General features: G+C 72.1%; 44 protein-coding genes. 24 read left to right on the top strand and 20 right to left on the bottom strand.

The window, feature by feature from the left end; genetic code table 11:
- The first annotated feature begins 300 nt into the window (after positions 1-300).
- Complete coding sequence (gene lexA / locus ACFOWE_RS22620) at positions 301-1011, top strand: transcriptional repressor LexA (RefSeq protein ID WP_377290982.1); 711 nt, start codon at positions 301-303, stop codon at positions 1009-1011.
- A gap of 234 nt (positions 1012-1245) precedes the next feature.
- Complete coding sequence (locus ACFOWE_RS22615; RefSeq protein WP_377290980.1) at positions 1246-2412, top strand: MalY/PatB family protein; 1167 nt, start codon at positions 1246-1248, stop codon at positions 2410-2412.
- A gap of 125 nt (positions 2413-2537) precedes the next feature.
- Here ACFOWE_RS22615 and ACFOWE_RS22610 read toward each other — a convergent pair whose 3' ends face one another.
- Both ACFOWE_RS22610 and leuS read right to left on the bottom strand, forming a co-directional pair.
- Positions 2538-3701 (bottom strand): hypothetical protein, encoded by a 1164-nt coding sequence (locus tag ACFOWE_RS22610; RefSeq protein WP_377290978.1) that lies wholly within the window; start codon positions 3699-3701, stop codon positions 2538-2540.
- 56 nt (positions 3702-3757) lie between these two features.
- Complete coding sequence (gene leuS / locus ACFOWE_RS22605; RefSeq protein WP_377290976.1) at positions 3758-6244, bottom strand: leucine--tRNA ligase; 2487 nt, start codon at positions 6242-6244, stop codon at positions 3758-3760.
- 782 nt (positions 6245-7026) lie between these two features.
- Here leuS and ACFOWE_RS22600 point away from each other — a divergent pair.
- Entirely contained in the window at positions 7027-8505 is a 1479-nt protein-coding gene (locus tag ACFOWE_RS22600; protein ID WP_377290974.1) for a hypothetical protein, read from the top strand.
- 19 nt (positions 8506-8524) lie between these two features.
- Here the strand turns inward: ACFOWE_RS22600 and ACFOWE_RS22595 are convergent, their stop codons facing one another.
- From ACFOWE_RS22595 to ACFOWE_RS22585, 3 genes are all read right to left on the bottom strand, one after another.
- Positions 8525-9799, bottom strand: a complete 1275-nt coding sequence (locus ACFOWE_RS22595) for a cytochrome P450 (protein WP_377290972.1) — start codon at positions 9797-9799, stop codon at positions 8525-8527.
- Positions 9800-9910: 111 nt separating this feature from the next.
- Positions 9911-11188, bottom strand: coding sequence for a cytochrome P450 (locus tag ACFOWE_RS22590; protein WP_377290970.1), 1278 nt, complete (start codon positions 11186-11188; stop codon positions 9911-9913).
- A 174-nt stretch (positions 11189-11362) separates the two neighbouring features.
- Positions 11363-12619: a cytochrome P450 gene (locus tag ACFOWE_RS22585; RefSeq protein ID WP_377290968.1), complete on the bottom strand. Its 1257-nt coding sequence runs from the start codon at positions 12617-12619 to the stop codon at positions 11363-11365.
- Between the two features lie 222 nt (positions 12620-12841).
- On the opposite strand from ACFOWE_RS22585, the gene ACFOWE_RS22580 reads away from it, so the two are divergent.
- Both ACFOWE_RS22580 and ACFOWE_RS22575 read left to right on the top strand, forming a co-directional pair.
- Complete coding sequence (locus ACFOWE_RS22580; RefSeq protein WP_377290966.1) at positions 12842-14377, top strand: long-chain-fatty-acid--CoA ligase; 1536 nt, start codon at positions 12842-12844, stop codon at positions 14375-14377.
- A 51-nt stretch (positions 14378-14428) separates the two neighbouring features.
- Positions 14429-15892, top strand: coding sequence for a diguanylate cyclase domain-containing protein (locus tag ACFOWE_RS22575; RefSeq protein WP_377290964.1), 1464 nt, complete (start codon positions 14429-14431; stop codon positions 15890-15892).
- A 94-nt stretch (positions 15893-15986) separates the two neighbouring features.
- Here ACFOWE_RS22575 and ACFOWE_RS22570 read toward each other — a convergent pair whose 3' ends face one another.
- The 3 genes from ACFOWE_RS22570 to ACFOWE_RS22560 form a co-directional block, all read right to left on the bottom strand.
- Entirely contained in the window at positions 15987-17246 is a 1260-nt protein-coding gene (locus ACFOWE_RS22570; protein WP_377290962.1) for a class I SAM-dependent methyltransferase, read from the bottom strand.
- A gap of 13 nt (positions 17247-17259) precedes the next feature.
- A complete protein-coding gene (locus ACFOWE_RS22565; RefSeq protein WP_377291339.1) occupies positions 17260-18609 on the bottom strand; it encodes an FAD-binding protein in 1350 nt (449 codons plus the stop codon).
- A 158-nt stretch (positions 18610-18767) separates the two neighbouring features.
- Positions 18768-20531 carry a serine/threonine-protein kinase gene (locus ACFOWE_RS22560; protein WP_377290960.1) on the bottom strand — a complete coding sequence of 588 codons (1764 nt, stop codon included), beginning with the start codon at positions 20529-20531 and terminating at the stop codon, positions 18768-18770.
- Between the two features lie 189 nt (positions 20532-20720).
- On the opposite strand from ACFOWE_RS22560, the gene ACFOWE_RS22555 reads away from it, so the two are divergent.
- The 5 genes from ACFOWE_RS22555 (at position 20721) to ACFOWE_RS22535 (ending at position 24549) form a co-directional block, all read left to right on the top strand.
- On the top strand, positions 20721-21854 hold the full coding sequence (locus tag ACFOWE_RS22555) for a CaiB/BaiF CoA transferase family protein (protein ID WP_377290958.1): 1134 nt from the start codon (positions 20721-20723) through the stop codon (positions 21852-21854).
- Between the two features lie 171 nt (positions 21855-22025).
- Positions 22026-22871 carry an ABC transporter ATP-binding protein gene (locus ACFOWE_RS22550; RefSeq protein WP_377290956.1) on the top strand — a complete coding sequence of 282 codons (846 nt, stop codon included), beginning with the start codon at positions 22026-22028 and terminating at the stop codon, positions 22869-22871.
- On the top strand, positions 22868-23701 hold the full coding sequence (locus ACFOWE_RS22545; RefSeq protein WP_377290954.1) for an ABC transporter permease: 834 nt from the start codon (positions 22868-22870) through the stop codon (positions 23699-23701). Before ACFOWE_RS22550 ends, ACFOWE_RS22545 begins: the two co-directional genes overlap by 4 nt.
- Before the next feature lie 15 nt (positions 23702-23716).
- Complete coding sequence (locus ACFOWE_RS22540; protein WP_377290952.1) at positions 23717-23953, top strand: helix-turn-helix transcriptional regulator; 237 nt, start codon at positions 23717-23719, stop codon at positions 23951-23953.
- Positions 23950-24549 (top strand): hypothetical protein, encoded by a 600-nt coding sequence (locus ACFOWE_RS22535; protein WP_377290950.1) that lies wholly within the window; start codon positions 23950-23952, stop codon positions 24547-24549. The genes ACFOWE_RS22540 and ACFOWE_RS22535 overlap by 4 nt, the downstream gene beginning before the upstream one ends.
- Here ACFOWE_RS22535 and ACFOWE_RS22530 read toward each other — a convergent pair.
- A complete protein-coding gene (locus ACFOWE_RS22530; protein WP_377290948.1) occupies positions 24519-24986 on the bottom strand; it encodes a GyrI-like domain-containing protein in 468 nt (155 codons plus the stop codon). The two genes, ACFOWE_RS22535 and ACFOWE_RS22530, sit on opposite strands and share 31 nt — an antisense overlap.
- Positions 24987-25117: 131 nt before the next feature.
- Here ACFOWE_RS22530 and ACFOWE_RS22525 point away from each other — a divergent pair, with 131 nt between their 5' ends.
- From ACFOWE_RS22525 to ACFOWE_RS22515, 3 genes are all read left to right on the top strand, one after another.
- Positions 25118-26557 carry a GuaB1 family IMP dehydrogenase-related protein gene (locus ACFOWE_RS22525; RefSeq protein ID WP_377290946.1) on the top strand — a complete coding sequence of 480 codons (1440 nt, stop codon included), beginning with the start codon at positions 25118-25120 and terminating at the stop codon, positions 26555-26557.
- A 202-nt stretch (positions 26558-26759) separates the two neighbouring features.
- A complete protein-coding gene (locus ACFOWE_RS22520; RefSeq protein ID WP_377290944.1) occupies positions 26760-27338 on the top strand; it encodes a general stress protein in 579 nt (192 codons plus the stop codon).
- Between the two features lie 297 nt (positions 27339-27635).
- Complete coding sequence (locus ACFOWE_RS22515) at positions 27636-28151, top strand: hypothetical protein (protein WP_377290942.1); 516 nt, start codon at positions 27636-27638, stop codon at positions 28149-28151.
- Between the two features lie 202 nt (positions 28152-28353).
- On the opposite strand, the gene ACFOWE_RS22510 is transcribed toward ACFOWE_RS22515, so the two are convergent.
- The 5 genes from ACFOWE_RS22510 to ACFOWE_RS22490 all read right to left on the bottom strand — a co-directional run bounded on the left by ACFOWE_RS22510 (position 28354) and on the right by ACFOWE_RS22490 (position 36125).
- The gene (locus tag ACFOWE_RS22510) at positions 28354-29352 is read right to left on the bottom strand and encodes a LacI family DNA-binding transcriptional regulator (RefSeq protein ID WP_377290940.1); all 999 of its coding nucleotides are present in this window, start codon (positions 29350-29352) and stop codon (positions 28354-28356) included.
- 197 nt (positions 29353-29549) lie between these two features.
- Complete coding sequence (locus ACFOWE_RS22505; protein ID WP_377290938.1) at positions 29550-30506, bottom strand: carbohydrate ABC transporter permease; 957 nt, start codon at positions 30504-30506, stop codon at positions 29550-29552.
- A complete protein-coding gene (locus ACFOWE_RS22500) occupies positions 30503-31477 on the bottom strand; it encodes a carbohydrate ABC transporter permease (protein WP_377291337.1) in 975 nt (324 codons plus the stop codon). The genes ACFOWE_RS22505 and ACFOWE_RS22500 overlap by 4 nt, the downstream gene beginning before the upstream one ends.
- A 106-nt stretch (positions 31478-31583) precedes the next feature.
- Positions 31584-32936 carry an ABC transporter substrate-binding protein gene (locus ACFOWE_RS22495; RefSeq protein WP_377290936.1) on the bottom strand — a complete coding sequence of 451 codons (1353 nt, stop codon included), beginning with the start codon at positions 32934-32936 and terminating at the stop codon, positions 31584-31586.
- 375 nt (positions 32937-33311) lie between these two features.
- On the bottom strand, positions 33312-36125 hold the full coding sequence (locus ACFOWE_RS22490; RefSeq protein ID WP_377290934.1) for a glycosyl hydrolase: 2814 nt from the start codon (positions 36123-36125) through the stop codon (positions 33312-33314).
- A gap of 253 nt (positions 36126-36378) precedes the next feature.
- Here ACFOWE_RS22490 and ACFOWE_RS22485 point away from each other — a divergent pair, with 253 nt between their 5' ends.
- The 4 genes from ACFOWE_RS22485 to ACFOWE_RS22470 all read left to right on the top strand — a co-directional run bounded on the left by ACFOWE_RS22485 (position 36379) and on the right by ACFOWE_RS22470 (position 41158).
- Positions 36379-37776, top strand: a complete 1398-nt coding sequence (locus tag ACFOWE_RS22485; protein ID WP_377290932.1) for a GH1 family beta-glucosidase — start codon at positions 36379-36381, stop codon at positions 37774-37776.
- Between the two features lie 4 nt (positions 37777-37780).
- Positions 37781-38785: a LacI family DNA-binding transcriptional regulator gene (locus ACFOWE_RS22480; RefSeq protein WP_377290930.1), complete on the top strand. Its 1005-nt coding sequence runs from the start codon at positions 37781-37783 to the stop codon at positions 38783-38785.
- 172 nt (positions 38786-38957) lie between these two features.
- Entirely contained in the window at positions 38958-39335 is a 378-nt protein-coding gene (locus ACFOWE_RS22475) for an FKBP-type peptidyl-prolyl cis-trans isomerase (RefSeq protein WP_377290928.1), read from the top strand.
- Positions 39336-39631: 296 nt separating this feature from the next.
- Complete coding sequence (locus tag ACFOWE_RS22470) at positions 39632-41158, top strand: ATP-dependent DNA ligase (protein WP_377290927.1); 1527 nt, start codon at positions 39632-39634, stop codon at positions 41156-41158.
- 46 nt (positions 41159-41204) lie between these two features.
- Here the strand turns inward: ACFOWE_RS22470 and ACFOWE_RS22465 are convergent, their stop codons facing one another.
- Positions 41205-41849 carry a DUF1707 and DUF4870 domain-containing protein gene (locus ACFOWE_RS22465; protein WP_377290925.1) on the bottom strand — a complete coding sequence of 215 codons (645 nt, stop codon included), beginning with the start codon at positions 41847-41849 and terminating at the stop codon, positions 41205-41207.
- Between the two features lie 145 nt (positions 41850-41994).
- Here ACFOWE_RS22465 and ACFOWE_RS22460 point away from each other — a divergent pair, with 145 nt between their 5' ends.
- Positions 41995-42333 (top strand): hypothetical protein, encoded by a 339-nt coding sequence (locus ACFOWE_RS22460; protein ID WP_377290923.1) that lies wholly within the window; start codon positions 41995-41997, stop codon positions 42331-42333.
- Between the two features lie 22 nt (positions 42334-42355).
- On the opposite strand, the gene ACFOWE_RS22455 is transcribed toward ACFOWE_RS22460, so the two are convergent.
- The 5 genes from ACFOWE_RS22455 to ACFOWE_RS22435 form a co-directional block, all read right to left on the bottom strand.
- Positions 42356-43486 carry a DUF4192 domain-containing protein gene (locus ACFOWE_RS22455; protein WP_377290921.1) on the bottom strand — a complete coding sequence of 377 codons (1131 nt, stop codon included), beginning with the start codon at positions 43484-43486 and terminating at the stop codon, positions 42356-42358.
- 75 nt (positions 43487-43561) lie between these two features.
- Positions 43562-44386 (bottom strand): EI24 domain-containing protein, encoded by an 825-nt coding sequence (locus tag ACFOWE_RS22450; RefSeq protein WP_377290919.1) that lies wholly within the window; start codon positions 44384-44386, stop codon positions 43562-43564.
- A gap of 126 nt (positions 44387-44512) precedes the next feature.
- A complete protein-coding gene (locus tag ACFOWE_RS22445) occupies positions 44513-45103 on the bottom strand; it encodes a Maf family protein (protein WP_377290917.1) in 591 nt (196 codons plus the stop codon).
- A gap of 174 nt (positions 45104-45277) precedes the next feature.
- Positions 45278-46186 carry a hypothetical protein gene (locus tag ACFOWE_RS22440; protein WP_377290916.1) on the bottom strand — a complete coding sequence of 303 codons (909 nt, stop codon included), beginning with the start codon at positions 46184-46186 and terminating at the stop codon, positions 45278-45280.
- 147 nt (positions 46187-46333) lie between these two features.
- Entirely contained in the window at positions 46334-47035 is a 702-nt protein-coding gene (locus tag ACFOWE_RS22435; RefSeq protein ID WP_377290914.1) for an aminoacyl-tRNA hydrolase, read from the bottom strand.
- A 678-nt stretch (positions 47036-47713) separates the two neighbouring features.
- On the opposite strand from ACFOWE_RS22435, the gene ACFOWE_RS22430 reads away from it, so the two are divergent.
- The 6 genes from ACFOWE_RS22430 to ACFOWE_RS22405 form a co-directional block, all read left to right on the top strand.
- Entirely contained in the window at positions 47714-49420 is a 1707-nt protein-coding gene (locus tag ACFOWE_RS22430) for an ABC transporter family substrate-binding protein (protein WP_377290912.1), read from the top strand.
- Between the two features lie 139 nt (positions 49421-49559).
- Positions 49560-51068, top strand: coding sequence for an ABC transporter permease (locus tag ACFOWE_RS22425; RefSeq protein ID WP_377290910.1), 1509 nt, complete (start codon positions 49560-49562; stop codon positions 51066-51068).
- Between the two features lie 15 nt (positions 51069-51083).
- Entirely contained in the window at positions 51084-52070 is a 987-nt protein-coding gene (locus ACFOWE_RS22420) for an ABC transporter permease (RefSeq protein WP_377290908.1), read from the top strand.
- On the top strand, positions 52070-53230 hold the full coding sequence (locus ACFOWE_RS22415; protein WP_377290906.1) for an ABC transporter ATP-binding protein: 1161 nt from the start codon (positions 52070-52072) through the stop codon (positions 53228-53230). The genes ACFOWE_RS22420 and ACFOWE_RS22415 overlap by 1 nt, the downstream gene beginning before the upstream one ends.
- Positions 53227-54261: an ABC transporter ATP-binding protein gene (locus ACFOWE_RS22410; RefSeq protein WP_377290904.1), complete on the top strand. Its 1035-nt coding sequence runs from the start codon at positions 53227-53229 to the stop codon at positions 54259-54261. The genes ACFOWE_RS22415 and ACFOWE_RS22410 overlap by 4 nt, the downstream gene beginning before the upstream one ends.
- Before the next feature lie 155 nt (positions 54262-54416).
- Positions 54417-57671, top strand: a 3255-nt coding sequence (locus ACFOWE_RS22405) for a BTAD domain-containing putative transcriptional regulator (RefSeq protein WP_377290903.1), incomplete at its 3' end; no start/stop codon positions are given.

Below are 57671 nucleotides of genomic sequence, written 5' to 3'. Positions count from 1 at the left end.
CTCGGGAACCCAGGCCCGCCCGACCCCCTGCTCCGATGCCCGTGCCCGCCCGGCCGCCCGCCGGGATCGCCGCTCCTGCCCGGTCGTCCTCACACGCTCCCCCCTCCCCGCGCCCGGACCCGGGCAGCGGAAAGATCGGCGAATCGAACACGATGTCGATCGAACTCCCGTACGATGTTGTACACCACGCCGTCGAGGATTTCGAGGAAGACTCGAACAATTGTTTGAAGATGATCTTCGACAGGAGTACGGTCGCTGTGTGCGACACGAGGAATACGGAACGGGAGGCGAGGAGATCGCATGAGCGAGCGCAATGAGAACGGCGCGGCCCCCAGTGACCTGGCGGTGCGCAGGCGTGACTCCCTCGGCCTCACCCCCAGGCAGCGCAAGATCCTTGAGGTGATCCGCGACTCCGTGCAGCAGCGCGGCTATCCGCCCTCGATGCGTGAGATCGGCGAGGCGGTGCAGCTCACCAGCACCTCCAGCGTGTCCCACCAGTTGACGGCGTTGCAGCGCAAGGGCTACCTGAGGCGTGACCCGCACCGGCCCCGCGCGCTGGAGGTCCGCCTGCCCGGTGAGCCCGTGCTGTGGGTGGACCCCGACGCGGGGAGCGACGAGACGCCGGTCAGCCGTCCCACCGCCTCCTACGTCCCCCTCGTGGGCCGGATCGCCGCCGGTGGCCCCATCCTCGCCGAGGAGAGCATCGAGGACGTCTTCGCCCTGCCCAAGCAGCTGGTCGGCGAGGGCACGCTCTTCCTGCTCCAGGTGACCGGTGACTCGATGATCGAGGCCGCCATCGCCGACGGCGACTGGGTGGTCGTCCGCCAGCAGCCGGTCGCGGAGAGCGGCGACATCGTGGCGGCGATGATCGACGGCGAGGCCACCGTCAAGACCTTCAAGCGCCGGGACGGCCACGTCTGGCTGGTCCCGCACAACCCGAACTACGACCCGATCCCGGGCGACGAGGCCACCGTCCTCGGCAAGGTCGTGGCGGTCCTCCGCAAGCTCTGAGCCGGCGCGCTCCGGCAGGAGGCGCCGGGGCGGGCGCCGCGTCCCGCCCCGGCGCCGGGCCGGCCATGAGCCGGTCACGAACCGGCGCTTTCGAACCGGCACCGCCGAACTGCCGAACCGATCCCGCGCCATCGGCCCGCCCGGCATCCGCACGGGCCGATGGCCCCACCTCCACCGGCCGCCCGCGGACATCGGCCAGAGCATCGGGCCGCCCACCCCTACTAAGCTGAGGCGGTGAGCGATCTGCCCGATATGAACGATCTGACCCTGGAAGACCTGACCACTCGGGACGGAGCGAAGTGGTCCCTGGCGGGACCCGGGGTGATTCCGGCGTGGGTCGCGGACATGGACTTCCCGGTTGCTCCCGCCGTGCGGGAGGCCCTGCTCCGCCGGGCCAACGGTGACCTCGGCTATCCCGCCTGGCTCGACCAGCTCGGTGACGGTCCCCTCGCCGGAGCCTTCGCCGAGCGCATGGAGCGGCGGTACGGCTGGCAGGCCGACCCCGGCCACGTGCGCTCCTTCACCGACATCAACCAGGCCCTCCAGGTCGTCCTGCACCTGACCACCCGGCCCGGGGACATGGTCGCCCTGCACGTCCCGGCCTATCCTCCCTTCCTGCAGACACTGGCCGACATGGACCGGCCGCCTCTGCCCGTCCCGATGGAGCCCTCCGGCGACTCCTGGGGCTTCGACCTCGACGCCCTGGCCGCCCGGCTCGCCGAGGGGCGCTGCCGGGTGCTGCTCCTGGTCAACCCGCAGAACCCGACCGGACGCTCGTTCACCCGCGCCGAGCTCACCGGCCTCGCCGAGCTGGCCGAGCGCCACGACCTGCTGGTCGTCTCCGACGAGATCCACGCCGACCTCACCCACGGTCCGGCCGGGCACGTCCCCTTCGCCACGCTGCTGCCCGAGCGGACCGTCACCCTCACCTCCGCCACCAAGGCCTTCAACCTGGGCGGCATCCGCTGCTCGGTGGCGCACCTCGGACCGTCCGCGGTACGCGCGGCCCTGACCGCCCAGCCCCGCCACCTGTACGGCGCGGCCCACGTGTTCGGGGTCGACGCGACCGTCGCGGCCTGGCGGGACGGCGACGGCTGGCTGGAGCGGGCGCGGGCGGTGCTCGATCGCAACCGGCGCCTGGTCGCCGAGCGGCTCCCCGAGGGCGTCGGCTACCGGGTACCCGACGCCACCTATCTGGCCTGGCTGGACTTCAGGACGCTGGGGCTGGGCGAGGACCCGGCCGAGTTCCTGAATCGCGAGGCCCGGGTGATGCTCAGCGCGGGCCCGTCGTTCGGCCCCGGCGGAGAGGGGTTCGCCCGGCTGAACTTCGCCACTTCCGAGCCCGTCCTCTCCGAGATCCTGGACCGCGTCGCCCGGGCGGTGAAGGCCTTCTCGCCGTGACCTCCCCGCCCCGGGCGGGGGTCTCCTCGCTCTGACCTCCCCGGCCGCCGGGCGAGGTCAGAGCGGGGACCTCCTCCGGGCCCTGCCCCGCGACCGCGTCGGCCGGCCGTACGTCCCCGTGGAGGTCAGGGGGTCGATTCGAAGGAGCCGCCGATGTCCGGCAGGGGCGAGGCGGGGTCGGCCGCCGCCTCCAGGTTCCCGTCGGCCAGCATGCGGTGCGCGAGATCCGCCCTGCCTCCCGGGGCGATCCTGAGCGTGGCGCGCAGGGCCGTGAACCCGCCGCTCGCCACCTCGTCGTGCTCGATCGCGTAGGCGTACTTCCCGTACGACTCGCCCTGCAGGGTCTTGGCGGTCGTGGTGAGCCTGCCGGTGAAGGTCTTCTTCACCTCGGCGGCGAAACCGTCCCTCGGCAGCACGCAGACCACGTTGACCGGGGTGTCCTCCGGGAACACCGGACGGCGCAGCCCGACCGCGTAGAGGGCCACCGCCGCGGACTCCTTCTCCCGCAGGATGACCGCGTTGACGAGGTTGCCGCCGAGACAGTCGGCGACGGCGGCGTGCGAGGGGCTGCCGGCCAGGGAGTCCGGCCCGCCGAAGGCCGCGGTGAGCGGGCCCGAGGCCGTTCCCATGGCGATCGTGGAGCCGGTGACGACGACCTTGTTGAGCAGGTTCAGCACCCCGATGTCGCGCAGCCGGTCCACGGATCCGGCCGCGCGGTCCCTGGCGAGCACGAGACCGTCGCGGCCGCCGATCTTCGCGCGTTCGGCGCCCCGCTCGGTCAGTCTCCTCCTGACGGTCCCGGCGTCGACGCCGCCGTCGAGGCGGACGCTCCTGTCCGGCTGGTGGCCGATCGTGATGGCGCGGTCCGCGGCGAAGGGGTCGATGCCCGTCCTCTCCGCCAGCAGGGGCGCGGTGCTCAGATCGCTCATCCCGTAGAGGACGGAGGACGCCCAGGGACCTTCCTCCGCTCCCCGCGCGGTCAGCACACCGAGCTCGCGCCAGTGGCCCGGAGCGCCGTACTCGAAGTACAGGTCGGCGGGTCCGCTGCCGGAGACCGCGGCCATCGCCTCGCGGAGACCCTCGTCCCTGCCGGACGAGGAGCTCCCCGTGCTCTCCTGCCCGTCTCCGGAGGGGGAGGCGGCGGGAGACGGGGCGGTGGAGGGAACGGTGGAGGGAAGACCCGAGGGAGGAGCCGGGGCGGCGGACGGACGGCCCGGAACGGCCTCCCCGCCCGAGCAGCCCGACAGGACCAGCCCTGCCGCCGCGAGGGAGACCGCGATACGTCGCATGCGGGAACTATAGTAGAGGGCGCGCCCAATGGGTGGTTTTGGACGCGCCCCATCCGCTACGGCACGATGTTGACCAGCTTCGGCGCGCGGACGATGACCTTGCGCGGCGCGCCGGTCAGGAAGCCCTGGATCTTCTCCGAGGCCAGCGCCAGCGCCTTCAGGTCGTCCTCGGAGATCTCCGGGGAGACCTCCAGCCGGTCGCGGACCTTGCCGGCGACCTGCACGACGCAGGTGACGGACTCCTCGACCAGCAGGGCCTCCTCGGCCACCGGCCAGCCCGCCCTCACGACCGAGGCCGGGTGCCCCAGACGCTCCCAGCCCTCCTCCGCGACGTACGGCGCGACCAGCGAGAGCATGACCGCCAGGGTCTCGGCGGCCTCCCGGACGGCCGGGTCGGCGGCGCCGGGCCCGGAGTCGATGGCCTTGCGGGCCGCACTCGTCAGCTCCATGATGCGGGCCACCGCCACGTTGAAGCGGTGCGACTCGACCAGCCCGGTGACCTCATGAATGATCTTGTGGACGGTCCTGCGCAGCTCCAGGTTCCCGGTGGAGAGGTCCACGCCGGGGGCGGAGGCCGCGCCCGCCTCCGCCATGACCCGGAAGGCCCGGGCCAGGAACTTCTGGGAGGCGGCGGGCGAGACGTCGGCCCAGTCGATGTCGTCCTCGGGCGGACCGGCGAAGATCATGGTCAGCCGGACGGCGTCCACGCCGAAGGCGTCGATCTGCTGGCCCAGGTCCACACCGTTGCCCAGCGACTTGGACATCGCCTTGCCCTGGTTGATCACCTGGCCCTGGTTGAGCAGGCGGGTGAAGGGCTCGGTGAAGTCGACCATGCCCATGTCGTGCAGGACCTTGGTGAAGAACCGGGAGTACAGCAGGTGCAGGATCGCGTGCTCCACCCCGCCGACGTACTGGTCGATCGGGCCCCACTGGCGGACCTTCTCCACGTCGAACGGGCCGCCCTCGTAGTCCGGGTCCACGTAGCGCAGGTAGTACCACGAGGAGTCGACGAAGGTGTCCATCGTGTCGGTGTCCCGCCGGGCGGGGCCACCGCACTTGGGGCAGGACACCTCGACCCAGTCGGCGGCCGAGGCCAGCGGGGAGATCCCCTTGGGCGCCAGCGCCTCGCCGCGCAGGTCGGGCAGGGTGACCGGGAGCTGCTCGTCCGGGACGGGGACCTCACCACAGTCGACGCAGTGGATGATCGGGATCGGGCAGCCCCAGAAGCGCTGGCGGGACAGCAGCCAGTCGCGCAGCCGGAAGTTGACCGTGGCCTTGCCCGTGCCCCGCTCGCTCAGGATCTCGATGATCCTGCGGATCGCGGAGGTCTTGTCCAGGCCGTCCAAGGGGCCGGAGTTGACCATCACACCGTCGCCGGAGGTCGCCACCCCCGTCTCCCCCGGGTCGGCCATGCCCGTGTGGACCACGACCCGGACCGGCAGGTCGAAGGTGCGGGCGAAGTCCAGGTCGCGCTGGTCGTGCGCGGGCACGGCCATGATGGCGCCGTGGCCGTAGTCGGACAGCACGTAGTCGGCCGCCCAGACCGGCATGCGCTCGCCGTTGACCGGGTTGATCGCGTAGCGGCCCAGGAAGACGCCGGTCTTCTCCTTGTCGGTGGAGAGCCGGTCGATGTCGCTCAGCTTGGCCACCTCGGCCCGATATGCCTCGAAGGCCGCCCGCTGCCCGTCGGAGACGATCTCCTCGGCCAGCGGGGCGTCCGGGGCGACCACGAAGAAGGTCGCGCCGTACAGGGTGTCGGGGCGGGTGGTGTAGACCGTGACCGGCTCGTCGCGGCCCTCGATCACGAAGTCGACGTCGGCGCCCTCGGAGCGGCCGATCCAGTTGCGCTGCATGCTCAGCACGCGCTCGGGCCAGCCGCCCTCCAGCTGCTCCATGTCCTCCAGCAGCCGGTCGGCGTACTCAGTGATCTTGAAGTACCACTGGGTCAGCTCGCGGCGGACCACCTCGGCGCCGCAGCGCTCGCACCTGCCGCCGACGACCTGCTCGTTGGCCAGCACCGTCTGGTCGTTCGGACACCAGTTGACCAGACCGCCCTTGCGGTAGGCCAGCCCGCGCTCGAAGAAGCGCAGGAACAGCCACTGGGTCCACCGGTAGTAGGAGGCGTCGCTGGTGTGCAGCCGGGTCGACCAGTCGAAGGAGACCCCATAGCGCTTGAACGAGGCGGCCTGGGTTTCGATGTTGGCGTAGGTCCACTCGGCGGGGTGGGCGTTGCGCTTGATCGCGGCGTTCTCCGCGGGCAGGCCGAAGGAGTCCCAGCCGACGGGATGCAGGACGTTGTAGCCCTTCTGGACCCAGTAGCGCGCGACGACGTCGCCGATGCCGAACGCCTCGGCGTGCCCCATGTGCAGGTCACCGGAGGGGTAGGAGAACATGTCGAGCATGTAGCGCTTCTCGCGGGTGTCGGCGGGGTCGCCCGAGGCCCGGAACGGGTCCAGCTCCTCCCATCGCCGCTGCCACTTCGCCTGCAGTGCCTGGGGGTCGTAGTGCTGCTCGTCGCGTTGTGTGTCGGCTCGCTCGCTCACGTCTCTTCCCTCGGTGTACGTCTGCGCAGATGACCTGGACCATCCGGCCCCAATAGAAAAACCCTCCGCTCACGCGAAGGGCAGCCGCATCGGCGGGCGCCTGGAACGCGCCCTCGCTCCCGTGTCCGGCGCGGCAGGCCGGACCGCGGAATCTCGCGGGGCGCCCCCTAAGGCAGGGAGAGCCGATGCGGCCCGGTAAGCAGCAGGGCCGCGGCACGCATAGTCCAAGACTATCGCAGTCCGCAAGCGGGGGTCATGGCCGGAAGACGGCACCCGATCATGGTGGAACCGGGACACCGGAGCCGCCCGGGCGGCACAATGGGGGGCGCCCGTCCATCCGGGGCAACCGAGACGCGATGGCGACGGATCTGTTGTGACCTCGTCTGTCCCGGCAGTTTACCCTTTTCACCGTGGCACACTCAGCAGAGCCGGGGCAGGGCCCGGATCCCACGGAGGCGGGTCTGCCTCTGCAGGACCCTCCGACCGATCCCACCGGCCTCCAGTTCAGGGAAGCGTTGTCCCGTTTTCCTGCGAACCCCCCCGCCTCGCGTGAGAACATGCCCAACACACATAATTCGGGCACCCGTGCGGGAGGTAAGGAAGCCATGGCCTCGGATCATTCCAGCCGACCCCCCGTACCCCCGTCATGGGGCCAGACGCCCGAGCCCTCATCCGCCGGCGCGCACGACTCCTCCGGCCCCCGCCTCCCCCGTCCGCAGACCGGCCCGTCCGAGGCCCCGTCCCGTACGGCCTCGATCCCGGGGAACCGCTCGTGGCAGCAGATGTTCGGCACGGACGCCTCCGGTCCGCAGGGAAACGGCGGGCCCCGGCAGGACTCCCCCGCGCGGCCCTCCGCCCCGGCCTCCGGCGGCGGGCGGGACTCGTCCTCCGGCGACGGCGGGCGGGGCCCGTCCTCCGGCGAGGCGGCGCCCTCCTCGTTCTTCACTCCCGCCTGGTCCGACTCGCGGCCGAACTGGACGGCACCCTCCGAGGGTGCCTCCGAGGGTGCCTCCGAGGGTGCGGAGTCCCGGCCGAACTGGGCCGCTCCCGGCCCGGACTCCCGGCCCGGCTGGACCCCGCCGGTCGCGGACGCCGGCCCCGGCGCCCCTTCCGGCCCCGGGGCCGTTCCGGCCGCCGGGCACGACCCGTTCGCGCGGCAGGACCCCTTCACGTCCGGTGACCCCTTCGCCCGGACGGCGACCTTCGGAGCCCCGGCCTCCTTCCCCACCGCCCCCGGCCATGACGCCGGACCCGGACGTGACGCCGCCGGGCCCGGACGCCCGGTGCCCGGGGGACGGCGGCCCGGCCCGCAGCCGGAGCCGTCCGGGCAGGCCGGCGCCGGACAGGGCGGACAGCCCGGGCAGAGCCGGGCGGGCGGCCACCTGAGCCGGGACCCCTCCGACCCCAACCGGCCGTTCGTCACGGCGGGTCAGATCAGCGGGCCGAAGACCCCTCCTCCGGAGCGCCAGCAGGAGCTGTGGAACACCGTCTTCGGTGACAACTACCAGGCGATCGGGGAGGAGGACGAGCTCGCCGGGTCCGGCAGGCCCGTGTGGGTCTTCGCGCTCGCCGGTTCGGCGGTGATCGCGCTCGTCGGCGCGGTGCTGTGGGCGTTCATCGGCGGCCCGCTGGCCTCCAGCGAGGAGGATCCCGCGGCCGCCGCGACCAAGCCCTCGCAGACGGCCAAGCCGAGCCCCACCGCGAAGAAGATCGGCCGCCTGCCGAAGTTCCCCGGTGACGCCTCGCCGGTGGCCGGCGCCCTCACCGACGCCAGGGCCGGGCTCACCCTGCCGCAGCTGGGCGCGCCGTGGCGGCTGGACACCCGCCCGAGCGTGGCCACCACGTACGGCTTCAGCACCCGGCAGTACGTCCTGGCCGGACAGGACCCGGCGGGCAAGCCCGTGGCCGCGCAGCTGATGTCGGGACCGCTCTCGCCCCGGATGCGGAAGTACTACACCTCACCGGAGAACCTCTCCCCGGTGATCAACGCGGTCACGCTCGTGGCGCGTAAGAAGTTCTTCCCCGAGGGCAACACCGCGCGCAAGACGGCCCAGCAGACCCTGTCCGTCGGCGGCCTGCCGGCGCAGCTCGCCGCCTACGAGGTCACCGCGGACCAGCAGAGGACCACCGTGGTCGTGGCGGCCGTGAGCACCGGGGCCGATCTGCCGTCGATCGTCTACATGTCGGTGCCGGACAGCAAGAAGGAGCTGCTGCCGGACATCAACGCCGTCTTCAAGGCGATCCGGACGACGGCGGGCTAGGGACGGACGGCCGGGCGGGCTAGAAGACGCACGGCATGTGCTTGATGCCGTTGATGAAGCTGGAGTAGAGCCGCTGGGGCTCGCCGCCCTCGATGTGCGGGACCCGGCGGAACAGCTCGCGGAACATCACGGTGATCTCCCGGCGGGCCAGGTGGGCGCCCAGGCAGAAGTGCGGCCCCGGCCCGCCGAAGCCCACGTGCGGCCCTTCGGTCCGCAGGACGTCGAACCGGAGCGGGTCGGTGAAGACCGACTCGTCCCGGTTGGCGGACCAGTAGAAGAGGACGACCTTCTCCCCTTTCCGGTAGAGGTTGCCGTTCATCTCGTGGTCGCGGGTCACCTTGCGGCGCATGAAGTTCACCGGCGAGGCCAGCCGGACGATCTCCTCGACCGCCCCGGCGACGCGCCCCTCGAAGTCCTCCATGAGCAGCGCGCGCTGGCCGGGGTTCTCGGTGAACAGGTGCAGACCGTGCGAGATGGCGTTGCGCGTGGTCTCGTTGCCCGCCACGACCAGCAGGATGAAGAACGATCCCAGCTCCTGCCCGGTGAGCCGCTCCCCGTCGATGTTCGCGCACGCCAGGGCCGAGATGAGGTCGTCGGCGGGGTGCCCGGCCCGGTGCGCGGCGAGGTCCTGGACGAGCTGGTTCAGCTCCATGCCCGCCGTCAGCAGGTGCTCCCCGATCGCGGCCGGGTCGCCACCGCCGTACTCGGGGTCGAAGCCGCCGAGGATGCGGTTGGAGCGCTCGAAGACGAAGCCGTAGTCCTTCTCCGGGATGCCCATCATGTCGCAGATGATCTTCAAGGGGAGGCGGGCGGCCACTTCGGTGACGAAGTCGCACCCCGGCCCCTTGACCAGCAGGTCGTCGACGATCCGGGCGGCCGCCGCCTCGACGCCGGCCTCGAAGCGGTTGATCATCTTCGGGGTGAAGGCCCGGGAGACGATCCGCCGCAGCCGCGCGTGCCGGGGATCGTCCATGTTGATCATCGAGCCGAAGTACTCGGCGAACTGCGGCGGCATGTCCGGGATGTTGGTGGCGCCGCCGTCCCCCGAGCAGAAGATCTCGGGTGCGCGGCTCGCCTCCAGGATGTCGGCGTGCCGTACCAGGGCGTGGTAGCCGGGCCCCCTGGGCGCGAAGAAGACCTCCGGCTCGGCGTAGAAGACCGGCCGGTCCAGGCTCCGCAGGAGCGCGAAGGCGTGCTCCCGCTCCCGCATGGGCCTGGCCCAGAAGGTGTGGTCGGACAGGTCTACGTCGGCGACCGAGGTGATCGGCCCGTGCTCGCCCGGCATCACGCTCATACCGCCATCATTGGCGGGCGCGCCCGCTCAGGTCAACGCGCCGTCCGCTCGGGCCGGCGCGCCGTCCGCTCGGGCCGGCGCGTTGCCCGCTCGGGCCGGCGCGTTACCCGCTCAGAAGTCGCAGGTGAGGTGCTTGATGCCGTTGATGAAGCTGGAGCGGAGCCGGTCGGGCTCACCGGCCGCGCGGATCTGCGGGATCCGGGTGAACAGCTCGCGGAACATCACGGTGATCTCCCGGCGGGCCAGGTGGGCGCCCAGGCAGAAGTGCGGCCCCGGCCCCCCGAAGCCCACGTGCGGCCCGTCGGCCCGCAGGACGTCGAACCGGTGGGGGTCGGTGAAGACCGACTCGTCCCGGTTGGCGGACCAATAGAAGAGCAGGACCTTGTCGCCCTCGCGGTAGAGGTGTCCGTTCATCTCGTGGTCGCGGGTGACCGTGCGGCGCATCCAGGTGACCGGCGAGGCCACCCGGACGATCTCCTCGACCGCGCCGCCGACGCGCCCCTCGAAGTCCTCCATGAGCAGCGCGCGCTGGCCGGGGTTCTCGGTGAACAGGTGCAGGCCGTGCGAGATGGCGTTGCGCGTGGTCTCGTTGCCCGCCACGACCAGCAGGATGAAGAACGATCCCAGCTCCTGCATCGTCAGCTTCTCGCCGTCGATGTTGGCGCTGGTCAGCGAGGTGATGAGGTTGTCGCCGCCGGCGTCGGCGAGGGAGACGACCAGGTCCTGCAGGCGCTGTCCCGCGCCGAGGAGCAGCTCGGCCGCGCGGCCGGGGTCCTCCATGAACTCCGGGTCGCCGCCGGACAGGATGATGTTCGATGCCTCGAAGACCGTCTGGTGGTGCTCCTCCGGTATGCCCATCATGTCGCAGATGATCTTCAAGGGGAGGCGGGCGGCCACCTCGGTGACGAAGTCGCACCCCGGCCCCTTGACCAGCAGGTCGTCGACGATCCGGGTGGCCTCGGCCTGGACGTCGGCCTCGAACTGGTTGATCATCTTCGGGGTGAAGGCCCGGGAGACGATCCGCCGCAGCCGCGCGTGCCGGGGATCGTCCATATTGATCATCGAGCCGAAGTACTCGTTGAACTCCACGGGCAGGTCCTGGACGTTCACCGCGCCCCTGCCCGAGCAGAAGACCTCCGCGTTGCGGCTGGCGTCCACGACGTCGGCGTGCCGCACCAGGGCGTGGTAGCCGCGGCCGGGCGGGGCGAAGCTGATCTCCGGCTCCGGGAAGAGGACCGGGCCCGGCTGGGCGCGGAGCAGGGCGAAGGCCGCCTCCCGCTCGGCCATGGGCCGCTCCCAGAACGCCAGGTCGGAAAGGTCGATCTCCGCCAGCGAAACCGTCACGCCAACCTCCACTAGAACCGCGTTCGGTTTCACCGATCCTGCCATATGATCTACGCCCTGACCACCCCGGAGAGCCGTGCGGACCGGCGGATCCGCCCCGCTGGGAGGACGGCGGGGCCGCCGGGCGCCTCCGCGACCCCGGGACCCGTCCGGCCCAGGGCCGCACCCCCGGCCGGGCGGGTCCCCGCGGGCCCCGCAGGGGGGACGCCGCGTGGAGACTCAGACCGTGTACCGCATGTGCTTGATGCCGTTGATGAAGTTGGAGAGCAGATAGGAGGGTTCGCCGGCCGAGCGGATCGCCGGCAGCCGGGTGAACAGCTCCCGGAACATCACGGTGATCTCCCGGCGGGCCAGGTGGGCGCCCAGGCAGTAGTGGGGGCCCGGCCCGCCGAACCCGACGTGCGGGTTGGGATGGCGGGTGATGTCGAAGACGTCGGGATCGGTGAAGACGGACTCGTCCCGGTTGGCGGAGTTGTAGAAGAGCAGGACCTTGTCGCCCCTGCGGTAGTCCGTGCCGTTCATCGAGTGGTCGCGGGTGAGCGTGCGGCGGAACTGGATCACCGGCGTGGAGTAGCGGACGATCTCCTCGACCGCGCCGCCGATGCGCCCCTCGAAGTCCTCCATGAGCAGCGCGCGCTGCTCCGGATGGTCGGTGAGCAGTTTCAGCCCGTGGCTGATGGCGTTGCGGGTGGTCTCGCTCCCGGCGACCACCAGCAGGATGAAGAACGAGCCGAGCTCCTGGGGGGTGAGGGACTCCTCGCCGTTCACCAGCAGGCTGGTCAGGTCGCCGGTGGAGCGGCCCCGGCGCGCCCGGCCGAGCCTGGCGGCCAGGTGGTTGAGCTCCCGGCCGGCGCTCATCAGCTTGACCAGCCCGCGCGCCACGTTCCAGCGCCTGAGCTCGGGCTGGATGCCGGTGTACTCCGGATCGGTGTTGCCGAGGATGATGTTGGTGGCGCGGAGCACCCGGTCGTGGTGCTCCGGCGGGATGCCCATCATGTCGCAGATGACCTGGACCGGCAGCCGGGCGGCGATCCGGGTGACGAAGTCCCCGGGCCCTGCGGCGACCGCCTCGTCCACGATCCGCGTGGCCGCGCGCTGGAGGTCCTCCTCCATCTTGGCCAGGATGCGGGGGGTGAACGCCCGTGACACGATCCGCCGCAGCCGCGCGTGCCGGGGGTCGTCCATGTTGATCATCGAGCCGAAGTAGACGGCCATCCACCTGGGCATGTCGACGATGCTGTTGGCCGTCGGCTCGCTGCTGAAGACACCGGCGTTCCGGCTGGCCTCGGAGACGTCGGCATGCCGCACCAGGGCGTGGTAGCCGGGGCCGCCCCCGATGAAGGGGATCTTGTTCTCCTTGACGAACACGGGCCGGTCCAGCTCGCGGAGCCGCCGGAAGGCGTCCATGCGCTCGGCCTGCGGAAGCGCCCAGAAGGGGATCTCTGAGAGGTCGATATCCGCCACACTCACGGTCATCCATCCAGATTTGTGCAAGTAAGCACTTACGTCAAGGCCGCACCCCTCCCTCACGCGCCGCGGAGACACCGCCCCAGCAAGATCGCCACTTCGTAAGCAGGCTCTTACCTGGGCGTTCTCCCGAGATGCCCACTGTTTTGTGACCTGCCATACCTACCGGTAGGTATGGTCCTCCTGACAGGATGAACAGGTCAGAGCTTGTCCGGACGGAGGATCCAACTCATGCTCAACCTGTCGATCGTGCTGGAGGACAGCGCCCGGGAGTGCCCCGACCGCACCGCCGTGGTCTACGGAGACCTGCGGATTCCGTACTCCCTGCTCAACACCGTCGCGAACCAGGTTGCCAACCTGCTCGTCTCCCGCGGGATCGGCAAGGGCGACAAGGTGGCCCTCGCCTGCCCCAACCTGCCCTACTTCCCCTTCGTGTACTTCGGGATCCTCAAGGCCGGGGCGACCGTGGTGCCGCTCAACATCCTCCTCCAGGGATCGGAGATCGCCTACCACCTCGAGGACTCCGAGGCCAAGGCGCTCTTCTGCTTCGAGGGGCTGCCGGACCTGCCGCTGGGCCGGCGGGGCCGGGAGGGCTTCGAGGCGGCGGCGGGCACCGAGCACTTCTTCGTCCTGCCGGCCACGCCGTTCGCCACCGAGTCGGAGTACGGCGAGACCTTCTGGGCGGCGCTGGACGGCGTCTCCGGCGAGTTCGAGACCGCGCAGACCGCGCCGGACGACACCGCCGTCATCCTCTACACCAGCGGCACCACCGGCCGGCCCAAGGGCGCCGAGCTCACCCACATGAACATGCTGGTGAACGCCATCGTCTCGGACGAGATGTTCCCGCGTTCCGAGGAGGGCGACGCCTACCTGGCGGTGCTCCCGCTCTTCCACTCCTTCGGCCAGACCGTCGTCATGAACGCCGGTCTCCGCCGCCGCGCCACCATCGTGCTGCTGCCGCGCTTCGAGCCGGGCCCCGCGCTGGAGCTGATGCGCAAGGAGGACATCACGCTGTTCGCCGGCGTGCCGACCATGTTCTGGGGCATGCTGACGAAGATCCACGCCGACGGCGACGAGGTGCCCACCTCGCTGAAGGCGGCCGTGTCGGGCGGCGCCGCCGCCCCCGTCGAGGTGCTCAAGGACTTCGAGGCGACCTTCGGCTTCGGCATCCTGGAGGGCTACGGCCTGTCGGAGACCTCCCCGGTGGCCAGCTTCAACCAGCTCGGCAAGCCCACCAAGCCCGGCACCATCGGCACGCCGGTCTGGGGCGTGGAGATGAAGCTCGTCGACAGCGAGTGGAACGCGGTCGAGGGCGAGGGCCCGGGTGAGATCGCGATCCGCGGCCACAACATCATGAAGGGCTACTACAACCGGCCCGAGGCCACGGCCGAGGTCATGAAGGACGGCTGGTTCCGCACCGGCGACATCGCCACCCGGGACGCCGACGGCTACTACACGATCGTCGACCGGGCCAAGGACATGATCATCCGGGGCGGCTTCAACGTCTACCCGCGCGAGCTCGAGGAGGTCCTGATGACCCACCCCGAGGTCTCGCTCGCCGCGGTGGTCGGCGTGCCCCACGACTCGCACGGCGAGGAGATCAAGGCCTACATCATCCGCACCCCCGGGGCCGCCCTCACCGAGGAGCAGCTGATCTCCTGGTCCAAGGAGAACATGGCCTCCTACAAGTACCCGCGCCTCGTGGAGTTCCGCGAGACCCTGCCGATGACCGCCACCGGCAAGATCCTCAAGCGCGAGCTCCGGTAACGGTTCCCGCGGCTTCCTCAGCCCGGCGGCCGTCCTGCCGATGAGTCAGGCATGACGGCCGCCAGATCATGGAGTTTCCTCGTCGCGGCGGTCACGGTAGCGGCCGTGACCGCCGCGACGTACGACCAGACCACAGGGCAGATCCTCTACTTCGCCCTGTACGGAACGACCTGCGCCCTCACCTGGTGGGCGGCGCTGCGACTGGCGGAAGGGCCCGGCCGGCGGCCGTGGCTGCTGATCGCCCTCGCCCAGACGCTCTGGCTCACCGGCGACGTGATCGAGATGGCGTACTTCCTGTTCACCCCGGAGGTGCCCTCGGTCGGGATCAGCGACGCCTTCTGGCTCGGAGGCTATCCCCTGGTCGCCGTGGCCCTGATCCTGATGGCCCGCCGCCGGGCGCCCGGCCGCCTGCGCGGCGCCGTCCTCGACGCGCTGACCCTGTCCACGGTGGCCGTGCTGGCCGCCTGGCAGTTCCTGATCGAGCCGTCCCTCAAGTACGGCCTGGGCGACGCGATCATTCCAGCGCTCTACCCCGTCTGCGACATCGTGGTGCTCGCGGCCGCGCTCTTCCTCGCCCTGTCGCCGGGCGAGCGCGGCGCCCCGACCCGGCTGCTGCTCGCCGCCGTCGGCGCCTACCTCACCGTGGACCTGGGCTACAACGTGCTGCCGCACGTGTTCGAGCGCTGGAGCCTCGACCTGTGGTACGTCCTGGAGCGGCTCGGCGTCGGCCTGCTGGCCGGCCACGCCCTGCTCGTCACGGCCGTGCTGCACCCCGGCCGTGACGAGCTGACCCGTCCCGGCACGGACGTGCGGACACTGCACCCGGCGCGGGTCGTCTTCCTGGGCCTGGCGCTGCTCGGCACGCCGACCCTGGCCCTGCGGTACGCCGGCTTCAGCGGCGAGGAGATCGTGACCATCATCGCCAGCGCGGCCGCCGCGGCGTTCGTGCTGACCCGGTTCACCACCGCGGTCCGCGAGCAGGAGCGCATGCAGGCCCAGCTTGCCTACCAGGCCCGCCACGACCCGCTGACCGGTCTGGCCAACCGCACCGTCCTGCACGACACCCTGGAGTGCGTCCTGCGGGACGGCGGGGCGGGCACCGCGGTCCTCTATCTCGACCTCGACGGTTTCAAGCAGGTCAACGACACCTACGGCCACGAGGCCGGCGACGCCGTCCTGCGCACGGTCGGCGAGCGCCTCACCGCCGCGATCCGGGGCACCGATCTGGCGGCCCGCCTCGGCGGCGACGAGTTCGTCCTGCTGTGCCGGGAGACGACGCACCAGGACGCGGCCCGCCTGGCCGAGCGGGTCCTCGAGGAGGTCTCCGCGCCGGTGCCGTTCGGCGCCCACCGGCTCCACGTCGGCGTCAGCATCGGCGTCGCCGTGCATGAAGGCGACACCGGGGTCTCGGCCACGGGACTCCTGCGCGCGGCCGACGCCGCGATGTACTCGGCCAAGCAGCGGGGCAAGGGCCGCTGGGCCGAGGCCGGCGCCGCCGGGCCGCTGGCCGCCTGACGGCCGGCCCTCGCCCGCAGACGGGCCGCGCCCGCGGGCACCCGCCGTGACGAGCGGGTCCCCGCGGGCGCGGCGTGCCCGGGAGCCTTACGGATCAGGGCCAGTCGCGGGAGGGCCGCAGCGGCATCCCGGAGCGGGCCTCCGCGTCCAGCCTGGTGGCCAGCACCTGGTGGAGCTGGACCTTGTTGCGCTCGAAGCCGACCGCGCAGCCGGCCATGTAGAGCCGCCAGACCCGCGCCGTGCCGCGGCCCACCTCCCGGACGGCCTTCTCCCAGTGCTCGTCGAGGTTGGCGGACCAGTGTTTGAGGGTCAGGGCGTAGTGCTCGCGGAGGTTCTCCTCATGGTGGATCTCGAAGCCGACGTCCTCCATCTCGCGGACCAGGGTGCCCACGGACTCGAGCTCCCCGTCGGGGAAGACGTAGCGGTTGATGAACCCGCCGGCGTTGAAGGTCTTCTCCCTGCCCGTCGGCCGGGTGATGCAGTGGTTGAGCAGGCGCCCGCCGGGGACGAGCTTGCCGTACAGGAAGCGGAAGTAGAACGGGAGACGGTCCCTGCCGATGTGCTCGGTCAGGCCGATCGAGCTGACCGCGTCGAAGCCGCTCTCCGTGACGTCGCGGTAGTCGCTGTGCCGGATCTCCACCAGGTCGCCGAGACCCGCCTCGGCGACGGCCTTCTGCCCCCACTCTGCCTGCTGGCGCGAGAGGGTGACGGCGAGCACCTTGACGCCGTACTCGCGGGCGGCGTGGATCGCCATGCCGCCCCAGCCGCAGCCGACGTCCAGCAGGCGCATGCCCGGCCTCAGGCCCAGCTTCCTGGCCACCAGGTCGAACTTGGCGAACTGCGCCTCCTCCAGAGACGACTCCGCGGTGGGGAAGACCGCGCAGGTGTACGCCATGGAGGGGCCCAGCACCCACTCGTAGAAGGTGTTGGAGACGTCGTAGTGGTGCTGGATCACCTGGGCGTCCCGCTCCTTGGCGTGCCGGCTGCCCAGCCGGGCCAGCACGCTGCGCCGCACCTCCTGGGGAGGAGGCGGGACGATCATCGTCAGCGGCCTGAGCCCGAGGGCCCGCGCCGTGTCGATCTTCTCTCGCAGTGAGATGTCGCCGATGGTCAGGGACCACATCCGTGACAGCAGGGTGTAGATGTCGCCGTGGACGTCGAGGTGGCCTGAGACGTAGGCCCGGGCGAGCCCGAGCTCGCCGGGGGCCTGCGCGAGGTAGGCCACCGCGATGGGGGTCTTGACCTCGATGGTGATGTCGGCGCTTGCGGGGCCGGCCTTGCTGCCGTCGTAGGCGGTGAACCCGATTCCCGCCTCCGGGCCGACGACCCTCTCGAAGATCTCCGCGAGCTTCACAGAAGAAACCTCCCTATCGCCCCCGCACACACTTGTCGTAGAGATCGAGCAGCCGGCCCGACGGGTCGTAGGCCCGTTTGACCGGCCAGTAGGCGTCCCCGTTGTAGAGGCGCCAGAATTCGTCCCGGGGGTAGAACGACGTCGAGTACAGCGACTTGTGCCCCTCCAGCCGATGCACCTCGTGCTCGATCAGCCGGTTGTGGTAACCGTCGAACTGCCCCCGGGGCAGCGGGACGGTCCCCCAGAAGCCGAAGTTCACGTACAGGCGGCCGGGCTCCAGCGGGTAGAGCGGCCACTCGCTCGAGGACCTCAGCGGGCACATCCAGACCGGCGTCATGCCGACCTTCTCGTGGAAGAACTCCAGGAAGTCCGCGCCGCGCTCGACCGGCACCTCGATGTCCTGGATGACCGACTCCTGCACGGGCCGGTCCCGCCACCGGTCGATCCGGGCGGTCACGCCGTACCTGCGGTCCAGGCCGACGAGGCGGCGGTAGACGTCGGAGCGCATCCACCGGCGCGGCATCACCGAGCGCACCAGCGGGTCCTGCACCCCGAAGGCGCGCGAGCACCAGAACCAGTCGGTGTCCCAGCGCCACAGGTAGTCGCGGACGGTCAGCCAGTCGCGGCTCCGCGTCCTGATCGACTGGTAGTAGATCCGCATGCCGGTGTAGTCCGACACGTACGGCGCGCGCTCGGCGAAGCGGCCGAGGGTGATGTAGAGCTCGTCGGGCGCGAAGAAGGTGCCGTCCACGAAGTCGACCGGCTCGCCGTCGTGCTCACCCCGCTCGCAGATCTCGTTCATCGCGAGCATGCACTTGTGGGCGTCGGTGAACTCCAGGTGCGTCAGCCGGACGTACGGCTGGACGGGCTTGAGCCTGATCCGGAGCCGGAGCGCGTAGCCGAGGGTGCCGTAGGAGTTGGGAAAGGCCCGGAACAGGTCGCGGTGCTCGCCCTCGTCCCGGGCGACGACGACGCGGCCGTCGCCGGTGAGGATCTCCATCTCCTCCACCGACTCGTGCGGCAGCCCGTCGCGGAAGCTGGTGGACTCGATGCCGAGCCCGGTCACCGCGCCGCCGAGCGTGATGGTCTTGAGCTGCGGCACGACGTACGGCATGAGCCCGTGCGGGAGCGTGGCGTCGACGAGGCGCTCGTAGGTCGTCATCCCCTGGACCTCGGCGGTCCTGGTGACGGGGTCGACCTCGATGACCTGGTCCAGGTCCCGGGCGGAGAGCCCGGCCGCGCGGGCGCCCTCCCGGAAGCGGAAGAGGTTCGTGGTGCTCTTGGCCAGCCTGGGCGCGGCCCCCGTGGGGATGGCCGCGTAGGACTCCCTGATCTGCTCGACCGCCCGCCGGTGCGCCGACATCGGTGTCGTGGGCGTCACGGGACATCACCCCCAGGCTCTCGACAGGAAAGATCGCCTCTAGCACGTTATCTCTCCGATGTGCACGCGGCCAGGAGGGGTGCGTTAAACGCGCGAAAACTCTTCGGGGAACGGGCAGACCGAAAACCGCCCGGCCGCCGTCACCCCGCGCGGTCCAGCCGGAAGCTGCCGAGCACCCGGCGCATCAGGGCCTGGTGCCTGCTCCACTGGGAGTCCGCGGTGGTCCAGGTGAGCATGACGGCGCTGTCGCCGAGCCCGATGAGGCGCCGCACCTCGTGGTAGCCCGTCCCGGGCGAGGCCCACTCCGCCCCTCCGGCCTCCCTCGCCGTCCAGCCGAACTCCCAGTCCAGCGCCTCGCCGTAGGGGGTGGCGACCTGCCTGGTGCTCTCGCCGGCGATCTCGCTCCACCGTCCGACCTCCGCCTTCAGGTGCTCCTTGACGTCCTCCAGGCCGGTCACCGGGCGCAGCACCTCCACCGACATGTGGGCGTCGCCGGCGGGGCTGAGCCACTGGGTGTACCCGGTCTCGGCGATGTGGTCCGTCTTCCAGCCGGACGGGTACTGGATCGACCACTTCTCCGGGTCGGTTCCGGTCCACTGCCGCGTCTCGGCCCCCGCCGCGGCGGGTCGCGGGCTCCGGGTCGGTGCGGGGGCGGGGGTCGGCGTGGGCGTGGGGGTGGCGGTCCGGGGCCTCTCCCCCGGTCCGGCGGCGGGCGGCACCGGGTCCGGGACGGGCGGCGCGGCGGCGGACCGGTCCGCCTCGGAGATGACCCAGCCGGCCGTGCCCGCGCCGGTCACGAGCACCGCCAGGGTCATGGCCAGCACGATCGGGACGCGTCTGCCGTGCCGCCGCGCGGGCGGGGCCTGTCCGGGGGGCGGCTCGGAAACCGTCCGGTCCGCCCTGTTCCCCGCGCCGTGCCGCCCCGCGCCCTGCGCCGCCGTGCGGTCCGGCGCCGCGTGGTGGTGCGCCGCCGTACGGCCCGGCGCCCCTGCCCGTCCCGGGTGGGCGGCCTGTCCCGCCCGGTGCCCGCCGCCGGAAGGGCCGGCGTGTCCTGCGGGACGGCCGGCCGAGGTGCGGCGCGGCCCGGGCGCCTCGCCGGTCGCCTCCGCCAGCAGCGCGTCCGCCTGCTCGGCGGTGAGCCGGTGCGCGGGCTCGCGGCGGAGCAGCCCGGCCAGCACCTCGCGCATCGCGGGGTGCACCCGGCCGAGGTCGACCTCCTCCGACAGGAGCGCCCCCAGCGTGGCCATCGCGTCACGGCGCTCGAACGGCCCCCGCCCGTCCGTCAGCATCGCGTACAGCGTGGCGCCGAGCGACCACAGGTCCGACCAGGGGCCGGCCTCACCGCCCACGGCCCGCTCCGGCGGGAGGAAGCTCGGCGAGCCGGTGACCATGCCCGTCTGGGTGAGGGAGGCGTCGCCCTCCACGGTGGCGATGCCGAAGTCGGTGAGCACGGCCCGGCCGTCCGGGGTGAGGAGGATGTTGCTCGGCTTGACGTCGCGGTGCATGATCCCCGCCTGGTGGGCGGCCCGCAGCGCCGCCAGCACCTGGCGTCCGATCGACGCGACCTGGCGCACCGGGAGCACGCCGGCCTCGTCCAGGCCCCGGGCCCGCACCAGCTCCATGATGATCCACGGGCGGCCGTCCTCCTCGGCCACGTCGTAGACCGCCACGATGCCGTGGTGGTTGAGCCGGGCCGCCGTCCTGGCCTCACGCGAGGTGCGGGCCAGCTGGCGCTCCTGCTCCGCCGGCGGCAGATGCGGCGGGAGCAGCACCTCCTTGACGGCGACCGGGCGGGCGAGGACCGTGTCGTGCCCCTCCCACACCACGCCCATGCCGCCCCGGCCCAGCTCGCGCACCAGCCGGTAACGCCCCGCGATCATCCGTTCCCCGTGCGGATATGCCATTACGAAGTCTCCCCGTTACCGAACCGACGGCCGCAAGTTTCCCACAGGTGCCGGTCACCGGGTGGGGCGTCTTGCCACGAGGATCCGAATGTTGTTCTACTTGCCCGGGAGAGCACCGCACACGGTCAAGCAATCGCTTGGCAACGCCGCGCCCGGCCGTGGCCGGGGCGCGCACCCGAGGAGTCGCCGATGGAGCAGATGAGCAGGAAAGGGCCGCTGGCCGGAGTCCGCGTACTGGAACTGGCCGGCCTGGCCCCCGGTCCGTTCGCCGGGATGATGCTGGCCGACCACGGCGCCGAGGTGCTGCGGGTCGAGCGGGTCTCCACGGTGGCCGCCGCCGGGGAGGCGCCCCGCCGCGACGTGATGGACCGGGGCAAGCGCACGATCGGCCTGGATCTGAAGTCCCCCGACGGGGTCGCCGCCTTCAAGGAGCTCGCCGCGCACGCGGACGTCGTCATCGAGGTCTTCCGTCCGGGGGTCGCCGAGCGCCTGGGCATCGGCCCGGACGACCTGCACGCCGTCAACCCCCGCCTGGTCTACGGGCGGATGACCGGCTGGGGCCAGGACGGCCCGCTGGCGCCGACCGCCGGGCACGACATCGACTACATCGCGGTCTCCGGCGTCCTGTCGATGCTCGGCCGTGCCGGCGAGAAGCCCACGCCGCCGATCAACATCCTCGGCGACTTCGCCGGCGGCGGGCTGATGCTGGCCTACGGCGTGCTGCTCGCCCTGATCGAGCGGGAGCGGACCGGGCGGGGCCGGGTGATCGACGCCGCCATGGTCGACGGGGCCGCGACACTGTTCGCGATGTTCTACCACGGCGTGCAGTCCGGCTTCTGGGGTCCGCGCGGCACCAACCTGCTCGACACCGGCTCGCCCGTCTACGACACCTACGAGACGGCCGACGGAAAGTATCTGGCGGTCGGCGCGCTGGAGCCGCAGTTCTGGGCGCAGCTGGTCTCGCTCATGGGCCTGACCGACCTGCCCGACCGCGAGGACCGGGCCAACTGGCCCGCCCTGCGCGAGCGGCTGGCCGAGGCGTTCCGGTCGCGGACGCGGGCCGAGTGGGAGGCGGTCTTCGACGGCACGGACGCGTGCGTCTCCCCCGTGCTGGAGATGTCCGAGGCCCCCGGGCACCCGCACAACCGGGCGCGCGGCACGTTCGTCGAGGTCGGGGGGGTGCGGCAGCCCGCCCCGGCGCCCCGGCTGCTGGGCGTGCCCGAGCAGGACCTGTCCCCCGCCACCCGGCTGGCCGACCTGTCGGCCTGGGGCCTGCCGGACGAGACCGCCGCGAAGCTGCGCGAGGCGGGGGTGCTGGCCTAGCCGCACGACGAGCACTCCGGCACCGCCGCGCCCGGGCAAGCCCCACCGGACCGGAGGGCCCGGCGGAGGGCGGTACACCTGCGTCTCAGGTGTACCGCCCTCCGTCGTAGATCTCAGTACATGAGAAGCAGGACTTCACTCATATGTAGTAGTTGTACTACATTCGACGGCATGAGTACTGCGGTGAGTGTGCGCGGGCTGCGGATGAAGTACGGCGCAGCCGAGGTGCTGCGCGGGGTCGACCTGGAGATCCGGCGCGGAGAGATCTTCACCCTGCTCGGGCCCAACGGGGCGGGCAAGACCACCACGATCGAGATCCTGGAGGGCTTCCGCAGGCGGTCGGCCGGCGAGGTCGGCGTGCTCGGCACGGACCCGGAGAAGGGCTCCGACGCCTGGCGGGCCAAGCTCGGGATCGTGCTGCAGAACTGGCGCGACCACGGCCGGTGGGGCGTGCGGGAGCTCATCGGCCACGTGAGCGAGTTCTACGACGATCCGCACGACCCGGACGGGCTGCTGGCCGCGGTCGGGCTGACCGGGCAGGCCGGTCAGCGGATCGCCCTCCTGTCCGGCGGGCAGCGCCGCCGCCTGGACGTCGCCCTCGGCATCGTGGGCCGCCCCGAGCTGCTCTTCCTGGACGAGCCGACGACCGGCTTCGACCCGGAGGCCCGGCACGAGTTCCACCAGCTGCTCGCCCGGCTCGCCGCGGAGGACGGCATGACGGTGCTGCTCACCACGCACGACCTGGTCGAGGCGGAGAAGCTCGCGCACCGGACCGCGATCCTGGTCGGCGGGCGGATCGCCGTCTGCGGCACCCCGGCCGAGCTGGCGCGGACCGTGCAGGCGCCGTCCCAGGTGCGCTGGGTGGAGGACGGCCGCGAGCACGTCCAGGCCACCGACGACCCGTCGCAGCTGGCGTGGGAGCTGCACAGGAGATTCGACGGACCGGTGCCCGGACTGGAGATCCGGCGGCCGTCGCTGGAGGAGAGCTACCTCGGACTGATCGGGAGGGCCGCGTGAACGGCAGGACACTGCGCATCGGGATCAGGCGGGGCTGGACGGAGCACATGCACCTGCTCCGCACCCGCAAGGAGCTGGTCGGCAACCTGATCGGAACGGTGGGGCTCTTCGCCGTGCTGAGCCTGTGGCTGAAGGACTCCCCCATCGAGGGCACGGGGGTCTCCCAGCTCACGTTCCTGATGGTCGGCTTCATCGCCTACACCGTCTTCGGCACCGCGCTGGTGACGCTCCCCATGGCGCTGGTGACCGACCGGGAGGAGGGCACGCTGCTGCGGCTGCGCACCATCCCCGGCGGCATCCCCGCCTACCTGGTGGGCCGGGCGGTCACCCTCCTGTGCCAGATCACCGTGCAGGTGGTGCTGATCGTGGCCACCGGCGTCGTCCTGGGCGGCGCGCCGCTCCCGGACGACTGGCCGACGCTGCTGTGGGTCCTGGTCCTGGGCACCGTCGCCGCGGTCCCGCTGGGAGCGGCCATCGGCTCCGTGCTGCCCAGCAGGAACGCGGTCGGCCTCGCCTCCCTGCCCATGCTGGCCCTGATGTTCACCTCCGGGATCCTCTTCCCCGTGACGTTCATGCCCGAGACCCTCCAGTGGATCGCCCAGGCGTTCCCGCCCTACTGGCAGGGGCTCGGCCTGCGCGCGGCCTTCCTGCCCGACACGATGCTCACCGCGGAGATCGGCGGGAGCTGGCGCCTGCCGTACGTGGCGGCGGCGCTGGCGGCCTGGGCGGTGGCCGGCATGCTGCTCGCCCCGGTGCTGATCCGCCGGACGACCCGGCGGGAGTCCGGCTCGCGGCTCGCCGAACGGCAGTTCGCCGCCCAGAACTCGTGATCCGGGGAGGGCGCGATGAGCACGGAAGAGGTCTACAACCGCATCCCGATGCTGCGGGCCGAGCGCGGCGTCTCGCGCAAGGAGCTCGCGGCCGCGCTCGGGGTGCACTACCAGACGGTCGGCTACCTGGAGCGGGGCGAGTACAGCCCGAGCCTGCACCTCGCCCTGCGCATCGCCGAGTACTTCGAGGTCCCGATGGAAGTGGTGTTCTCGTTGAGGCCGTTCCCGCGGCTGGGAAGTGAGACGAAGTGACGGACGACAGCAGGCCCTCCTGGCGGATCAGTCAGGCCGAGGCCGTGCAGATGGACATCCTGCCGGGCTGGTACGCCACGCGGGCCCGGCGCCGCAGGCTCGCCGTGATCGGCGCCGTCTCCGTGGCGCTCCTGTGGGTGAACGTGGTCCCCGCCTGGACCGCGGAGCGGGGCGACACGCCGTGGCCGTTCTTCGCCCTGCTCGGGTTCTCGACGGTGCTGGCCCTGCCGGTCATCTCGCTGCTCAACGTCGCCACCCGGGGCGTCACCGCGCTGGCCGAGAAGCAGCTGGACGAACGGCAGGTGGCCGAGCGGCTCCGCGCCACCGCCCTGGCCCACCGCATGGTGCACGGCGTGCTGGCCTCGCTCGCCGCCGCGCTGCTCACCGCCGGTGTTCTCGTCCCAGACGAGATCGACGTGCCGGCCTCCGCCGCCCTCATGGCGCTGATCGCGCTCTTCATGACGAACATGATGGCGCCGCTGCTCATCTCGGCCTGGCGGCTGCCCGACCCGCCACCGGACGACGAGGACGAGGACGAGGACTCCCGGGCGACGCCCGGTGCGGCTCAGCGCATCGGCGGGAAGACCGCCACGTAGAGGTCCACGCCCTCGCGGTGGTGGACCTCCAGGTCGGTGCTGAAGGCCCGGGGCGGGGTGCCGCCGGACTCGGTGTGCTTCCACATCCGCTGCCAGCACTCCACCAGTGCGCCCGGCATGGCCCCCCGCGCCTCCAGCCTCAGCGCCGGCACGGCGGGCACCCGGACCGCGACCATGCCCTCGGGCAGGGCGGCGGCGGTGCGCACGGCCACCCCGACGACCTGGGTGTAGAAGCCGTGGTGGTCGCTCTCGTAGTCGGTCAGGACCGCGTACAGGTTCTCGTCGACCCGCCCCGGCACGTGCGCGAAGGCCCCCGGCACGCCCGCCCGCTGCCACAGCGCCGGCAGTTTCGCCCGCGCCGGATCCATCTCGTCGGCGTTGCACGTCCGCACGGCGTGGCCGACGACCAGAACCTCCGGCCGGTCAACGATGTTCACAGATCCTCCTCATGGCCACCCCGACAAACACGCAAACCGGATCTTAATCTCCATCACGACCGTTCAGCTCCCATAGCCCACCCGGAAACGGGGAAGGAACACCGTGGCCGTCCTCACATAAGGTAGACGTGGTGAAGTTCCTCAACGACATGGCTCCGGCCCACGACCTGACCTACAGCGACGTGTTCATGGTCCCGGCGCGCTCCTCCGTCGGCTCCCGGCTCGACGTCGATCTGTCCGCCTCCGACGGCACCGGCACCACGATCCCGGTCGTGGTCGCCAACATGACGGCGGTCGCCGGCCGCCGCATGGCCGAGACCGTGGCCCGGCGCGGCGGCATCGCGGTGATCCCCCAGGACATCCCGATCGACGTGGTCGCCGACGTCGTCGGCTGGGTCAAGAAACGCGACCTGGTCCACGACACCCCCATCGCGCTGGCCCCGCACGACACCGTCGGCAAGGCGCTCACCCTGCTGCCCAAGCGGGCCCACGGCGCGGTCATCATCGTCGACGGGGACAGGCGTCCGGTCGGCGTGGTCACCGAGGCCGACTGCCACGGCGCTGACATGTTCACCCAGCTGGAGCAGGTCATGTCCGACCACCTGCTCGCCCTGCCCGCCGGCCTCGACCCGCGCGAGGCCTTCGACCGGCTCCACGACGGCCGTCACCGGCTCGCCCCGGTCGTCGACGGCGACGGCCGGCTGGTGGGCATCCTGACCCGGACCGGCGCCCTGCGGGCCACCCTCTACCGGCCCGCCGTCGACGCCGCCGGCCGGCTGCGGATCGCCGCCGCCGTCGGGGTCAACGGGGACGTGGCGGCCAAGGCCAAGGAGCTGCTGGAGGCCGGGATCGACTGCCTGGTCGTGGACACCGCTCACGGCCACCAGGAGAAAATGATCAACGCGCTCCGGGCGGTCCGCGCGCTCGGCCCCGGCGTGCCGGTCGCCGCGGGCAACGTCGTGACCGCGGCCGGGGTGCGCGACCTGGTGGAGGCCGGTGCGGACATCGTCAAGGTCGGTGTCGGCCCGGGAGCCATGTGCACCACCCGGATGATGACGGGCGTCGGCCGCCCGCAGTTCTCCGCCGTCCTGGAGTGCGCCGCCGAGGCCCGCCGTCTCGGCCGGCACGTCTGGGCCGACGGCGGCGTCCGGCACCCCCGCGACGTCGCGCTGGCCCTGGCCGCCGGGGCGGCCAACGTGATGATCGGCTCCTGGTTCGCGGGCACCTACGAGTCCCCCGGCGACGTCCACACCGACGCCGACGGCCGCCGGTACAAGGAGAACTACGGCATGGCCTCGGCCCGCGCCGTCAAGCTCCGCACCGCGGAGGACTCCCCCTTCGACCGGGCCCGCAAGGAACTGTTCGAGGAGGGCATCTCCACCTCCCGGATGTACCTCGACCCGCACCGTCCCGGAGTCGAGGACCAGATCGACGCCATCGTGGCGGGCCTGCGCTCCTCCTGCACCTACGCCGGGGCCGCCACCCTGGAGGAGTTCCACGAGCGCGCGGTGGTCGGCGTGCAGGGCTCGGCCGGCTACACCGAGGGCATGCCGCTCCACCAGAGCTGGTGACGCCCGGCGGCGCCCGCCGGAGGGCCTTGCGGCGCCGAGGACCTTCTAACGCGGAGGACCTTCCGGCGCGGAGAGGGCCTTTCCGGCCGGCGCCGCGGCCTGGGCGGCCGGTGGAGAGGAGATCCGCGGGACCGCGCATCGTCCCGCCCGTCGTGGGTAGCCGCACTCCCCGAGCCACACCGACTCGGAAAGGCGGCAGGACATGACACAGCTGCACACGGGCGTCGGGACACCGGTCGTCGTCGACCGCCGGACGCTGGTCGGCTACGACAACTACGCGGCCGCGCAGCGGACCGTGGACGCGCTCTCGGACGCCGGATTCCCCGTGGAGCACGTCGCGATCGTCGGCACCGACCTGCGCATGGAGGAGACCGTCACCGGCAGGATGACCAACGGCAGGGCCGCGCTCCTCGGCGCGGGCAACGGCCTGTTCTTCGGCCTCCTGGTCGGGGCGTTCCTCGGCCTGTTCACCTCGACGACGCTCTCGTTCCTCATGATGGTCCTCTGGGCGGGCCTGTGGGGCGCCGTGATGGGGGCCGCGTTCGGCTTCCTCAACCACTACTACACGCGCGGCAAGCGGGACTTCTCCTCGCGCAGCGCCATCGTCGCCGGCCGCTACGACGTGCTCGTCGCGGCCTCGCACGCCGACCACGCCCGCGCCGTCCTGGACGGCGTCGCGCGCCCGGCCGACACCGTGGTCGTCGACCCGCCGGTGGCCGGCGGGTACGACCCGGGCGTCCAGCGCCCGATCGCCCCGGAGCAGCGCCGCCCCGGGCGGTGACCTCCCGGGCGGCCGCCGTGGCCCCTGCCGGGCCGCGGACTCCCCGCCGTCTCCGCGGACTCCCCGCCGTCTCCGCGGCCCGGCCGCGGGCCGCCGGCCCGCGGATCGACCACTAGAACGGAAGGTCACAGGTGCCGGGTGGTTCTTTTTCCCACCCGGTACGGCTTCCGCCACCCCGGCCTCGACCACGTGTAGCGATCATGTTCACGCTCTGCGTAGTCTTCTCTCGCCGCACAGATGTCCTCCCTCCACCACTGTGACGGCTTCCCCCATTGGCGACAACGGCGAGGAGCTGTCGTGTCCGACGCAACATCAGAAGTCCGCACACGTGCCCTGGAGCTCGGGGTGGCCGAGCTCCGCGTGGAGGCTCACGAACACCGGGCCACCACCGCGGCGATCTTCGAGGTCCTCAAGGACCTGCGCACGGAGATGACCGGTCTCCGCACGGAGATGACCGGTCTCCGCACGGAGATGACCGACCTGCGCACGGAGATGACCGACCTGCGCACGGAGATGACCGACCTGCGCACGGAGGTGAAGACCGAGATCGCCGAGCTCCGCACCGAGATGCGCACCGAGATCGACGGCCTCCGCACCGAGATGCGCACCGAGATCGACGGCCTCCGCACCGAGATGCGCATCGAGATCAGCAGCATCCGCACCGATGTGTCCGAGCTCCGCGAGGACCTCGGCACCGTCAAGCGCTCGGTCGGGAACCTGGAGCTCTCGATGAAGCGAGTCGAGGGCGACGTGGCCGAGCTCAAGGCCGGTCACCTGGAGCTGCGCAACCTGGTCGCGGGCATGATCCGGTAACCGGACCGTCCGCGAACGATCACAGGCCGTCGTGACCCGTCCGCCGCGGCAGCGGCGGCGACGGCCTTTCGTCATGTCCGGGGCCGCTCGACCGGCCGGCCACGCGATCCCTCCACCTGCTTTCGTCATGTCCGGGGCCGCTCGACCGGCCGGCCACGCGGTCCCTCCACCTGGCCCCGCGCGGCGGGACCCGGGTGCGGGGTCAGGCCGACTCTCTGACCACCAGTTCGGTGGGGAGGATGACCGGCTCCGCGGACCCCCCGCCGGACGCCAGGCCGAGCAGGAGGCGGACCATGGCCGCGGCCTGGTCGACGACGGGCTGGCGGACCGTCGTCAGGGGCGGCTCGGTGTAGCGGGCCGCTTCGATGTCGTCGAAGCCCACCACCGCCACGTCGTCCGGGACCCTGCGCCCGGCCTGGCGGAGCGCCTGGAGCGCGCCGATCGCCATCAGGTCGTTGGCGACGAAGACCGCGTCGAGCGCGGGATCGTCCTCCAGGAGCTGGCGCATCGCCACCGCGCCGGACTCGCGGGTGAAGTCGCCGATCGCCACGATGGAGCGGCGGTCGGAGCCCTGCATGACGTTCCGGTAGCCGGTCAGGCGGTCCTGTCCGGCGATCATGTCCTGCGGCCCGGCGACCGTGGCGATCCGGCGGCGGCCCGCCTCGGCCAGGTGGCGCACGGCCGTCTCCGCCCCGCCCACGTTGTCGTTGTCGACGAAGGGCAGGTCCACCGGGACGGCGGGCCTGCCGTACGAGACGACGGGCACGCGCATGCGGGTGATCGCGGCGGGCAGCGGGTCGGCGCCGTGCATGGAGATGAGCATGACGCCGTCGACGTGGCCACCGGCGATGTAACGCTCCACCCGGGCGTGGCTGCGGGCCGACCCGGCCAGCATCAGCACGACCTGTTTGTCCGCCGCCTCCAGCTCCGCGCTGGCCGTACGGATGACGGTGGAGAACATCGGGTCATCGGAGAAGACCCGGGTGGGCGACTCCGAGACGATCAGCGCGATGGAGTCGGTGCGCTGGTTGACGAGGGTGCGCGCCGCCGCGTTGGGCACGTAGCCGAGTTCCTCGACGGCCCGCATCACCGCCTCCCGGATGCCCGAGGCGACGGTCGGCTGCCCGTTGACCACCCGGGACACGGTGGCCCGGGAGACTCCCGCGCGGGCGGCGACCGCCTCCAGGGTGGGGCGCTTCATGGTGGCCTCCGGCTCGACACTGCGATCGGCATGACGATAACCCATCACGGACCCGGCGGAGTCCCGTGGGAGATTCCGCCACCGGCCCGATGCGGGGCCCGTGGAGATCCGCCGCGAACCCGGTGCGGGCCCGCGGCGGGCCGGGGAGCCCGCGGGGCGCCGGAACCGCTCCCGGCGCCCCGCGGGGCTCTCCCCGGTCAGCCCTTGACGCTGCCCGCCAGCAGGCCCCGGACGAAGTACCGCTGCATCGACAGGAAGACGACGAGCGGGATGACGAGCGAGACGAACGCGCCGGCGGTCAGGCGCTGCCACTCGTTGCCGCGGGTGCCGGCCATCTGCGCCAGCCGTACGGTCATCGGGGCGCTGTCGGGGGTGCCCCCGGCGAAGATCAGTGCCACCAGCAGGTCGTTCCAGACCCACAGGAACTGGAAGATGCCGAAGGTGGCCAGCGCCGGCGCGACCAGCGGGAGGATCAGCTTGCGGAAGATGACGCCGTGGCTCGCGCCGTCCACCCGGGCGGCCTCGACCAGCTCTCCCGGCAGCTCCGACATGAAGTTGTGCAGCAGGAAGACGCCGAGCGGCAGGGCGAAGCAGGTGTGCGCGAACCACACCTGCGCGAAGCGCGCCGGGCCCTCCAGCTCCCAGGCGGGCAGGATCTGCAGGCCGAAGACCGACACGCCCTCGGAGAAGAACGACAGCAGCGGGACCAGCGCCATCTGCAGCGGGACCACCTGCAGCGCGAAGATGCCGATGTAGACCCAGTTGCGCCCGCGGAACGGCACCCAGGCCAGCGCGTACGCCGCGAAGGCGGCGAAGGCCAGCGGGAACAGCACCGACGGGATCGTGATGACGATCGAGTTGACCAGGAAGCTGGCCATCCGGCCGGAGGACGAGGAGGTGCTGAACAGCACCTCCTGGTAGTTCTCCAGGGTGAGTTCCGGGTCGGAGAAGAACTTCCACCAGCCGGTGGTCTTGATCTGGTCCTCCGGCCGGAGCGAGGACAGGAACAGGCCGAAGGTCGGCGTGGTCCACAGCACCGCGATGACGAGCGCCACGGCGCTGGCGGCCCGGCCGCTCAGCCGCTTCCTGACGCGGTGGGCGGCTCCCCTGCTGTCGGACCGTACCGCCGGGACGGCGGGTGAGACGGTGGTCATCGGGCGGCCTCCCGCTGCTGGCGGATCTGGTAGACGACGATGGGGGTGACCAGGACGAACAGGAACACGGCCAGCGCCGCGCCCTTGCCCGTCTCGCCGTACCGGAACGCCTGGTTGTACATCTCGTTGGCGATGACGCTGGTGTCGAACTGGCCGCCGGTCATGGTCCGGACGATGTCGAACAGCTTGAGCGTGCCGATCGACTGGGTGACCAGCACCACGAGCACGGCGGAGCGGATGCTCGGCAGGGTCACCCGGAAGAACATCTGGACCGGGGAGGCGCCGTCGAGCCTGGCCGCCTCGACGATCTCCGCGGGGATGCCCTTGATGGCGGCGGAGAGCACCACGGTGGCGAAGCCGGCCTGGATCCATACCATGACGACGATGAGGAAGATCGTGTTGAGCGGCGGCTCCAGCAGCCACTGCTGGGGCGTGCCGCCGAAGGCCACCACGATCTGGTTGAGCAGGCCGATCTGGTCGCTCTCCTCGGGCCGGTAGGCGTAGACGAACTTCCAGATGATGCCGGCGCCCACGAAGGAGATGGCCATCGGCAGGAAGACCAGCGACTTGGCGAGGGACTCGAAGCGGCTGCGGTCGACCAGGACCGCGTAGAGCAGGCCGACCGCGGTCACCAGGACGGGGACCAGGGCGACCCAGATGAGCGTGTTGCGGAGCACCGTCACCGCTTCGGGCTGGGTGAACATCCAGACGTAGTTGTCGAGCCCCACCCAGGAGGCTCCGTCACCGCTCATGAACGACAGCAGGGTGGTGCGCACCGCCGGCACGACCAGGCCGATCGCGAGCAGCAGGAGCGCCGGGGCGAGCAGGATGGTCACGACCGGCCACGGCCGCCGCCGCATCGGCACGCGGTCGAGCAGGAGCAGCAGGAGCGCGACCACCGCGCAGAAGGCGACCACGCCGAGCAGCAACTGCAGGATTTTCGGCTGCTCCGCGGCGAAGTCGAAGTCCAGGTTCATGGAGGGAACTCCCGGAAGGGATGGGCGTTTGCGGAGGCGTCCGGCTCCGCCGAGGGGGGCGAACCCCTGCCGGGAGCCGGACGCCGCAGGTGCCTTCGGACTAGGACTTGGGCCAGGAGGCCTCGATGAAGTCGAGGACCGTCTTGGTGTCCTTGCCGTTGATCCAGTCGGTCATGCCCTTCCAGAAGGTGCCCGCGCCGACCGCGGCCGGCATCAGGTCGGAGCCGTCGAAGCGGAAGACCGTGTTCGGGTCCTGGAGCATCTGGATGGAGAGCTTGTCGATCGGGTTCTGCGCGTTGTTGATGTCGACGCCCTTGTTGGCCGAGACGTACGTGCCCAGCTTCATCCGGGTGTTGGCGAAGTCGGCGGTGGCCAGATACGCCTGGAACGCCTGGACCTCGGGACGGTCGGCGAAGGCCGCGACGAACTCGCCGGCGCCCAGCACCGGCTTCTTGGCCGGGTCGTTGCCGGGCAGGTAGAAGGCGAAGACGTCGCCGTCCTCGGCCACCGTGGTGCCCTCGGGCCAGAAGTTGGCGTAGAAGGAGGCCTGGCGGTGCAGCGCGCACTTGCCCTCGGTGATCGGCACGCCGCCCTCCTGGAAGGCGGTGCTCGCGATGCTCTTGACCGGGCCGTAGCCGCCGTTGACGAACTTGTCGTTCTTCAGGATCGCGCCGACCTTGTCGACCGCGGCGACGACCTTGGGGTCGTTGAAGGCCAGCTTGTGGGCGACCCAGTCGTCGTAGCCCTCGGGGCCGAGCTCGCGCAGCAGCACGTCCTCGATCCAGTCGGTGGCCGGCCAGCCGGTGGCGTCGCCGGACTCGATGCCCGCGCACCACGGCTTGACGCCGCTGCCCGCGATCGTCTCGCTGAGGGTCATGAGCTCGTCCCACGTCTGCGGGATCTTCCAGCCCTTCTCGGCGAACATCTTCGGCGAGTACCACACGAAGGACTTCACGCTGGCACCCAGCGGGGCGCCGTAGAAGGCACCGTCGATGGTGCTGTACTTCAGCCAGTCGGGCGACCAGTTCTGCTCGGCGAGCTTCTTGACCTGGTCGGGAGCCGCCTTGAGCTTGCCGGCCTTGGCGAAGCGCTCCAGCAGGCCCGGCTGCGGGAAGAACGCCAGGTCCGGCGGGTTGCCGCCGTCGGCGCGGACCTGGATCTGCGCCTCGAACTCGCCGGTGCCCTCGTAGTTGACCTTCATCCCGGTGCACTTCTCGAACTGCGCCCAGGTCTGCTGGAACAGGTCGGCCTCGGTGTCCCGGATCGGGGAGTAGACCGAGACCTTCTTGCCGTCGTGCTTGCCGAACTGCTCGTACGGGGCGCAGTCAGCGGACGTGCCGCCGCCGTCCGCCGTGGGCGCGGGCTCGGAAGAACCGCAGCCGGCGGCGAGCAGCGCCAGGCCCGCGGCGCTCGCCGCGAAGGCGAGGCGCGTGGGCCGAGAGAGGAGCGACATGGACCCTTCCTCCATTACTTTGCCGGGCCGGCCCCGGCGGGCGGGGCCGGCTGGACCACCTCGCGGCGTCCGCGCAGGGCACCGTGCGGACGGCGCCCGCCTGGGGTGGCCGGGTGACTCCAACCGATGTGAGAGCGCTCTCTGCAGCTTTGTCGGCCAACATCGTGATGTCAATCACTGTGATGCTATGGTTACGCATTTGAGAAAATAGCCCCCATCAGGGGTGATTCACCATTTGACCATCTGTGAGAGCGCTCTCTGACAGCGGGACGGAGCCCTCGGAAGCGAACGGGCGGGGACCGTGCGGTCCCCGCCCGGTGCCGGTGCGAGTGTACGCGGGGCGGCGGGCCCCGCCGCCCCGGTGCGCGGCCCGGCTCAGCTCGTCGAGAAGGTGAACCAGTTGAGGTTGACGTACTCCGCCGGCTGGCCGCTGCTGAAGGTGAGGTAGACGGTGTGCGTGCCGGTCACCCCGGAGATGTTCGCGGCGATCGTCCGCCAGCTCTGCCAGCCGCCGGTGTTCGCCACCGCGAAGTCGCCGATCGGCGCGGCCGTGGGGCTGTCGAGGCGGACCTGGACCAGCCCGCTGATCCCCGGCTCCGCCCCGGAGGCCACCCTGGCCTTGAACTGCCGCGCGGGCTCGGAGCCGAAGCGCACGTTGTCGTAGCGGAGCCAGTCGCCGTTCGCGATGTACCCGACGTTCTTGCCGCCTCCGGTGTCGGTGGTGTCCTCCACGACCGTGCCCGACTGGGCCTGGTGGTTCTCCGCCTGGATGGTGGAGCGGGCGTCGACCCCGCCGGACGTCGGCGTGGCCGTGGGGGTCGCGGTGGGCGTCGCGGTGGGGGTCGCCGTCGGGCTCGCAGTGGGCGTCGCCGTCGGGCTCGCGGTGGGGCTCGGCCCGGAGCCGTTGCCCGGCTCGGTGCCGCTGCCCGCCGGCCCCCGCCAGGCCATCGCCCGGCCCGGAACGGCGAGCGTCTGCCCGTCGGAGAAGCGGACCGTGACGGCGCTCGTGGAGACGTTGTAGGCGACGTAGGTCTTCCCCGCCGAGCCGCTCAGCACCGCGTAGGTCGGCACGCTCGCGGTGACCGAGTGGTCGGGGGTGCCCCAGGCATTCAGCGCGGTGATCCAGTGATTGGCGTGGGCGCGGGAGTCGCCGTCCTCGGGGGCCGGGTTGGCGCCCTGCCAGAGCGACTGCGCGGCGGCGGGGTCGGCCATGGCCAGGAACTGCCAGATGACGTCGCGCCACTCGCTCTCCTGGCCGCCGTTGGAGGTCCGCATCTCGCTGATGTTCTGCTTGATGTCGGCCTTCCAGGCGCCGTTGTACAGCGAGCCGCCGGTGATCGGCAGCATGTTGATGCCGTGGATCTCCTCGGCGTTCGCCGTCCACCAGGTGGAGTAGCTGGCGCCGGCGCCCCAGACCATGCCGACCGTGTCGTGGCCGTACGAGGAGGGGAAGACCGCTCCGTCGGCGTCGAACCAGTACTCGCCGATGGCCTCGCGCTCGGTGGTGTACAGGTAGATGCCCGCGTCCCGCAGGGCGGTGTCGCCGGTCGCCTGGCCGAACAGGATCGCCGCGGTGTTGAACATCATCGACTCCGACGACGACTCCTGGTTGTTGCCGTGGCCGAAGCCCGCGTGCCCCGAGGCCCAGGCGTGCCCGGCGTAGGGGTCGAAGTTGCGCAGGAACGGGAAGCGGCTGTCGGAGCGGTCGTAGTTGGCCGCGTCCTTGACCAGGAGCTTCAGCATGCCGCCGTACTGGGAGTCGGAGACCCAGGCCGGATCGTGCTGGGCGACCATCGCCCCGGCCAGCACGTAGTAGCCGTAGTGGAAGTGGTGGTCGTTGAGCTCCTTGTCGGTGCCGTAGCCGGCCGGGTAGCCGATCAGCGTCTTCCACGTGGAGTCGTAGGCGAACAGCTTGCCGGTCTCCCCCGAGCCCGCGGTGAGCCAGTCGGCCAGCCTGCTCTTGACCAGGCTGATGGCCTTGTCCCGGCCGGCGGTGTGGCCGATCTGGTTGGCGACCGGGATGAGCGCCGCGATGCGCCACAGGGCCTTGCCCGTCCAGTAGGTGTCGACGGCGCCCTTGTAGGGGTCGGCGGCGTTCAGCTCGGCGTCGATGTCGGCCCGCAGCTTGGCCTTGTCCGCGCCGGGCGCGAGCGGCAGGGCGGGCAGCACGCCGTTGAACTGCGCGCTCGTGGTGAACGAGGCGCCCTCGCGCAGCCGCATCTCGCCGCGGGGCGAGACGTAGCGGTGCTCCGTCATCGCGTCCGAGGAGTTGCGCCACTGGTGCCGGTAGAGCGCTTGCAGGGTGCCGGTCTGGCTCCCCTGCCTGGCGGTGGTGGAGGCGGTGTAGGTGGCCCGCATCCGGGCGCTCGCCGCGTCGTAGCTCCAGCTCACCTTGGTGTCGGTGACGAAGGAGTAGGCGTACTTGGTGAAGAGTGGGAGCGCTCCCCGGGACGGCAGGACGGCCACCGAGAAGAAGTCGGCCGGGGCGCTCGCGGAGGCCGTGCCGGTCAGCGACCAGTTCTTCCCGGAGGGGGCGAACAGAGCGTAGTCACGGCCGTTGACCGTGACGCCGAGCACGTTGCCGTTGTTCTGCCAGACGCTGGCCGGGCCGGTGAACTCCACCAGCGCGTTCCCGCCGGCGGCCTCGGCGTAGACGTACGGCGAGCCGTGCGCGATCGTGGTCCGCAGCGTGCGGGTCCCGTCGCTCCAGCGCGGGGTGACGCTCCAGTCGCCCCAGCCGTCGACCTCGGTCTTCGGCGCGTTGAGCCCGGAGACGCCCACGTTGAGGTCACTCGCGTGGACGTACTCGTACATCCGCCCGTCGGAGCTGATGTTCGGCTTGTTCGGGTAGCCGACGCTGATGCCCTTGGCGTTCGCGTGGAACGAGAGCGGGTGGGCGTACATGTTCTCGGAGTACGGGTTGCCGGCGTAGCGCTGGTAGATCAGCGAGGACCACCAGTCGTTCGTCGGCGCCGCCTTGCCGGCCATCCGGCCGGTGACCTTGGGGGCGACGGCGGCGCCGTCGGAGTTCGAGGGGCCGGCCGTGCCGGCGGGGCGGGCGGAGGCGTAGCCGCCCGCGCCGACCGTGACCGCGGCCGCCGGGCCCGCCAGGGCGATCGGGGTGACCACGGCGGTCGCCAGGACCGCCGCCGCCGCGACTACTTTGCGTAAGGGGGATGGGAAGCCCATGGATACCTCCTGGGTACCGGGCTGCCGGCGCCGGGGGATCGGCCACCGGGGTGGGCATGGATCAGAGAGCGCTCTCTGACGGAGGACCGTATCCCTGAGTGAACATCGCGTCAACGCGTCCGCGGCCTTCGGTCCGCCCGGATGGCGGACACATCACCTTGACATGCCCGTCCGGCACCTACGATCCTGTGTGAGAGCGCTCTCTGCCGTGCGGGGCGAGGCGGATGACGGCGAGGCGAAAGGGGATGAAGACATGACCCTGTCCATGGGGGTGTCCGGGGGGACCGCGGAGGAGACTGCGGGCGGCGCCGGCCTGACCTTCCCGCAGGGATTCGTCTGGGGGACCGCGACGGCCTCCTACCAGATCGAGGGGGCGGCGAACGAGGACGGCCGCGGGCCGTCCATCTGGGACACCTTCTCCCGCACTCCCGGCAAGGTCGTCGGCGGCCACACCGGCGACGTGGCCTGCGACCACTACCACCGCTACGCGGACGACGTGGCGATGATGGCCGACCTCGGGATTCAGGCCTACCGGTTCTCCATCGCCTGGCCCCGGATCCAGCCTGACGGCTCCGGCCCGGTCAACCCGCGCGGCCTGGACTTCTACGAGCGGCTCGTCGACGAGCTGCACGGGCACGGCATCACGCCCATCGTGACGCTCTACCACTGGGACCTCCCCCAGGCCCTGGAGGACCGGGGCGGCTGGACCAGCCGGGAGACCGCCGAGCGCTTCGCCGAGTACGCCGCCGTCGTGCACGGCAGGCTCGGCGACCGGATCGAGACCTGGACCACGCTGAACGAGCCGTGGTGCTCGTCCTTCCTCGGCTACGGCGCGGGCGTCCACGCCCCCGGCCGCACCGACCCGGGCGCCGCCTTCGCCGCCGTCCACCACCTGCTGCTCGGGCACGGCCTGGCGGTGGCCGAGCTGCGCGCCGCGGGGGCCCGGCAGGTCGGCATCACCCTCAACCTCGCGCCGATCTCCGGCTCCGACCCCGAGGCCGTCGCGCACGTCGACGGGCTGCAGAACCGGATCTTCCTCGACCCGGTCCTGCGCGGCGAGTACCCCGCCGACGTGGTCGAGCGCGCCCGCCGCTTCACCGACTGGTCCTTCGTCCGCGACGGCGACCTGGACATCATCGGCGCGCCCATCGACATCCTCGGCGTCAACTACTACAGCCCCACCACCGTCCGGCTGCGGGCCTGCCAGCCGGCCAACCCGGTCCACCCGGGCAGCGAGGGCATCGCGTTCGTCCAGGGCGACGAGGAGAAGACCGCGATGGGCTGGTCGGTCAAGCCGGACGGCCTGACCGAGCTGCTGACCCGGCTCGCCCGCGACTACCCGGGCACACCGCTGATCATCACCGAGAACGGCGCCGCCTTCGACGACGTCCTCGCCGACGGCCGGGTCGCCGACGAGCGGCGGATCGCCTTCCTCGACGGCCACTTCCGCGCCGCGCACGCCGCGATCGAGGCCGGGGCCGACCTCCGCGGCTACCTGGTGTGGTCGCTGATGGACAACTTCGAGTGGGCCGAGGGCTACGCCAAGCGCTTCGGGCTGGTCCACGTCGACTACGCCTCGCAGCGCCGCACGCCCAAGGACAGCGCGCTGTGGTACCGCGAGGTCATCCGGCGCAACGGGCTGCAGGCGTGACCCGGTGACCTCCGCCCGGCCCACCCTGGAGGGGGTGGCGGCCCGGGCCGGGGTCTCCCGGGCCACCGTCTCCCGCGTGGTCAACGGCTCGGCGCACGTCAGCCCCGAGATCCGCGAGACGGTGCTGCGCGCCGTGGAGGAGCTGGGCTACGTGCCCAACCTCGCGGCGCGCAGCCTGGTGACCCGGCGGGCCGGCTCGGTGGCCCTGGTGTTCTCCGAGCCGCCCACCCGCGTCTTCTCCGACGACCCCCTGTTCGCCAGCGTCATCCGCGGCGTCAGCCAGGAGATGGAGGCCGCGGACAGGCAGCTCGTGCTCATGCTCGCGGGTACGCCCCGCGGCCGGGAGCGGGTCGAGCGCTACGCCACCGCCCGCCACGTGGACGGCGTGATCGTCGCCTCGATGCACGGGGCCGACCCGCTGCCCGCCGTACTGGCCCGCAGGGGCGTGCCCGTGGTGTGCGGCGGACGCCCCTTCTCGTACGGTGGACCGCCCTGCGTGGACATGGCGAACGCGGGCGGCGCCGAGCAGGCCGTCCGGCACCTGGTCGCGGGGGGCCGCCGACGGATCGCCACCATCGCCGGGCCGCAGGACATGGTCGCCGGGATCGACCGGCTGACCGGCTACCGCACCGCGCTGCGCGACTCCGACAGGCGCTCCATCGTCGCGGTGGGCGACTTCACCCGGGAGTCGGGCGCCGCGGCCATGCGCCAGCTGCTCCGGGACGACCCGGCGCTCGACGCGGTCTTCGCCGCCAGCGACATGATGGCACTGGGCGCCCTGCGGGTGCTGCGGCAGGCCGGGCGGCGCGTCCCGGACGACGTCGCCGTGGTGGGCTTCGACGACGTGCCCGCCGCCGCCTACGCCGAGCCTCCGCTCACCACGGTCCGGCAGCCCGCCGGCCAGATGGGCCGGGAACTGGGACGGCTCGTCCTGGAGCTCGCCTCCGGCGGCGACGTGGGCGGCCCGGTGATCCTCCCCACGGAGCTGGTGGTGCGCGAGTCGGCCTGACCGGCCCGGCCCGGCCCGCGGAGTGCCTCCCGCGCCGCCCGGGTGCTTCTCACCGCTTGGGTACTCCTTGCCGCCTGGGTGCTCCTTGCCGCCCCGCCGGTCGCCCGGACCCCGTAGAGTCGTTCGGCCGGTCGGACATCGGCCGGCACGTACCAGATCAAGGAGAGAGCACGTGGCACTGGAGAAGCCGGAGATCGACTTCCCGGAGGGTGAGGCACCCAAGGACCTGCAGATCGTCGACATCGTCGAGGGGGACGGGCCGGAGGCCAAGCCCGGCCACCAGGTCACCGTGCACTACGTCGGTGTCGCCTTCTCCACCGGCGAGGAGTTCGACGCCTCCTGGAACCGCGGCGAGCCCTTCGAGTTCCCGCTCGGCGGGGGCCGGGTCATCGCGGGCTGGGACCAGGGGGTCGCGGGCATGAAGGTGGGCGGCCGCCGCCGCCTGACCATCCCGGCCCACCTCGGCTACGGCAACCGGGGTGCGGGGGGCGGTCTCATCAAGCCCGGCGAGACCCTCATCTTCGTCGTCGACCTGCTCGGCGTCCGCTGAGTCCTCCGGCGGGCCGCTCCTCATCTCCCGAGGACGGCCCGCCGTTCCTCTTCCCGGGAAAGCACCGCTTCTCAGGAGAGCATCGCTTCCAGGAGAGCATCGCTTCCAGGAGAGCATCGCTTCCAGGAGAGCATCACCGGCCCTCCGGGGGAACAACCCCCGATCCTCCGGGAACGGCCCGCGCCCGCCCTCCGGGAACGGCCCGCGCCACTTCCCCGCACGATCCCGGGCCGCTCCGCCCCACGATCCCGGGCCGCTCCGCCGGAATGTCACCGCGAGCTCATAGTCTGGTCTGCGTGCTGTTGATCGATCTCGCGCGCACCTCGGCGGCCGTGGCCGCCGACTCCGCCCGGCTGGTGAAGATCCGTCATCTCGCGGAGCTGCTCGCCCGGGTCGGACCGGACGAGGCGGAGATCGCCATCGCCTACCTCTCCGGCGAGCTGCCCCAGCGCCAGCTCGGCGTCGGCTTCGCGAGCCTGCGGGACCTCCCCGAGCCCCGCCTCGCCGCCACCGCCACGCTGAGCCGGGTCGACGACCTGCTGAGCCGCATCAGGACGCAGTCCGGTCCCGGCTCCCAGGCCGCGCGCAAGGCCCTGCTGGAGGAGCTGTTCGCCTCGCTCACCCGCCCCGAGCAGACCTTCCTGTCCCGGCTGATCCGGGGCGAGCTGCGGCAGGGCGCACTCGACGGAGTGATGATCGAGGCCGTCGCCAAGGCGTCGGGGGCGCCGGCGGCGGAGGTGCGGCGGGCGCTGATGCTGAGGGGCTGGCTGCCTGCCGTGGGCGCGGCGGCGCTGTCCGGCGGGGTCGAGGCGCTGCGGGCCTTCAGGCTCGAGGTGGGCCGTCCCGTCTCGCCGATGCTCGCGCAGAGCGCCCCCTCCGTCGCCGCCGCGCTGGAGCGCGTCGGCGGCCGGGCCGCGCTCGAGTGGAAGCTCGACGGCGTGCGGGTCCAGGCCCACCGCTCCGGCGAGACCGTCTCGGTCTTCACCCGCGCTCTGGAGGACATCACCGCCCAGGTGCCCGAGCTGGTAGAGGTGGTCCGCGCCCTGCCCGTCGCGGACCTGGTGCTCGACGGGGAGGTCATCGCCCTGCGGCCGGACGGCCGTCCCGAGCCCTTCCAGATCACCTCGGGCCGGGTGGCCAGCCGGACCGACGTGGCCCGGGCCCGTCTCTCGACCCCGCTGAGCGTGTTCTTCTTCGACGCGCTCCGGGTGGACGGCGCCGACCTCCTCGACCTGCCCGACGAGACGCGCCACGCGGAGCTGGCCCGGGCCGTGCCGCCGGAGCTGATCACCCCCCGGCTGGTCACCGGCGACGTCGCGCGGGGTGAGGAGTTCTTCAAGGAGGTCGTCGGGCGGGGGCACGAGGGCGTGGTGGTGAAGTCCCCGGACAGCCCCTACGCAGCCGGACGGCGCGGTGCGGGCTGGATCAAGGTCAAGCCGCGGCACACGCTGGACCTGGTCGTGCTGGCCGCGGAGTGGGGCAGCGGCCGCCGCGAGGGGCGGCTCTCCAACCTCCACCTGGGCGCCCGCGATCCCTCCGGCGGCGGGTTCGTCATGCTCGGGAAGACCTTCAAGGGCCTGACCGACGAGCTGCTCGCCTGGCAGACCGAGCGGTTCCTGGAGCTCGCGGAGGGACCCGTCGACGGCTGGACGGTCAGGGTCCGGCCCGAGCTCGTCGTCGAGATCGCCTTCGACGGGGTCCAGCGCTCCGGCCGCTATCCCGGCGGCATGGCCCTGCGCTTCGCCCGGGTCATCCGCTACCGTCCCGACAAGACCCCCGACCAGGCCGACACCGTGGAGACGGTCCGCTCCCTGATGATCTGAGCCCGGACCCCGGCGTCCCGGACCCCGGCGTCCCGATCCCGGGCGGTCACTTGACCGGGCGGAGGGTGAACGGATAGCGGAAGTCCCCCTCGCCCAGCGCCGCCAGGCCACCGACGATCGAGAGCACCACGGCGCCGACCCAGAGCAGGGGCACCAGGACGACGCCCACGAACGTGATCCCCAGCAGCACGGTGGCGCCGAGGAGGGTCAGCTGGAAGTTGAGCGCCTCCACCGCGTGCCTGCGGATGTGGGGGGAGGTCCGGCCCGCCGCGAGCATCATGATCAGCGGACCGAGCACGAGCAGGCCGGTCAGCGGGAGCAGGTGCGCCGCCGCCGCGCCCAGGCGGTCTCCCCCGGTCCGCGCCCCGGGGCTCCCGTGTCCCGGAGCGTGCCCCGGAACCGTCCGGCCCGGCGCGGGAGCGTGCGGATGCAGCGCGGGTGTGCGGGAGCCGTACAGCTCCTGCATGATCGGCGCCAGGTCGCCGTGGACCCGGGCCGTCATCGCCCGCTCCAGCCGGTCGTCGAACTCGGTCTTGTCCAGTCGTCCTTCCGCGTAGGCGGCCTTGACGTGCTCGACCACCTGCTCCCGGTCCCGGTCGCTCGCCCGGAGGGCGGCGTAGCCGGGGCCGCGGCCCGCCGCCGGCACGCCCCCGTGCCGCGGGCCCGCCGGTGGTGTCGTTGTGCCTGCCATCGAAACCGACCATCCCTTCGTCACCGCTGTGACCTCCAGGTTCGTCCAGAACGGCCGTCTCGCGCATCGGGGTTCCCCCTTACCTGCTCCCTGGAGTTCTCCCCGAGACCCGTCATGGGACGTCCCGGAGATGTATAACAAGGACATGAGATGGCGGGATCGCTACGGTTTGAGGCGTCTGCGCGGGCCGAAGATCGCGAAGTTCGATCGTGAGGCGAACGACGCCGACATCGAGGCGCTCATCGCCTTCGCCAAGTCGCGCCGGGGCGTGGAGTTCTACGTCGAGCCGGAGACCTTCGCGACGGACACCACCGCCGTGGCCGTGGCCGACGACGGTGAGTGGACCCGGCGCCGGGTCGGCGCCCCCGCGGTGATCCGCAAGGTCGCCCGCGACCTCGCCCTCCCTGTCTACGACGTGCAGCTCACCGGCTATCCCGCCCGGATGCGGGCCTACAACGAGCGGCGCAGGCGCGAGGAGGCCTGACCGCCCGCGCTCCCGGGCCCGTTCATCCCGCCGGGCCGGACGGGCCGGCCGGCGGCTCCTCCAGCAGGACGACCATGGGGAGCAGCCAGGTCGTCCGCGGCGGGCCCATCTGGAGGTCGAGCTCGTCGGGAGTGGGCATCCGGTCCGCGAGAGCGTGCGGTGGGAGCAGATGGCGCAGCGCGTGCGCCAGGAGGTTCGCCATGGAGTAGCCGGGATCGGCCTCGTGCGCGCGGGCCAGGGCGACGCTCGCCAGCGCGCAGTCGCCGCCGCTCCAGGCGGCCATGCCGAGCAGCGAGGCGGCCGGGGGGACGAACCTCCGCTCCAGCCGCCGGGTGAGGTCCTGCCAGAGCCTGCGGTGCGCGTCTCGGGAGTCGTCGGTGATCAACGCCCACGCCTCGTCCCTGGTCCGGATGACCGCCAGGTCGAACCCGAGCCTGGCCGCCTGCCCATCGTCGAGCCGCCCTCCCGTGGCGTAGACGCCGACGGCCTCGCGCACCCGGGCCTTCCCGCCCGCGACGAGCTCGGCCGCGAGCCCGTCGAGGTCCTCGCATCCGGCGAGCCTGGCCCGCAGTTCCTCCGCGGCCTGGGCGGTGGCCCGGCGCATGGCCGCCCGGGCGGCCCCGCCGACGGGGGCGAGCGAGCGCTCCAGGGTCCGGCGGTCGGGCAGCGCGACCAGTCCGTGCGCGACGGCCCGGACCGCGACCTCGCCGGCCCTGCGGTCGTACGGCGTGCCGGAGGGGGGACAGCAGCCGGCGCGGGAGCAGAGGTAGGACCAGTAGCGGCCGTCCTCCGCCCGGAGCACGTCGACGAGCGTGATCCCGCTCCCGCGCAGCAGGGCCCGGATCTCGTCGGCCGCCGGGGTCACCAGCGGCCCCGGCCCGTAGCCGACGGCGATGACCTGGCTGATCTGCTCCCTGCGGAGCAGCGGGAGGATCCGGTCCGGCTCCGGCCCGCTCAGCGGCAGGTCCCAGCGGACTGTGAGGTGCAGGTGCCCCCGGGGCGGCTCCCCGCGCAGGCCGAGCAGGACGAGACTATCTGTGGGGTGGAAGCCCAGCAGGTAGGGGACCGCGCCGAGGACGTCCTCGGTGGAGCCGAGCAGCAGGTCGGGCGGGGCGTCGGGAAGACCGGGCGGGTCCGGGGTTTCGGTCGTCATGGCCGACAGCATCGCCGGAGCGGAGGGCGGGCCCTCCTCCGGACGGCGGCCCTGTGGACGACCGGTCCGCGCCGGTCAGCGCCCCTGTGGAAAACCCTGCGGGGCGGGCCCGGGCGGGAGGCTCCCGCCGGGGACCGCCCCGCCGGGGACGCTCCCGGGCGCCAGTCTCATGCGGACCATGACGGTCGCACCCGCGACGGCGGCGGGCATGGCGACCACCGCGCCCAGCGGGACGAGGAAGAGCAGGAAGAGGAGCACCCCGAAGCCGGTGGTGAGGGCCTTGTCCGCCCGGAGCAGCGCGAACCGGTCCCTGCGGGCCAGGCCCCGGCGCTCCATGGCGAGGGTGGTGAGCTCGACGGTGAGGAAGAAGCCCGAGACGAGGGCGCCCAGCACGGGGACCACGGTCTGCCCGAGCACCGGCACGAACCCGAGGAGGAAGAGGGGCACGGTGAACAGCAGCGTGTACCCGAGGGTCACCAGGCTGTCCCTGATCGAACGGGGGATCGACTTCCACAGGGGCACCTCGTGCCCGGTGGGCGCCCCGCCGTAGGACTCCTCGACCTTCTCCGAGAGCCTCTCGTAGAACGGCTCGCCGACGACCAGGGTCACCGCCGCGAAGGTCACCACGGCCAGGACGAGCCCGGCGCCGAAGAGCACCACGCCGGCCAGCACCCGGACGGCACCGCGGGCGGTCTCGCCCCACCCGTCGGCGAACGGCGTCATCCACTCGGCCAGCTCACCCGCGTTCGTCCCCAGGAAGTAGAGCCCCGCGGCGTAGAGCACGAAGACGATCAGCGCGGGGATCAGTCCGAAGAGCCACCAGCCGGGGTGGCGCGCGACCCAGCGCAGTCCCTGGAGGAAGAAGCCCATGCCACCGGCGAAGGAGCGGATCACACTCATGCCGCGAAGGCTATCGGGCCCGGGCGCCCACCGCGTGACGGCCTCGGCCGCCCCGGGCCCCGGGCCCTGAGCTCCGGGCTCCGGGCTCCGAGCTCCGAGCTCCGGTCCGCCCCGACGGGCACGGGCTCAGCGCCGCCAGAGGCCGGGTACGGAGACGCCCAGGGCGGCGAGGAGGCGGCGCAGGAGCGGCAGGGAGATGCCCAGCACGTTGCCGTGGTCGCCGTCGATGCCGTCGACGAACCAGCCGCCGGGGCCGTCCAGGGTGAAGGCCCCGGCGACCCGGAGGGGCTCGCCGGTGGCGACGTAGGCGTCGATCTCGGCGTCGGTGGGGGTGCCGAAGCGGACGAGCGTGGAGCCGACCTCGGCCGCCTCCCTGCCGGTGGCGGTGTCGATGACGCAGTGCCCGGTGAGCAGGTGGCCGCTCCGGCCGCGCATCTGCCGCCAGCGGGCGACGGCCTCCTCGGGTGAGGCCGGCTTGCCGTGGGCGCGGCCGTCGAGCTCCAGCACCGAGTCGCAGCCGATGACCAGGGGGCCGCTCAGGTCCTGCGCCACCGCCGCGGCCTTGGTCCTGGCCAGGGTGAGGCAGAGGTCGGCCGGGGTCCGGGCGGTGACGGCCTCCTCGTCCACCCCGCTGACGATCACTTTGGGGTCGAGTCCGGCGCTGCGGAGCAGGGCGAGGCGGGCGGGTGAGGCCGAGGCGAGTACGAGCTGGGTCACGCCACCGAGCCTATCGGCGGGTACGGCGGGCCCGCTCGCCCGGCCGGGCCCCTCCCGGGGCGCCGCGCAGCCCTCGCGCGCTCCTCCGGGGAGGCCGTACGGAGATCACCCGGAGACCACGCTGACACCATGTGGCGCTCCGCGCCGGGACCGGCCCGGAGCGGAGGGCAGCCGCTACAGCGCCCGGACGGAGGAGACGGCGGTGTTGATGTCACGCCAGCGGTCGCGCTGGGCGTCGGGGATCGTCACGAAGACCAGGGCGGGCTTGGCCCGGTCGGTCTCGGTCACGACGACCGCGGCCATGGACGAGCGGGTCTTGCCCTTCAGCTTGTACGTCACCCGGTAGGCGAGCAGCCAGCCGTCCCCGGCCCGCTGCGAGGCGGTCCACTTGATCCGGGCGCCTTCGGGGTGGTGGTTGAGCGTCCAGCGGGCGGCCAGGAGCGCGGTGTCCTTCATCGTCGCCTGCACCTGGATGGGGACGGGGCAGCTGACGAGCATCGCCCGGTGTCCCGCGCCCCTCACCGGAGGCAGCACCTGCCTGGTGGAGAACGGCGAGGCGCCGAAGCCCTTCCAGGGCTTGCCCAGCCGGGCCAGCGAGATCCCGGACTTGTCGTCCGCGACGCGGCGCTTGGCGGACACCGCCTTGCCCGGAAGCCGGGCGAGCTTCCGGTCCCGCGGCGGCTCGGCCACGCGGGGGTCCGCGAGGGCCGCCGCCACCGCGCTCCCGTCCGGGGTGGGCGCGGGCGTGCCGGACGGGGCCGCGCCCGTGGCGGCCGGGGCCGCCGCCGGGGAGGACGGCCGCGGCGAGCTGGGGCCGGGCGAGGACACCGCGGCAGATGGCGCGGCGATCTGCCCCGGCGGTTCCCCGCCCGGCCGGTCGGAGGAGTCCGCCGAGTCGGAGGACAGGAACCCGATCAGGGCGGCGGCCGCCGCCACGACCACCGCGGCGAGCCCGGCCAGGATCCGGTAGATCACCCGCATCGGCAGGTCACCGACGCGGGAGCGCCTCACGGGCGACGAGGGGACGCGGGGCGGTGGTGCGACGATCTTGGGCAGCTCGGACGTCTCCGCCTCGGCAGCCACATACGTAGGGGTAACACCCGTCTCCCGGGCCCCCGAAGTACCACCCAACCCATCGAGCACGATCGGGAGCGTACGACAAATCCGCTTTTCCCGTACGCGTTACTCATCACACTTCGGGAACGAGTCCGTCCCATTCCGCTTCCGCTCCTACCTGGAGACCTTCGGCGCCGGGGCGCCGCCCGGGCGGGCGGATTCCGTACGCAACCACGGCGCGTCGGCCACGACGGTGCACGAGCCCGGCGCGATCTCGGTGAACCCGGCGTCCCGCACCACCGGCAGGCCGCCGCCCGACAGGGCGGTCCAGGCGGCGGGGTCCGCCGTCCGCACGGCGAGCGCGAACCCACGCTCCCGCCACTCCCGCCGGACGCGCGCGTCCGCGCCCCACCAGGTGAACTGCGCGGCGTGCCCGGCCTGCGCCATGGCCTTGCCGGCCGACATCGGCAGGTGCGGGTTGAGCCAGAGCACGGGGCCGCCCTCCCCCGGCGGGGCGGGCTCGGCGGGGTCGGCCAGATCGGTGCCGGAGACCTGGAGCCGGGACAGGTCGCGGGGCCAGCCGTCCAGCGGGACCGGCGGGTGCACGCGGACCTCCGCGGTGCCGTGCGCGACGGTGATGCCCGGCAGGTCGAGCACGCGCCGCCATTCGGCTCCGCGCGCCCGCCGTACGACCTTCCTGATCCGTCCGCGCTCCCAGCTCCGCACCGCCTCGGCCCACTCGCCGCCCTCCGCCGAGCGGGGGTCGGCGAGCAGCGTCAGCACGGCCAGCGCCGCGGCCTCCAGGGCATCGGTCCGCTCGGGAGGGGCGGCCCTCTCGATCCGGACGACCAGGGGGAGGACTCTCTGCTCTGTCATGTCTTCTCCGGTCACGCCTCCCAGGATGCCCCCGGCGGCGGCCGGACGACTCCGGCCCGGTACGCGGAAAAGCGGCCGGACCTGAGCCGTCATTTACGAAGGCAACCTTTCACAAATATGAAAGACATCTTTCATAAATACGCGGCGGGCCACGCCTCCCGGCACGCGAAGGGGCGCGACACCCGCCCTCGCACCCCTTTCCCGGAAGGCGCGGCCCGAGGATGCGGAAGGCCCGGCGGGCCCCCTTGGAAGACCGGAGCAACCGGAAAGCGGGGTTACCGGAAAAGCCGTCCACTACGGAGAGTGAGAGAAGATCGACTCTTCGATGCACCGCCAAGCCCTGTCCTATCAGGGAAACGGCTCACCCGTCCCGGCACCTCGCACCGGAGGATCGACCGTCGGCTACGCTCTGCTATCTCACATATTGGGACGATTCGGTCAAACATTATGTTTTTTCCGATAATCACGTATTTCACGGTTTCGCGCTAACCGCCCGACTTTGTTACAGGTTGGACCGCTCGCGGTCTCAGGTCTGCAACACCCCCCGCGTCCCACTTGTCCAAGCCAGAGTCACGATGGTCAGCTTTGCTCAACCATGCTGGCGGCTTACTTCACATCGAACCCCTAAGGAGTGCTGCCGTGTTCCACACGCGGACATCTGGCAAGTTTCTAGCTGCAGTGGCAGGAGGTGCACTCCTGCTGAGCGCCTGTGCGGGCGAGGACTCGGCGAGCAAACCCGCCGCCTCCGGCTCCGCTTCGGCGCCCGCCGCGGCGGCGTCGACCATCACCTACGCCTACGAGCAGGAGTTCCACTCCTACAACGCGAACACCGCTGCGGAGAACGCCAGCCGCAACGCGGGCCCGCTCCAGCGCGTGCTGACCGGTTTCTGGTTCTACGGCGAGAACGGGGAGATCACCCCGAACCCCGACATGGGGTCCTACCAGAAGACCTCCGACGACCCGCTGACCGTTGAGTACACCTTCAGCGACAAGGCGGTCTGGTCGGACGGCACGCCGATCGACTGCGACGACGCCCTGATGTTCTGGGCGTTCAAGTCCGGCAAGCTCGACATCTTCTCCACCGACGGCACCACCGGCGTCGAGGACGTCAAGGTGCCCGAGTGCAACAAGGGCGACAAGAAGTTCACCTTCGTCTACGAGCAGCCGTTCGCCGACTGGAGCTCCAACGGCCCCGGCGCCACCGAGCTCATGCCGGCCCACATCGTGGCCAAGCAGGGCGGGCTGAGCGAGGAGGAGTTCATCGAGGCGGTCAAGAAGACCGACGCCAAGAAGCTCGAGAAGGCCGCCAAGTTCTGGAACGACGGCTGGATCGCCGAGGGCTCGCTGCCCGCCGCCGACCTGATCCCGTCCAACGGCCCGTACAAGCTCTCCAAGTTCGACTCCGGCCAGTCGCTGACCCTCGTCGCCAACGACAAGTGGTGGGGCGCCCCGGCGGCGGCCTCGACCATCGTCGAGCGCTTCATCACCCTGGACGAGCAGGCCCAGGCGCTGGAGAACCGCGAGGTCCAGATCGTCGAGCCGCAGCCCGGCCCCGACGTGCTCAACCAGCTCAAGGCCCTGCAGGGTGTGAAGGTCCACACCGGCAACCAGTACGTCTACGAGCACCTGGACTTCAACTTCGACTCCAGCCCGTTCAAGGACAAGGCGCTGCGTGAGGCCTTCGCCAAGTGCCTGCCGCGCCAGCTCATCGTCGACAACCTGATCAAGCCGGTCGACCCGAACGCCAAGCCGCTCGACGTCCGCAACGTCGCGCCGTTCCAGTCCAACCACGCCGCGGTCGTCCAGGCCGCGGGCGGCGTTCCCGCCGCCTACGCCCAGCAGGACATCGAGGGCGCCAAGGCGCTGGTGGAGAAGGCCGGCAAGGCCGGCACCAAGATCAAGGTCGGCTACCAGACCCCGAACCCGCGCCGCACCGCGGCCGTCCAGCTCATCAAGGACGCCTGCGACAAGGCCGGCTTCGAGATCGTCGACGGCGGTTCCGAGGACTTCTTCGGCACCGTGATGCCCGCCAACAACTACGACGTCGCGCTGTTCGCCTGGATCGGCTCCTCGGAGATCAGCGGCTGGGGCTCCACCTACACCACCCCCACCAAGTGCAACGGTGAGAGCAAGGGCAACAACAACGGCTGCTACTCCAACAAGAAGATCGACGAGCTCGTCAAGAAGCTGAACTCGACCCTCGACAAGGCCGCTCAGGACCCGATCATCGGCGAGATCGAGAAGATCCTCTGGGAGGACCTGGCCACCATCCCGCTGTTCCAGCACCCGGCCCTGAGCGCGTGGGACGAGACTCTGCAGAGCGTGGTCCCGAACCCCGCCCAGTCCACCATCACCTGGAACATGGACAAGTGGACCGCCGCGTAACCCTCTTGTTCTAGATCCGGTTCACCGCACGTGCGGTTGACGGAACATCCACCCCCCAGGGCCGGGGCCGGAGGAGCACAAACCCCCGGTCCCGGCCCTGGCCCGCACATACAGTCCTCACAGAGCAGGAGGTGACGAAATGATCGTCTTCATCGCGCGGAGACTGGTCATCTCGTTCTTCGTCCTCCTGGCGGCCACCTTCATCATCTTCGTCCTCACGGCGCTCTCGGGCGATCCGTTGGAAGACCTCCGCCAGGACGCCAGCCCCAACAAGGCCCAGAAAATCGCGGACCGCACCGAGCGCATGCAGCTCGACAGCCCGATCCCCGTCCGCTACCTGAACTGGCTCGGCAACATCGCCCGCGGCGACCTCGGCGTCAACCGTGACGGCCACGACGTCGCCATCATGCTGGGCGAGGCCCTGTCCGCCACGCTCCAGCTCGTCGTCGCCGCCACCGTGCTCGCCATCGTCGTCGGCGTCGTCATCGGCATCATCTCGGCGCTCCGCCAGTACAGCGGCTTCGACTACACCGTCACCTTCGCCGCCTTCATCTGCTTCTCGCTCCCGATCTTCTGGGTCGCGGTCATGCTCAAGCAGTACATGGCCATCGAGTTCAACAACTGGCTGAAGGACCCGGTCATCCCGGTGCCGGTCATCGCCGCCCTCGCCCTGCTGTCCGGCCTCGTCTTCGGCGCCCTCACCGTCGGCGACCGCAGGCGCCGGCTGCTGGCGTTCGCCGTCGGCCTCGCCGTCGGCGGCGGGCTGTTCACGCTCCTGTCGGTGACCCGCTGGTTCGCCGACCCCGGCTTCGGGCTCCCGCTCACCCTCGCCATCGCGCTCGCCGCCGCCGTGGGCTTCACCTCCCTGTCCGCCGGGCTGCGGCAGCGGGGCCCGCTGTACGCCGCGCTCGCCGCGGCGGTGCTCGGCGCGGCCTCCTCGGAGGTCCTCGGCCCGGTGCTCGCCGACCCGACCTGGCTGGAGATCGCCGGTCTGGCCCTGCTGACGGTCGCTGTCTGCGCCGGCCTCGGGTACGGCCTGGGCGGGCTCCAGCGCCGCCAGGCGATCACCGCCGCCGTGCTGACCGGCCTGTTCACCGGCGGCGTCGTCTTCGTGGACCGCCTGCTCCAGGCCTTCAACGCCTACAGCGCCATGGTGCGCGGCCGGCCCATCTCCACGATCGGCGCCCGCACCCCCAACTTCCAGGGCGACTTCTGGCAGATGAACCTGGACTCGGCCGGCCACCTGCTGCTGCCGACCATGGCGCTCATCCTGGTCTCGCTGGCGACCTACACCCGCTACAGCCGGGCGAGCATGCTGGAGGTCATGAACCAGGACTACGTCCGCACGGCGCGCGCCAAGGGCCTGCCGGAGCGGACCGTCGTGGTCAAGCACGCCTTCCGCAACGGCCTCATCCCGATCACCACGCTGATGGCCGTCGACTTCGCCGGCGTCATCGGCGGCGCGGTCGTCACCGAGAACGTCTTCGGCTGGCAGGGCATGGGCAACCTGTTCATCGAGGGGCTCAACACGGTCGACCCCGTGCCGGTCATGGCGTTCTTCATCGTCACGGGGACCGCGATCGTCGTGTTCAACATGATCGCCGACATCCTCTACGCCTACCTCGACCCGCGCATCCGGCTGTCCTGAGATCGGAGAACCATCATGACGATCAACGCACAGGCGACGGAGCCCGGGACCCCCTCTGACGCCCAGCAGGGCCTGGCCGTCGTCGCCCGCACCCAGGGGCAGATGGTCCGCCGCCGCTTCTTCCGGCACCGCGCCGCCCTCGCCGGGATGGTCATCTTCGGCCTCGTGATCATCCTCGCGTTCAGCTCCATCGGCTTCGCGGGCATCCCCGGCTGGTGGGACAAGAACTACCTCGACACCGGCTCGCTGGTGAACCAGGGCAGGCCGACCCTCAGCCTGGTCCCCGAGTTCCTCGGCGGGGACGGCGTCCGTCTCGGCGAGCACCCCTTCGGTCAGGACGACATCGGCATCGACTACTTCGCGCTGACCATGCGCGGCGCCCAGCAGTCGCTGATCATCGCGTTCCTCGTCGCCATCGTCGGCACCCTCGTCGGCACCCTCATCGGCTCCGCCGCCGGTTACTTCCGCGGCAAGGTCGAGGCCGTGCTGATGCGCTTCACCGACGTGATGATCACCATTCCGGTCCTCATCATCGCGGCCGTGGTCGGCCGGATGATGGGCGACAGCGGCGCCGCAGCCCTCGGCGTCTTCATCGGCCTGGTGATCTGGCCCACTCTGGGCCGCCTGGTCCGCGGCGAGTTCCTCTCGCTGCGCGAGAAGGAGTTCGTCGAGGCCGCCCGGGCCATCGGCACCCCGGCCAGGCGGATCATCTTCCGGCACATCCTGCCGAACACCGTCGGCGTCATCATCGTCGCCGCGACGCTCTCCGTCGCCAACGCCGTGCTGCTGGAGTCGGCCCTGTCCTTCCTCGGCCTCGGCGTGCAGCCGCCGGACACCTCGCTCGGCCAGCTCATCAGCGAGTACCGCAGCGCCATGGTGACCCGGCCGTGGCTGTTCTGGTGGCCCGGCCTGTTCATCATCCTCATCGCGCTCTCGATCAACTTCATCGGTGACGGCCTGCGCGACGCCTTCGACCCCCGACAGACCCGGGTGCGTGCCTAATGACGACTTCTGCGAACCTGCCGATCGAGCCCTCGGGGTCCGGCCCGCAGGTCCACGAGCTCTCCTCCCACGTGTCCGACTCCGCCGAGGAGGTGCACGTCGGCCTCACCCTGGACGCCGTGCGCCCGCCCTCCGAGGAGGAGATCCTCACGGTCGAGAACCTGACCGTGGAGTTCCCCACCGAGGACGGCGTGGTGCGCGCCGTGCGCGGCGTCTCCTACGGCCTGCGCGAGCGGGAGGTGCTGGGCATCGTCGGCGAGTCCGGCTCCGGCAAGTCCGTCTCCTCGCTGGCCGTCATGGGCCTGCTGCCGAAGAGCGCCCGGATCTCCGGCCGGATCCTCTTCCGCGGCGAGGACCTGCTGAAGATGTCGCCCCGCAAGCAGCGGAGCCTGCGCGGCCGGAAGATCGCGATGGTCTTCCAGGACCCGATGACGGCGCTGAACCCCGTCTACACCATCGGCGACCAGCTCGCCGAGGCGGTGCTCGCGCACGAGCTCATGCCGCGCAAGGTCGCCCTGGCCCGGGCCAGGGAGATGCTCGACCTGGTCGGCATCCCGCAGGCCGAGGCCCGGCTGCGCAGCTACCCGCACGAGTTCTCCGGCGGCATGCGGCAGCGCGCGATGATCGCCATGGCGGTCATCAACAACCCGGACATCATCATCGCCGACGAGCCCACCACGGCCCTCGACGTGACCGTCCAGGCGCAGATCCTGGAGAAGCTCCTGGAGGTCAAGGATGCGGTCAACGCCGCCATCGTGCTCATCACGCACGACCTGGGCGTCATCGCGGGCATGGCCCACCGGGTGCTGGTCATGTACGCCGGGCGCCCGGTGGAGCTCGGGGAGACCGACCCGGTCTTCGAGGAGCCCCGCATGCCGTACACGGCGGGCCTGCTCGGCTCGATCCCGTCGCTGGAGGGCGGCGGCGTGAGCCGGCTCCGCCCGATCAAGGGCACTCCCCCGTCGCTGATCAACCTGCCGGCCGGCTGCCCGTTCTCCCCGCGCTGCCCGCTGGCCACGGATGTCTGCCGCGCCGAGGAGCCGCCGCTGGCCGAGACCGACAGCGGCGCGCACTACGCGGCCTGCCACCACTGGGACCGGCTGGCCGCGGCCGAGGACCCGACCGAGTTCTTCCGCACCGAGAGTGAGACCGTGGCATGAGCGTGACGACCGAGGAGAAGGGCGCGCCCCAGCGCGAGCCCGACGGCGGCGGGCACCTGCTCGAGGTCAAGGACCTGGTGATGAACTTCCCGGTCCGCGGCGGCGGTTTCCTGCGCCGGGTGGTGGCCCACGTCCAGGCCGTCAGCGGGGTCTCGCTCCACGTCGACGAGGGCGAGACCCTCGGCGTGGTGGGCGAGTCCGGCTGCGGCAAGTCCACGACGGGCCGCGCCATCCTCCAGCTGCACACCCCCACCTCCGGCTCGGTGCGCTTCCAGGGCCGGGAGCTGGTCGGCCTGTCGGCCAAGCGCATGGCGCCGGTCCGGCGCGACATGCAGATCGTCTTCCAGGACCCGTACGCCTCGCTCAACCCGAAGATGCCGGTCAACGACATCATCGCCGAGCCGCTGAAGGTCCACGGGCTCTGGAAGGACGGCGGCATGGACCGGGTGGCGGAGCTGCTCCGCCTGGTGGGGCTCAGCCCCGAGCACGGCAACCGCTACCCGCACGAGTTCTCCGGCGGCCAGCGCCAGCGCGTCGGCATCGCCCGCGCCCTGGCGCTGGAGCCGAAGCTGCTGATCCTGGACGAGCCTGTCTCGGCGCTGGACGTGTCGGTCCAGGCGGGTGTGGTGAACCTCCTGGAGGACCTGCAGGAGAGGCTCGGCCTGGCCTACGTCTTCATCGCCCACGACCTGTCGGTGGTCCGCCACATCTCCGACCGGGTCGCGGTGATGTACCTCGGGAAGGTCGTCGAGACCGGTCCCCGGGACGACCTCTACGACCGCCCCGCCCACCCCTACACCCAGGCGCTGCTGTCGGCCGCCCCCATGGCGAACCCGAAGCTGGAGCGCGCCCGCGAGCGTGTCATCCTCACCGGTGACGTGCCCAGTCCCCTGAACCCGCCGAGCGGCTGCCGCTTCCGCACCCGCTGCTGGAAGGCCCAGGAGATCTGCGCCGTCGAGGAGCCCGCCCTGGTCGACCGGGGCAACGGCCACCCGGTGGCCTGCCACTTCGCGGAGGTCACCGCCCGCTGAGGGCACCGCACCGCACCGCGCCGCGCGAGCCGCGGGAGGACGATCCTCCTGCGGCTCGCCGTCTCCCCGGCCGTCTCCCCGGCCGGGCCGCCGTACGGTGTCCGCGGCCGGTACGGGCACGACACGACCGCCCCGCGCCTGGGACAATTCCGATCATGTGGTTCGGCATCCTGGGGTCCGTGGAGGTCCGGCACGGCGACGGGCGGCCGGTCGCCGTCGGCGGGCCGCGGCTGCGCGCCCTGCTGGCGCTGCTCCTGCTCGACGCGGGCCGGGTCGTCACCGTCGAGCGGCTGATCGACGGCCTCTACGGCGCCGACGCGCCCGGCGGCTCCACCAACGCGCTGCAGGCGCAGGTCTCCCGCCTGCGCGCCCTCCTCGGCGACCACGGTGAGCTGGTCGCCCGGCATCCGGCCGGATACCTGATCACCGCCGGTCCCGACGCCGTGGACGCCCTGCGCTTCGCGCGGCTGGCGGCCGACGGCCACGAGGCCCTGGTGGCCGGGGAGCACCGGCGGGCGGCGGCCCTGCTGACGGAGGCGCTCGGTCTCTGGCGCGGGCCCGCGCTCTCCGACGTCGGCGACGCGCCGTTCGCCGCGGCGCAGGCCGTACGGCTGGAGGAGGCGCGCCTGACCGCGGTCGAGGACCACGCGGAGGCGCTGCTGGCGACCGGCGGCCACCGGGAGGCCGTCGCCGCCCTCCGCGAGCCGGTCGCGGCGCACCCCCTGCGGGAACGGCCGGCCGGACTGCTCATGCGGGCGCTGTACGCCGACGGCAGGCAGGCCGAGGCCCTGGCCGTCTTCGACGGCATCCGGCGGCGGCTCGCCGAGGAGCTCGGCGCCGACCCGTCCGCCGAACTGGCCGCGACCCACCTCGCGATCCTGCGGGCCGATCCGTCCCTGGCCCCCTCCTCCCGCTCTCCCGCCACGGCCGCCGCCGCGCCCGGCGCCCCCCGGAACGGGATTCCCACCCCTCTCACCCCCCTGGTCGGCCGCGCGGCCGAGCTGGAGTATCTCGGAACGCTGCTCGACGGCAGCCGCCTGGTCACGCTCACCGGTCCCGGCGGGACCGGCAAGACCAGGCTCGCGACCGAGACGGCCGGGCGGCGGAGCGGCGAGGTCTGCTTCGTGGAGCTCGCTCCGCTCGCCGACGGGGCGGAGGTGCCGCAGGCGGTGCTCAGCGCGCTCGGGCTCCGCGAGACCGGTCTGCTCTCGGCGCCGGACCGGCAGCATCAGACCGCGCCCGACCTGACCGGCAGACTGACCGCGGCCCTCGCCGACCGGGACATCCTGGTGGTCCTCGACAACTGCGAGCACGTGGTGGACGCCGCCGCCCGGCTCACCGACCGGCTGCTGAGCACCTGCCCCGGAGTGCACGTCCTGGCCACCAGCCGTGAGGCCCTGGGCATCACCGGCGAGACGCTCTACCCCGTCCCGCCGCTGGAGCTGCCCGCGCCGGGCACGCCCCCCGAGCGGGCGGCCGCCGTACGGCTCTTCCTCGACCGGGCCTCCGCCGTACGGCCCGGCTTCACCGCGGACTTCGGCCCGGGCACCGGTGCCGGCGCGGAAGGCGGCACAGGACACGGCACAGGACACGGCACAGGACACGGCACAGCGGGCGGCACAGGACGCGACGCAGCGGGCGCCGGGGAGGGCGCTGGAGAGGGCGCCGGGGAGGGTGACGCCACCGCGGGCGCGGTCCTGCGGATCTGCCGCGCCCTCGACGGCCTGCCCCTGGCCATCGAGCTGGCCGCGGCCCGGCTCCGCTCGCTCACCGCGGTGGAGGTCGCCGCCCGGCTCGACGACCGCTTCCGGCTGCTGTCCCGCGGCAGCCGCACGGCGCAGCCCCGCCACCGGACGCTCCACGCGGTGGTGGAGTGGAGCTGGGACCTGCTGGACGAGACCGAGCGGACGATGGCCCGGCGGCTGACGGTCTTCGCGGGCGGGGCCACTCTGGAGGCTGCCGAGCGGGTCTGCGGGGTGGACGACACCGACGGCGTGCTCGCCTCCCTGGTCGACAAGTCCTTCGTCGAGGTGGTGGACGGCCGCTACCGGATGCTGGAGACGATCCGCGCCTTCTGCGCCGAGCGGCTCGCCGAGACGGGCGAGGAGGAGCCGCTGCGCCGGGCCCACCTGGCCTTCTTCCTCGACCTCGCCGAGACCGCCGACCCCCGTCTGCGCCGCGCCGAGCAACTGGAGTGGCTGGAGCGGCTGGACCGCGAGCACGACAACCTGCACGCCGCGCTGCACCGGGCGGCCCGGGCGCGGGACGTCGGGCCGGGCCTGCGGCTGCTGTCGGCCCTGTCGTGCTACTGGTGGCTGCGCTCCCTGCGCAGCGAGGCGGCCGTGCTCGCCCGCGAGCTCCTGGAGGCGCTCGGCTCCGGCCCGCCGGCCGGGCTCGCCGACGAGTACGCGCTGTGCGTGATGACCGTCGCGTCGGGCGGCGACGGCTCCGGGCTGGACGCCCACCTGGAGGCCACCAGGAAGATCATGCTCGAGCGGGAGTCCCTGCCCCGGCAGCCGTTCATCAACGTCATGTGGGCGATGGTCACCGGCCCGCCGGAGCCGGAGGTCGCGGCGGAGCTGATGCGCCGCTGGCAGCGGCTCGAGCTGACCGACCCCTGGCTGACGGGGATCATGCACTTCGGCTGGGCGTACTTCCTTCTGTTCGACGGGAATCTGGCGGAGGCCGGGCAGGAGTTCGCCTCCGCCCTCGCGGATTTCCGCGCCATCGGCGACCGGTGGGGCATGGCGCAGACGATCTCCGGGCTGGCCCACCTCGCCGAACGGCGCGGGGACCGGGCCGCGGCCGCCGCGCTGACGGACGAGGCGCTGGAGCTCGCCGAGCGGCTGGGCTCCACCGTCGACGTGGCGGAGCTGCTCCTGCGCCGGGCCGGCGGGCGGCGGCGCGACGGCGACCCGGCGGGAGCGCGGGGCGACTACACCCGGGCGGCGGAGCTCGGCCGGCGGGTGGGCGCCAGGGAGATCCTGGCCGCCGCGGAGCTCGGGCTCGGCGAGCTGGCCCGGCTCCACGGCGACCTGGCCGAGGCGCGCCGCCGGTGCGAGACGGCGCTCGCCCGGTGCTCCGCGGGATGGTTCGACGCCGAGGAGACCCGGATCCGGGCGTGCGTCGCGCTGGGCTGGATCGCGGAGGCGCAGGGCGACGTCGCCGGCGCCCTGGAATGGCACCGGAGCGCGCTCACCGGCGGGCACCGGACCCGCGACCTGACCCTGGTGGCCGGCATCGCCGAAGGGCTCGCCGGGGTGGCGCTGCTGGAGGGGGACGGCGGGCGGGCCGCGCTGCTGCTGGGCGTGGGCACGGCGCTGCGCGGTTCCCCGCCCGCGGGCGACCCCGACGCCGAGCGGGTCGCCGCCCGGTGCCGCGCCGAGATCGGCGACGCCGCCTACGAGGCG

The sequence above is a fragment of the Planomonospora corallina genome (assembly GCF_042650625.1).
Taxonomy (GTDB): Bacteria; Actinomycetota; Actinomycetes; order Streptosporangiales; family Streptosporangiaceae; genus Planomonospora_B; species Planomonospora_B corallina.
Note: the sequence above shows the minus strand (reverse complement) of the source record. Positions and strands in the feature narration are given on the sequence as shown.

Bases quoted from the DNA above. Each gene is read 5' to 3' on its own strand.
- ACFOWE_RS22555 (WP_377290958.1), top strand. From the start codon at position 20,721: ATGGAGCAGATGAGCAGGAAAGGGCCGCTGGCCGGAGTCCGCGTACTG.
- ACFOWE_RS22505 (WP_377290938.1), bottom strand. From the start codon at position 30,506: ATGACCACCGTCTCACCCGCCGTCCCGGCGGTACGGTCCGACAGCAGG.
- ACFOWE_RS22585 (WP_377290968.1), bottom strand. From the start codon at position 12,619: ATGACCGTGAGTGTGGCGGATATCGACCTCTCAGAGATCCCCTTCTGG.
- ACFOWE_RS22490 (WP_377290934.1), bottom strand. From the start codon at position 36,125: ATGGGCTTCCCATCCCCCTTACGCAAAGTAGTCGCGGCGGCGGCGGTC.
- ACFOWE_RS22495 (WP_377290936.1), bottom strand. From the start codon at position 32,936: ATGTCGCTCCTCTCTCGGCCCACGCGCCTCGCCTTCGCGGCGAGCGCC.
- lexA (WP_377290982.1), top strand. From the start codon at position 301: ATGAGCGAGCGCAATGAGAACGGCGCGGCCCCCAGTGACCTGGCGGTG.
- ACFOWE_RS22565 (WP_377291339.1), bottom strand. From the start codon at position 18,609: ATGTCGGCGCACCGGCGGGCGGTCGAGCAGATCAGGGAGTCCTACGCG.
- ACFOWE_RS22575 (WP_377290964.1), top strand. From the start codon at position 14,429: ATGACGGCCGCCAGATCATGGAGTTTCCTCGTCGCGGCGGTCACGGTA.
- ACFOWE_RS22435 (WP_377290914.1), bottom strand. From the start codon at position 47,035: ATGACAGAGCAGAGAGTCCTCCCCCTGGTCGTCCGGATCGAGAGGGCC.
- ACFOWE_RS22580 (WP_377290966.1), top strand. From the start codon at position 12,842: ATGCTCAACCTGTCGATCGTGCTGGAGGACAGCGCCCGGGAGTGCCCC.
- ACFOWE_RS22595 (WP_377290972.1), bottom strand. From the start codon at position 9,799: ATGAGCGTGATGCCGGGCGAGCACGGGCCGATCACCTCGGTCGCCGAC.
- ACFOWE_RS22455 (WP_377290921.1), bottom strand. From the start codon at position 43,486: ATGACGACCGAAACCCCGGACCCGCCCGGTCTTCCCGACGCCCCGCCC.
- ACFOWE_RS22465 (WP_377290925.1), bottom strand. From the start codon at position 41,849: ATGGCAGGCACAACGACACCACCGGCGGGCCCGCGGCACGGGGGCGTG.
- ACFOWE_RS22590 (WP_377290970.1), bottom strand. From the start codon at position 11,188: ATGGCAGGATCGGTGAAACCGAACGCGGTTCTAGTGGAGGTTGGCGTG.
- ACFOWE_RS22540 (WP_377290952.1), top strand. From the start codon at position 23,717: ATGAGCACGGAAGAGGTCTACAACCGCATCCCGATGCTGCGGGCCGAG.
- ACFOWE_RS22420 (WP_377290908.1), top strand. From the start codon at position 51,084: ATGACGATCAACGCACAGGCGACGGAGCCCGGGACCCCCTCTGACGCC.
- ACFOWE_RS22550 (WP_377290956.1), top strand. From the start codon at position 22,026: ATGAGTACTGCGGTGAGTGTGCGCGGGCTGCGGATGAAGTACGGCGCA.
- ACFOWE_RS22560 (WP_377290960.1), bottom strand. From the start codon at position 20,531: ATGGCATATCCGCACGGGGAACGGATGATCGCGGGGCGTTACCGGCTG.
- ACFOWE_RS22520 (WP_377290944.1), top strand. From the start codon at position 26,760: ATGACACAGCTGCACACGGGCGTCGGGACACCGGTCGTCGTCGACCGC.
- ACFOWE_RS22510 (WP_377290940.1), bottom strand. From the start codon at position 29,352: ATGAAGCGCCCCACCCTGGAGGCGGTCGCCGCCCGCGCGGGAGTCTCC.
- ACFOWE_RS22460 (WP_377290923.1), top strand. From the start codon at position 41,995: ATGAGATGGCGGGATCGCTACGGTTTGAGGCGTCTGCGCGGGCCGAAG.
- ACFOWE_RS22485 (WP_377290932.1), top strand. From the start codon at position 36,379: ATGACCCTGTCCATGGGGGTGTCCGGGGGGACCGCGGAGGAGACTGCG.
- ACFOWE_RS22410 (WP_377290904.1), top strand. From the start codon at position 53,227: ATGAGCGTGACGACCGAGGAGAAGGGCGCGCCCCAGCGCGAGCCCGAC.
- ACFOWE_RS22600 (WP_377290974.1), top strand. From the start codon at position 7,027: ATGTTCGGCACGGACGCCTCCGGTCCGCAGGGAAACGGCGGGCCCCGG.
- ACFOWE_RS22415 (WP_377290906.1), top strand. From the start codon at position 52,070: ATGACGACTTCTGCGAACCTGCCGATCGAGCCCTCGGGGTCCGGCCCG.
- ACFOWE_RS22425 (WP_377290910.1), top strand. From the start codon at position 49,560: ATGATCGTCTTCATCGCGCGGAGACTGGTCATCTCGTTCTTCGTCCTC.
- ACFOWE_RS22610 (WP_377290978.1), bottom strand. From the start codon at position 3,701: ATGCGACGTATCGCGGTCTCCCTCGCGGCGGCAGGGCTGGTCCTGTCG.
- ACFOWE_RS22450 (WP_377290919.1), bottom strand. From the start codon at position 44,386: ATGAGTGTGATCCGCTCCTTCGCCGGTGGCATGGGCTTCTTCCTCCAG.